Consider the following 51,684-nt stretch of genomic DNA (forward strand, 5'->3'; position numbering starts at 1 on the left):
GGTAGAGCCTGAGCCGAAGGTGCAGCGCAGGGTGCGGGCCGAGGAACGAGGCACGCGCCCGGAGCGGAACCGCAGGCTCAGTCGACACCGACATCGACTGACGGACCTCAGCCCTCGCCCGGCCGCGCTCGCGGCTTGAGGCGCAGGTCCGGCAGGGCCGGGGCGCGCAGCGGCCCTGCCGGGTAGCCGTGCACCTGGCCGAAGCGACGACCGGCGGCGCCTTCGGCGTACCCGGTCGCCCCGGCGCCCCCTGAGGCGCCCGAGGGGTCCAGCTCCGCGACCAGCGCCATCCAGTCGTCGCGGGCCCGCGCGATGTCCTCGTGCGTGCGGCCCATGAAGTTCCACCACATGATGACGTCCTCGGCGAAGGGCAGACCGCCGATCAGCACCGCTCGCGCCGGCGCACCCGCGGCCGCGCGCACCACGAGGGTGGACCGCCCAGGCACCGCGTAGCCGAGGCCTGCCGGTGGCACCGCGCAGCCCTCGAAGGTCACGTCGCCGCCGTCCACCAGCAGGGCGTGCTCGTGGTCCGCGTCGACGTCGAGCCGCACCTCCGCGCCCGGCTCCAGGTCGATCTGCGCTCCCACGAGCGGCGTGTACGTCGTCGCGGGTGAGGCGAGCTGCTCGCCGGCCACCGCCAGCCTCCCCATGAACACCTGCACGACGGCGCCGTCGTGCCGCACGACCGGAAGGTCACCGTGGTGCTCGAAGTGCGGGTCGATGCCGAGGGCCGACCCGGGCAGCGCCGTCCACAGCTGCACACCGTGCAGGACGGGCGGGCGCCCGGCGGGCGACTCCTCCGAGTGCGAGATGCCCACCCCCGCCGTCATGAGGTTGAGCTCGCCCGGCCGGACCGTCTGCAGCGAGCCGACGGAGTCGCGGTGCAGGATCTCGCCCTCGAAGAGCCAGCTCACCGTCTGGAGCCCGGTGTGCGGGTGCGGCGGGACCTGCATGCCCTCGCCGACCGAGACGTCGTCGGGGCCGTAGTGGTCGCTGAAGCACCACGCCCCCACGAGGGACCGGGCGCGCTGCGGGATGGTGCGCCGCACTCTCATCGCCCGCGGGCCGCCGAGCGGGACGTCGCGTGGGCTGAGGAGCTCGATGCCGTCACCCTGCTCGCCTGCCGCGCAGACCTGTTCGGCCGGCCGGGTCTCGAGGTTGCTCATGCGCCGAGCCTAGATCCAGGTGCGAGCCTCCAGTGCCTCGTCCGGCGTCTCCGGACCGGGACACGGCCAGGGCCCCCGGGGCAGGCCGGGGGCCCTGGCGCAACCGCGCACCCGTGGTCCACCCTCAGCGAGGACCAGAGCGCCGTGTCGACGTCACGGCCCCGAAGCATCCGTCAGGCCTGGAGCACCAGGCCTGTTCTCCACGGACGTCCGGACGCGGGCGGTCTTCCGGCCCCGTTCAGGACCTGTGGCGTCATCCACAGCCCGCGCCGCGGCACGGGACGTCCTGTCGTTCTCCGGTCAACCATGTGTCCGATGCCCGGGCCGGTCGGTACTGCTGCAGCGCACCGCATCTGCACCCGAATCGTCGAACCATTGCCACGTTTCTATCCGCGTGTCGCACGAGCGGCAACCGCTCCAGCGTTGTAATTTTCACCCCACTTTTGCCCACAGTTCTGTCCACAGGAACAGGCGCGGATTTCCCGTACCACCCACAGGGCTGTGGACAAGATCTGTGGATAACTAATGCGGCGATCAAACCCAGGCGCGGGACCCAGGGGCGCCGCCCGCCGTCGGGTCGCTCCGTGCCTCCAGATCCTCCGACGCGGTGATGAAGCCGCCGTCGTCCACGAGGATCCCCCCGATCCGGCTCTGGAGCGCCACCGCGAGGCGGGCGAGGGAGGCACGCATGCGGGCCCGGGCGATGACGTGCAGCCCGGACGCCTGCTCGAGCTCCAGCTCGTAGGGATCGGCAGGGACCCAGCTCAGCCGATAGGCGAACGGCCCGTAGCTGCGCCAGTCCAGCGCACCGAGGGCGCGCGGCACCCGGTCGACGCGCTCCACGTCCACGACGAGCGCGCCGTCGTACGCGGTGCTGCCGGCGAGCGTGTAGCGCGGGGACCCGTCCGGCGTGACCTGCTCGGCGGAGACGTCCGCGGTGGCGATGAGCGAGCGCAGCATCGGCAGCACGTCGCCCGGCAGGAGGACATGGGCCGCGTAGAGAGCCAGGTTGACCGACGCCGCCGGGTCCGGGACCAGCGGCTGCCTGCCGTCCGCGAGCACTCCGCCACCGGACTTGCGGGCCGCGGCGACCATCCACTGCACGATGCGCAGCTCCTCGCCCTGCGGCAGGGCGTGCGGGAAGGTGCGGGCGATGCCGTCCCGGTCGCCGTACGACGTCGGAGCCGCGCCGCGGACGTCCCGCAGGCCGTCCGCTCGGGCCACCGAGTACGCCTCGGCCTTCGTGGCGGAGATGCCGAGCTCGGCGAGGTGCGCCTCGCCGACCTCGAACGGGCCGGTCGCCACATGCCCTTCGCCCAGCCGCATGACACCAGGCACCAGCGCGTCAGGCTGCGCCATGCCTCGGAACCTGGCACCGGCCATCCGCCGAGAGCCCGCGGTTCGGGTCGGTTCTCGGAGCCACTCGATGTCGGAGAACCACGCGGCAGCGAGCTCGCTGACGGTGACAGGGCCGTTCGTACTGGGCAGGATCAGAATGTGACCCGAGGCGTGTTCCGCTGGAATCACACCCGCCAGAAATGTCATGCGCGCACTTTACTGCGGGTCACTTTCCGCGATGATGCAGGCATGTTACAAAGAGGAAACACGCTCGTGACAGCAGGCGCGGTTTATTGGGGCAGCGTCCGAAATGCATGTCTTCGGATATTCATTGGCGACTGAGTCTCAGCACAAGAAGATGGAAGTTTCTCCATCGGCCTCCGCAAGGACGGCATACGGGTGCTTAGTGCCGCCGTCTCCACGCAGATCCGCTCTGCGGCCGGTCCCAGCAGGCCCGCACGGCGATCCTGCGTTCCAGTTACCTGACGAAGCGTGCATATGATGTCAGCATGCCCAAGATCATCGGGAAGAGCCTGCACGAGCACCGGCAGATGACCAGGCACAAGCTCTTCACCGCTCTGTCCACCCTCATGGCGGAGCGCGGGTTCGACACCATCACCCTGGCCGACATCGCCGCGGCGGCGCACGTCGGCCGGACCGCTGTCTACAACCACTTCCACGACAAGGAAGCGCTGCTCCTCGGGTTCATCACGCACGAGACCGAGCAGTACGCCCACACGCTGGAGCGTGCGCTCGACGGCGTGGACGACCCCGTGGAGCAGCTGCGCACCTACATCCGCCAGCAGGCCCAGCTCACCCGGGTCTTCCACCTCGCCCCCGGTCCCGACCTGCGGACGGTCCTGTCCCGCGCCACGCAGCAGCGCCTGCGCGAGCACGCCGACATCGTCGAGGCGATCCTCCGCCGGATCCTCACGGCCGGGATCGACGCCGGCACGTTCCCGCCCCAGGACATCGAGCCGACGGTGCATCTCGTCAACGCCTGCCTGTCCGGCCGCCTCATCCCCGACGAGCCCCTCGCCCGCGAACGCACCATCCGCGCGGCGGAGTCGTTCGTGCTGCGTGCGGTCGGGGCCCGTGTCCCCCAGCCTGTCCCGGCCTGAGGTCCCCCAGCCTGTCCCGGCCTGAGCCGGAGCGGAACCGCAGGCTCACGCCGAACGCCTAGATCCAGCGCTTCCAGCGGAAGACGCCGAACAGCCCGACGCTCACGGCCAGCATCGCCACGAGAGCGATCGGGTAGCCGTACGCCCAGTCGAGCTCCGGCATGACCTCGAAGTTCATGCCGTAGACCGTGCCGACGAGCGTCGGGGCGAACAGGATGGCCGCCCAGCCCGAGATCTTCTTGACCTCCTCGCCCTGCCGGATGCTGACCTCGGAGAGGTGCTTCATCTCCTCGTTCTGCCGCTGCGCGACCAGCGTGGCGGCGACCGTCAGGATGTCGCGCAGCGCGGCCCGGAAGACCTCGATGCGGTCGGCGGCCTCGGTGAGGTGGTCCGCGACGTCACGCAGGTAGGCCTGCAGCTCCGGGTCCACGCCGTACTTCTCGGCACCCTTGGCGAGCGAGGCGCACAGCGCCTGCTCCGGCCGTACCGCCCGCTGGAAGTCGATGACCTCGCGCGACAGCTCGTAGATGCGCCGCGACACGTCCGGGGCGCCGCCCCAGACGTCGGACTCGATCTCGTCGATGTCGTGGTCCAGCCCGGCGACGACGGGCGCGTACCCGTCCACGACGCTGTCGAGGATCGCGTACAGGACGGCCTCGGGCCCCCGCGCGAGCATCTCGCGGTCGGACTCCAGGCGGCTCCGCACGGCCGCAAGGTCCGGCGAGGCGCCGTGGCGCACGGTCACGACGAAGTCGGGGCCGACGAAGACGTGCAGCTCGCCGAACTCGACCTCCTCCGCGGCGTCCAGGTAGCGGGCGGCGCGCAGCACCACGAACAGGGTGTCGCCGTAACGCTCGATCTTGGGGCGCTGGTGCGCCTGGATCGCGTCCTCGATGGCGAGGGGGTGCAGGTCGAACTCGCGCGCGAGCGACGTCAGCTCGGCCTCGTCCGGCCGCTCCAGCCCGATCCAGGCCATGCCGCCCGGGCGTGAGCGCAGCGCGCTGAACGTCTCGGCGAGGTTGTCGTAGCGGGCGGTGCGGACGCCGTCGTCGTAGATCGCGGCGGCGACCACCGACGAGCGGGGGGCCGGCGCGACGGGACGCGGGGCGACGTCGGGCACCACGTCGACGGTGCGGCGCGGGCGCCGGACGCCGAGCAGCGGACGAGAAGGGCGGGAGGGCAGGAACGTAGCCATGGGGAACTCCTGGGGGTCGAGCGCAGGAAAAGGACTGCGAACGGACACCGCAGCGGAGACGGCCGAACAACCGGTGGACCTCACGCCCGAGAAGGGCGGAGCGCACCGGCGCGCGAAAACCCGCAGCAAGGCGGGAGGGGAACCGTCAGCTCAGCTGCGGTTCGGACTACTCGGAGGCTCGCTGCGTGTCATGCGCGCCACCTCCTTGGTCCCAGCGGCGGATCGCCGCGCCGTACGTTCTCGACGGGGGCCAGTCTAGCCACGTCGAGGCGCAGAATCGAACCCTTTCGAGAGCAGGATCACAGAAATCGTCACCAGGCGTCGTGCGGACGGTGGTGCACGCCGGGCGGAGTCTGGAACTCGTGCGGCGTCGGGGACAGGTAGGCGCGCGCGAACTTCAGCGACGCGGCCAGGTCGTCGTGCCGTTCGGCAGCCGTGCGCGCCGCGCGCGTGGAGATCTCCACGCAGACGTCGCCGCTCCAGCGCCGCGCGACCAGCTCCTGGAGCACCTTCTCGGCCTGCATGCTGCCGCGGCCGGGCACCAGGTGCTCGTCCCGGGCACCGAAGTTGCCGTCCGCCAGGTGCACGTGCCGCAGACGGTCGCCGAACGTGTGGAGCAGCGTCAGCGCATCCTGCTGCGCCACGCTCGCGTGCGACAGGTCGAGGGTCACGGCGTCGTAGTCGTGCTCGGCGGGGTCCCAGCCGGGCAGGTACGCCTGGAACTCGCGCTTACCGCCGCGCCACGGGTACATGTTCTCGACGGCGATGGTGACCCCCGACGTCTCGCTCAGCGTGCGCACCTGCTCCTGGAACTGCCGGGCGTACTTGTACTGCCAGCGGAACGGCGGGTGCACCACGACGGTCCCCGCGCCGAGCTCGAGAGCCATCTCCGCGGTCCGTTCGAGCTTCGCCACCGGGGAACGGCCCCAGACCCGCTGGCTCACCAGCAGCGTCGGCGCGTGCACCGAGCGCACGGGCATGCCCGTGTCTGCGGCCAGCTTCGCGAGGGTCCGGGGGTTCTGGGTCACCTCCTCGGACCAGACCATGACCTCGACTCCGTCATAGCCGAGCTCGGCCGCCGACTCGAAGGCCAGCGGCACACGGCGAGGGAAGACCGAGGCCGTCGAGAGTGTGACCTGCACGTCAGGTGCAGCGGGCTCGTGCGGTTCGGTCCGAATCGGTTCGGGCATGCGGGCCACCTTAAAGCGCCTACGTGACTGTGATGTGACTGGTGGGTGAGATGGGGTTCGAGCAAGGGTTCAAGTGAGCAGACGTTCCTGCACGACGTCGCGTGCCGCCTGCGCCGTCGAGCACTCGAGCACCGTCCGTGCCAGCTCGACGCACTCGTCCCGGGACACGCCTGCCAGGGTGCCTGCGACGTCGGCCAGCGCGCGGGGGGTCATGGACAGTGACGTTACGCCCAACCCCACCAGGACAGGAGCGAGCAGCGGATCTGCCGCCGCCTCGCCGCACACGCCCACGGGAGCACCATGCATCGCGCCGCCCTCACACGCCACTCGGACGAGCTGCAGGACGGCGGGCTGCCAGGGCGTGGACAGCGCGGCGACGCCGGCCAGGTCGCGGTCCGCCGCCATCGTGTACTGCGTGAGGTCGTTGGTGCCGAGGCTCGCGAACGACACCTCGGCCAGGACGTGGCGCGCCTGGAGCGCAGCGGCCGGCGTCTCGATCATCACGCCCGACTGCTCCAGCCCGTGTGCCGCGCAGGCGGCCGCGAAGTCGCGCGCCTCGTCGACCGTCGCGACCATCGGCGCCATGACCCAGACCTCTGCGGTCTCGGCGGCAGCCGCCTGCGCGATCGCGTCCAGCTGACGGTCCAGCACGTCCGGGTGCGCGACGGCGGTGCGCAGCCCGCGGACACCGAGCGCCGGGTTGTCCTCGTGGTCCGGCGTGAGGAACCGGAGCGGCTTGTCGGCACCCGCGTCGAGCGTACGGACGACGACGCGGCGGCCCGGGAAGTGGGACAGGACCGCCCGGTAGGCGGTCACCTGCTCCTCGACGCTGGGCTCCTCGCCCCGCCCGAGGAAGCAGAACTCGGTGCGGAACAGGCCGACGCCGCGCGCACCGGCGGCAGCGGCCGCCTGGGCTGCCGCGGGGTCCGCGACGTTCGCGACGAGCTCCACCTCTGACCCGTCACGTGTGACGCCCCTGCCGTCGAAGGTGGCCGCGGTGATGCGGCGTCGGGCACCTTCCACCTCGTCGGGCGACGGGGCACGCAGGACGACGCCGACCGTGCCGTCGACGACTATCTCCTCGCCGTCGGTCAGGTCGCCCGCCCCGGGCAGCGCCACGACCGCAGGGATGCCGAGGGCACGGGCCAGGATCGCCATGTGCGAGGTGGGGCCACCGCGCGCCGTGACGACCGCCGTGACCACTGCCGGATCCAGCATCGCGGTGTCCGCCGGGGCGAGGTCGCTCGCGACCAGCACGAACGGATGCCCCGGGTCAGGCACGCCGGGCGGGGCCGCTCCCGTGAGCGCTGCGACGATGCGGTCCCGGACGTCCCGCACGTCGCGGGCGCGCTCCGACATCGGCGGGCCGAGGGCCTCGAGCTGGTTGGCCACCGAACCGGCGGCGTCCCACACCGCGCGCTCCGGGGTGAGCCGGTCCTCCCGGACCCGCCGGGCGGCGCCCGCCGCGAGGGTCGGGTCGGCGGCCATGGCGGCGGTCACGGCGAGCACATCGGCGGCGGTGCCCGACGCGCGGCTCGCCCGCTCCGCGAGGTCGGCCTCCACCCGGGCGGCGGCCTCTTCGACGGCACGAACGGCTTCGTCGGCGGAACCCGACAGGCGGGTCGTTCTCGGCTCGGGTACGCGGGCCGGCATCCGGACCACCGGACCTGTTGCGCGCCCCGGGCTCGCCGGGACCCCCGTGAGCCTCTCGCTCGTCATCCGTACGCTCCCCAAAGGCTCGTCGTCGCGTGCGCTCGGAACGTTACACGCGAGGGCCCCGCCGGGCGAGACTCGGTTTTGCCGGACGGGAACGCGACCGGCGAGGCTGGGGACGGACGCGTCGGGCGGACGTACCGGGCCCGGACGGCGGGAGCCGGGCCAGGCAAAGGGCTGCTCTCATGGAGGTCCGCGGTCTGGCAAGATGAAACCATGGCCGAGGCCCTGATCGTCGGATCCCCTGTCGCCGGACGGGTGGTCGCGATGCGCGACGTGCCCGATCCCGTCTTCGCGGAGAGCATCGTCGGCCCAGGGCTCGCCATCGATCCGGACCCCGAGCTCGGGGGCCGTGTGGTCGCTCCGTGCGCCGGGGTGGTGGTCAAGCTGCACCCGCACGCGTTCGTGCTGCTCGTGCCGCCTGCTGGGTCATCGGAGCAGGCCGAGCCCGCAGGGCCTGCCGGTGGCCGGGGTGTGCTGGTACACCTCGGCATAGACACGATCCAGCTGGGGGGTGCGGGCTTCGACCTGCTCGTCGCGGAGGGTGACACGGTCGCGGCAGGGCAGCAGCTCATCGCCTGGTCCCCCCGCGAGGTGTCCGACGGCGGCCGCTCGCCCCTTGTGCCGGTCGTCGCCCTGGACCTCGGGCCGAAGGACCTGGAGGAGCTGGTCCGGCCGGGCGCCCGGGTGCAGGCCGGTGACCCCCTGTTCCGCCTCCCGTGACAGTCCCCACCGGAGGTGTCAGACGCTCAGGTCACCTGAGTGACCTGTGGGTCTGAAAGGTTCGTGAGGTTCTGACAGGTCAGGCAGTTCGCGTGGCCAGCAGCCCGGGCAGCTCGGTCAGCGAGTCGATGACCGTCGCGCGCCCCGCCTCCGGCCGGAGCGCGTGGAGGTAGCCCCACGGGCCGCGGCGCAGCAGGATCGGCCGCATCCCGGCGTCGGCGGCGGGCAGGACGTCGTTGTCGAGCCGGTCACCGACATAGGCGATCTCCTCGGGCGCGACCCCTGACAGCTCCGCGACCCGGGCGAAGAACCCGGGCTCCGGCTTCTGGACACCCCATTCGTCGGAGGTCCGGATCGCGCTCGCCGGCAGGTCCATCGCCTCCAGCGCGGCGCGTGCCTCGGGCGGCTGGTTCCCCGCGATGACGACGTCGAAGCCCGCCTCACGCAGTGCGCGCAGGGCCGGCCGGACGTCGGGGTAGAGGTCGTCGGCGTCGAACCCGTTGCGCAGGCCGTCCGGGTCCTCCCGGGCCCAGCGGGCGATCTCGGTCTCCAGGTCAAGACCCGGCCGCAGCATCTCGAACGCTTCTCCGTGCGGCAGGTCGAGCGCGGCACAGCCGCCGAGCACGCCGAGGAACGTGAGCGGCGGTACCCCGAGCCGCGCGGCCCAGCCGAGCCAGATCCGGGACTCGTCGATCAGCGTCTCTCCGACGTCGAACACCACGGTGCGCACCATGGGCCCGACCCTAGGACGTGTCGGACCCTCGGGTCACTCGGGTGACGTTCGGGTCTGACCCGTGACGGGTCAGCCGCGGAGCGGGAGCGTGAGGCCGGCGTCGCCGTCCGGCACCACACGGACCGGGACGCCCCAGTCCTGCTGCACCAGGTGGCAGGCAGGGAACACGTCCGGGTCGGGCTCGCCGTTCGGCAGGAGGGGCACCTCGTCGCACGACGCCGCCTTGGCCGTCACGTGCAGCACGCCCTCGGCCACCTCTGGGTTGATCACCAGGTCGCGGAACAGGTCGGTGCCGTTGCCGGCGCCGGACAGCAGCAGCTCGGGCGGGGTGGCGCTGACCTGGAGCGACGTCGACGGGCCCCACCGGTCGTCGAGCTTCTGTCCCGGCGCGGGTGCGAAGGGCACGTCGAGCCGGAGCGGTCCGGCACCGACGTCGGTCGCGGGCCGGGCCATCCGGTGCGCACCGCCGTCCAGCACCTCGCCCGCCAGACCCGCCGGGAGCGCGATCCGCGTGAGCCGGTGGGCCGCCGACTCGACGACGACCAGGTGCACCGCGCCGTCCACCACCTCCACGAGCACGTCCGACGGTTCCGCCAGGTCCTTGGCCAGGGTGGTCACCTCGGCGGTGGCGGGGTCGTAGCGGCGCAGCGCGCCGTTGTACGTGTCGGCGACGACGATGGAGCCGTCGGGCAGCGTGGCCACGCCGAGCGGGTGCTGCAGCAGCGCCTGGTCGGCGGCGCCGTCGCGGTGCCCGAAGTCGAAGAGGCCCTGACCGACGGCGGTGCGGATCTCCGCGCCACCGTCGTCCGCCGGGAGGATCCGGCGCAGCGCCGACGTCTCCGAGTCCGCGAGCCAGACGGACCCGTCAGCGGCCCGCGCCAGGCCGGACGGCTGCGCGAACCAGGCGCCGGCACCCGGCCCGTCCTCGAGCCCCTCGTTCATGGTCCCGGCGAGCAGGCGCACGCTCCCGTGCCCCTCGCGCGCGACGGGGTCGAACGCCCAGAGCGTGTGGTTGCCGGCCATGGCCACGACAAAGGCCCCGAGCTCGGCCGACCACTCGACGTCCCATGGCGACGAGAGGTTCACGGTGCGCGCGGGGTGGTCCTCCCCGGCGTGGAACGGCATGGCCGCACCGTCCAGGTCCGGGACGAGCCGGGTCCCTGGCACTGCCGGGTTCTCGTCGATCCGGCCGGAACGCAGCACGTTCTCCTGGCCGCCCACCATGAACTGCCGGCCCGTGCCCGCGACGGTGAAGACGGCGCCGTCCGCGAGGCGCACGCCGCGCAGCGTGTGGTTGACGGTGTCGGCGACCACGACGTCGTAGCCGAGGCTCGCCGTGAGGTCGTCCGGCACCAGGCACAGGCCGTTCGGCTCCGAGAACCGCGCCTCGTCCGGTCCGCCGTCCACCAGACCGCGCTCGCCGGAGCCGATGCGCCGCAGAAGCGTCTCGGCGTCCGGCGCGAGCTCGGCCAGCGAGTGGTGCCCGGCGTCCGCGACCAGGAGATTGCCGTTCGGCAGGGCGAGAGCCTTCGCGGGGAACCGCAGCGTGCCCGACGCCGGAGCGGGCGGCACGTAGGGCCCCGCCCCACGGCGCAGCGTGCCCTTGGCGGAGTGCTCGGCGATCAGCTCGGCCACCAGGGCGGCTATCGCTGAGCCGTGCCCCTCGCCCGCCATCTGCGCGACGATGTAGCCCTCAGGGTCGATGACCACGAGCGTCGGCCAGGCCCGCGCGGTGTACGCGCCCCAGGTGACCAGCTCCGGGTCGTCCAGGACCGGGTGTCGCACCTCGTACCGCTCGACGGCGGCCGCGAGCGCCTCGGGGTCCGCCTCGTGCTCGAACTTGGGCGAGTGCACGCCCACGATGACGAGCTCGTCGCGGTGCTGCTCCTCGACCTCACGCAGCTCGTCGAGGACGTGCAGGCAGTTGATGCAGCAGAAGGTCCAGAAGTCCAGGATCAGGACACGGCCTCGAAAGTCGGCCAACGACAGCTCTTTGCCGCCGGTGTTCAGCCAGCCGCGCCCGACGAGCTCGGACGCGCGGACCCGGGGAAGGTTCTGGGCTCCTGTACGCACGGGCCCATTGTCACTCCCGGGGCGCGCTGTCCTGTCCGGTGTCCGGCCTGCGGGCGCGCCACTGCTCGACGAGGGCCTTGTCGGCGCGCCGGCGGGTGAGATCGCTCTTGCTGGAGTGCACTGCGGCCCGGTGCTCGAGCAGGGCTGCGCGGTCCCGCTCGAGGGCCCACATGAGGGCCTGGCGCACGTCGGCGCGGGTTACCCGCGCGCTCCGCGTCTCGTCCATCGTCCCGATCATTTCTCGCCGTTCCGTGTTCACCGGCGTCCAGTGCGGGCACCGCCAACGATTCAGGAGGTTTTCCGAGGATGTTTTGTGACATCCCAAGTCTTCCTGGCTTTCACCCGGCCATGGTTGGGTGGTAGCAGAGGAACGTACCGCGCAAACCTGGCGGGGCGATATCCGCCTATCGGATGACTTTCTGGGGCAGACCGGCGTGTCGCCCCCGTCGGAACCGTGTGTGTTGGTGGGTGAGGAGAGGATCAGGGCATGGACCGCGACCAGGCCAGGAAGATGAAGGAGCAGCTCGCAGCCTTCGCCCGAGAGCTCGCCGAGAAGCACGGAGTTGTGGCGACACCGCGGTCCCTGGGCGCGCAGTCGGAGTCGGAGGCTGCCGACGTCGTACGCGCTCCCACGCTCGCGCTGGGACTCGTGCCCCAGGCGGGTGGCGGTTTCGGCATCGCCGTCCGCTACCGCCTGGGGATTCCCCGGGCCCGCTCGATAGTGCGCAAGGTCTCGGCGGAGATCGGCCCCGAGGCCGACGTCCGGCGGACCGGGCGCATCCGGCCGGTGAGCGAGCTGGGCCCGCGCCCGCCCGCGCCGACGTCGCAGGCCGACGGTGACACGGACCGGCGCCGTCCGCTGCGGCCAGGCATCTCCATCGGCCACGTGGGGGTGACGGCGGGAACGCTCGGCGCGTTCGTGACGCGCGCGGCCCCCGGCGGCGGCGACCGTGCAGGGGACGGTCAGCTGTACGCGCTGTCGAACTACCACGTGCTGGCCGGATCCCCCGAGGCCAGGCCCGGCGACGTCGTCCTGCAGCCCGGGCCGGCGGACGGCGGCCTGGCGCCGGGCGACCGGATCGGCGAGCTGACCCAGGTGGTGGACCTGGATGCGCTGGAGCCCGCCTACACGGACGCCGCCATCGCGCGCCTGGACCGCGTCCCGGTCGACTTCGACTACCCGGTCGGACGCGTGGTCAAGACCGCGCGTGCCCTCGGCGGCGAGATCGTCGGCAAGGTGGGCCGCACGACGTCGGTCACCCGCGGGCGGGTCACCGCCATCGAGCTGGACGACGTCATAGTGGGCTACGAGGATCTCGGCGCGCTCAGCTTCGACGACCAGATCGAGATCGAGAGCCTCGACGACCAGCCGTTCTCGCGTGGCGGCGACTCGGGTGCTCTCGTGTACCGCGAGGACGGCGTGGCGCTCGGTCTCCTGTTCGCCGGGTCGGAGTCCGGCGGGCCCAGCGGCAAGGGACTCACCTATGCCAACCCGATCGACCAGGTGCTCGAGATCCTGGGGGTCGAGCTGGCCGGGGAGCTGTCTGGTCCGTTCGCCTGAGGCCCCGTTCGAGGGCGTTCGGTATGCGCACCAGCGTTTCCCGTGCCGGGCGTGTCGGCCCCTGCGGTCGGGAGCCCTGGCGTGTCCGCGCGGCGCGTCGAGCAACGCAAACCCGCTGACCTGCGAAGGCGCTGCGGACCTCCTGGAGGGCGGCTCGACCGGCGGGGAACGGCGAGCGAGGGGGTAGACACGGGGGACACAATGGATGACCAGGAGGTGATCGGGATGGCAACACTCGACGAGGCTCGGTCCGCAAAAGCCGCATTACGGCAAAAAGTGACCGGGCTCGACGGTGTGATCGGAGTTGGCGTCGCCCCTGAGTTCACGACGTCTCTCGGGCAGCCCCCGCGCGAGTACCCAGCACAGAAGCACGCGAAGTCCGGCACGTCCGGTAGATCATCGGTCGAGGTCCTGGCCGAGGAGGTCTCGGTGGAGCAGGTGACCGGCTCCGGCGGAAGCTGGGTCCTTCAGATCAACGTGACGGACCCCCGCCTCGTGGACAAGGTCCCGGAGGAGATCAACGACGTCGCCGTGCGCGTGCGCGTCGTCGGCGCGGTCCGAGCAGGCTGAACCACAGGCATGCCTAAGTAGAGCGCCTGTCCGGACGCATCCTCGGGTTGCCGAAGTAGAGCGCCTGTCCGGACAGACGCTCTACTTCGGCATACCTGTGGTTGGGTCAGCCGAGGGTCGTCGGGAGCTCCGGCGTCTCGCCCAGCACCTGCTCCGCCAGGAACGCCGAGACCACCTGGTACCAGACCTTCGCGTTCTGCGGCGTGAGCACCCAGTGGTTCTCGTCCGGGAAGTACAGGAAGCGGTGCTCGGTCTCGCCGTCGTCGGAGGCGGGCAGACCCGACTTCGTCAGCAGCTCGAACCACAGGCGCAGGCCCTCGCCGACCGGGACGCGGTAGTCCTTGTCGCCGTGGATGACCAGCATCGGGGTGCGGATCTCCCCCACCGCGAGGTGCGGGCTGTTCTCCAGCGCCATCTCCGGCGTCATCTCGCGCGCCCAGTAGTAGCCGGCGTCGGTGGTGGGGCCGAACTGGTCCAGCGCCCACAGGCTCGCGTGCGTCACGACCGCCTTGAATCGGTCGGTGTGCCCGGCCACCCAGTTCGCCATGTAGCCGCCGAACGAGCCGCCCATGGCCGCCGTACGCGTCTCGTCGATCTCCGGCAGAGCCTCGGCGGCGTCGGTGATGGCCATGAGGTCCGTGAAGGGCGCCTGGCCCCAGGCACCCCACCCGCGCTGGATGAACTCCTGGCCGTAGCCGGTGGACAGCGCAGGGTCGGGCAGCAGCACCGCGTACCCCTTGGCGACCATCAGCCACGGGTTCCAGCGCCAGCTCCAGGCGTTCCAGGAGCTCAGCGGGCCGCCGTGGATCCAGAGCAGGAGCGGGGCCTTGGCCTCGGGGCCGGCGTCGGCGGGCAGCGCCAGCCAGGCGCGCACCCGGGAACCGTCCTCCGCGCTGGTCTCGATCTCGGTGAGGCGGCCCGGCAGCGCGGGAACCGCCACCGGCGAGCGCAGCGGCGTGGCGGCGACCGGCGTCCGCTCCCCCGGTGCGCCCGAGGCGAGGAAGCCCCCCAGGTCGATCCGCACGGGCTCGGCCGGCGCCGCGTAGGAGGCGCGCAGTCCGAACAGCGTGGTGCCGTCGGACGTGACGGAGAGGTCGGAGAAGACCGCGTCGTCGGCGGTCAGCTTCTCGACGGTGACGTCGCTGCCCGGCAGAGCCCCCGAGAACGTGAGGACGAAGACCGGCCCGCGACCGTCGTCGTCGGCCTGGACCAGGAGGCCGCTGCCGTCCGGGAGCCAGGTGGGCCGGCCGGGCCAGCGGTCCCAGTCGTCGGCGAGCACGACCGGCTCGGCGGAGCCGTCGGTGGGCACGAGGGCCAGCCGGATCACGGGAGCCTCGGTCGGGGACGAGATCGACTCGGTCACGTAGGCGACCCAGGCGCCGTCGGGCGAGATGCGCGGGTCCCCGGCGTCGGCGTCCGGGTCGTCGACGAGCACCCGGCGGTCGCCGGTCACCGTGTCGACGACGACGAGCGTGCTGCGGGTCGCCGCACCGGCGTCGGGCACGCTCCAGGTGGTGACCAGCGTGGTGCCGTCGGCCGACAGGTCCGCGGAGTGCTCCTCGAGGTGGCGGCCCGGGCCCGTGAGATCACGCAGGTCGAGGTGCTTGCCCGAGGGGTTCTCCTCCTCGGCGGTCTCGTCCTTGGCGTCCGTGGTCCCGGGGGCGTCGGGCAGCGGAGACGCCGGCTCGTCGGTGAGCGTCGTGAGGTCGCCGGCGAAGCGCCGCACCTGGTCGGGTCCGAGGTCGTGGTCCCAGAACCGCACGGGGTAGCCCGTGTGCAGGATCGCGGAGACCTTTTGGTCCTTGCGGGCCTTGCGGAGCTCGGCGTCCTGGGTCAGGCCCTTCGCGGAGGGCAGGAGGCTCGTCGCGATGCTCACCGTGTCGGCGCCGCGGGCGGCGAGCGCCCCCGACACGCCGCCGACCGGGGCCGCGATGACACGGGCCTCGCCGCCGTGGGCGGGCAGGAGCCAGAGGGCCGACGTCGGCTCGGTGGCCGAGCCGGCCGGGCCGCCGTCCGGGTCGGGCCTGGCCGAGGTGAAGAGCAGGTCGCCCGAACGGGTGAAGACGGCGGACGACTCGCCCTTCGTGGAACGGGTGAGCCGCCGGGCCGGCGCCTCACCCGCCGGATCGAGCTCCCAGAGGGTCGTGCGGTAGCCGGTGCGCTCGGCGTCGAGCGTCTGGACCGTTGCGACGACACGGGTGCCGTCCGGGCTGGCCGTGAGGCCGGCGAGGCGTGGGATCGCCACGTAGTGGTCGAGGTCGTGGAACGGGGTCTGCGGAGATTCGCTCACTGAACACGTCTACCACGCGCGCACCTGGTTGTGGGCGCGATTTTTGCGCCTGTGCGCCCGTTCCAGGCGCAGCGGTCCCGCCCACGACCAGGGCTTCAGGAGTCCGCCCGTCTGGCCTTCTCGGCCAGCATCTTGTTGTACGCCTCCAGCTCGGCGTCGCCGTCCCGTTCCGCCTTGCGGTCGTTCCGTTTGGCCTCGCGCGCGTCGGACCGGGTCCAGGAGATCGCGACGCCCACCGCGAGCAGCAGGGTCGGCAGCTCGCCGATACCCCAGGCGACGGCGCCGCCCTTCTGCTGGTCCTCGATCGCGCTGGGCCCCCAGGGGCGGCCCATGAGCCCGAACCAGTCGGGCACGAGCAGGGCGGTGCCCGAGGTGAGCGTGACGCCGAAGAAGGCGTGGAACGCCATGGTGGCGAACAGGAGCACGAGCCGCAGGGGGTACCCGGGGCGCGACGGCCCCGGGTCGACGCCGACCAGCGCGTTGGCGAAGAGGTATCCGACGAGCGTGAAGTGGACGATCATCCACAGGTGGCCCGCGTAGGTCGTGAGCGCGAGCTCGAACAGGGGCGTGAAGTAGAAGACGATCATGCCGCCCGCGAACAGGACGGCGGCCACGACCGGGTTTGCCATGAACCGGCCGAACGCGGAGTGCACGAGCACGAGCACCCATTCGCGCGGGCCCCGCGAGTCGTCCATGCGCGCCGGGACGGCCCGCAGCAGCAGGGTGACGGGCGCGGCCAGCACGAGGAACAGCGGCACCACCATCGCGAGAACCATGTGCTGCACCATGTGCGCGCTGAACAGGACGTGCCCGTAGGCGGCAGCGCCGCCGTTGGTGGCCCAGAACAGGACCAGGATGCCGAGGCACCAGGAGATGGTGCGGCCGACCGGCCAGGCATCCCCACGGCGCCGTAGCCGCAGCGTCCAGCGCACGTACACGAGAACGGCGGCCGCACACGCGAACGCGACGATGACGTCCCACTGGAACTCGGTGAACCAGCGCAGCACGGTTGGCTCGGGTGGCAGCGGGTGGCCGGTGACGAGCTCGGCGGGGGTCGGGTCGGCGATCGCCTCGTCGGGCACGGGCGGTGCCGTGGAGCCGAGGGCGACCGCCACACCGGACACGGCGCCCATCACACCGACCTCCACGGCGGCGAGTCGCCAGAACAGGCCGATCGCCGCGTTCCTGGTGGTGGTAGCGGCGGAGAGCCGGGAGACCACGGTGCTGCGGTGCAGATAGCCGAGGCCGCCGAGGACGAGCAGCAGTGCGGCCTTGACCACGAGCAGGACCCCGTAGTCGGTGCTCAGCCCGTCGAGCGAACCGATCCGGACCCAGGCGCTGACGACGCCCGAGACCGCGACGGCGGCGAAGCACCAGAACGCGATCTCCGAGTAGCGCCGGATCACGTCGGCCGTCGCGGCATATCGGAGGCCGACGAAGGCGATGGCGGCGAGCCCGCCGATCCAGAGGGCAGCACCCCCGAGGTGCAGGAACAGGGCCGAGATGGCGACGTCGTGGCTGGCGGCGCCGGCGGCGTGGCCCGTCGAGGACTGCATGCCGAGAGCGAGCAGCGGCAGCGCGATGGTGCCCAGCGCGCCCGCCGGGCCGCGGACCAGCAGTGCGACGGCCGCCGTCAGCGCGGCGACGATGACTATCCCCAGGTACGTACGACCCACGGGGATGGTCGTCACGTACTCGATCAGCGCGGGGCCGAACCCCTCCGCGTCCAGCGGCAGGTACCAGGACCACGAGAACCGCAGCACCAGCTGCACCAGCGCCGCGAGCGTCCAGACCCCGGCGGCGACGCCTGCGACGCCGAGGGCCCGGTCGGCCAGCGGTCCGCGCGGCAGCACGAAGGCCGCCAGCGCGAGGGCCCCGACGGTCAGCGCGACGGCCAGCTCGGTGACCACCGTCGCGACGGGGGCGCCCCAGCGCACGAGGACGCCCGGGTCGGTGAAGTTCGCGAACGCGGTGAAGGCGCCGGAGAACGTACCCGCGGCGAAGAGCGCCGCGAGCGCCACGAGGCCGGCGGCGGGCAGGGCGGTGACGAGCCACGAGGGGCTCGTCGGGCCGCTGGCTGTGCTCGTCCGAGCAGGTCTGCTGGTCCTGTTCCGGGCGTCGGTCGGCGTCACGCAGACCAGCCTAGGCGCGCTCCGGGGCCGTTCCGACCGTCTTCCGGTGTCCGGTTGACCACGCCATGACCCCGAAAACCGGGCATTTCGACGGAGTTCCGACGCAGTGGAAGAAGAATTTGGCGGATTTGTGCACCAAACCCAACCCTTTAGCCCTCCTCTGCGTTGTGACCAGTGTGGACCTCGCGAACATCATCACCGAGACCGACGCCTCCGTCCCGTGCTCGGAACAGCCCGAGCTCTGGTTCGCGGAACATCCCGCGGACCTGGAAGAGGCGAAGCGCGCGTGCGCTGTCTGCCCGCTGAAGGCGCAGTGCCTCGCGGGCGCGCTCGCGCGCCGCGAGCCGTGGGGTGTCTGGGGCGGCGAGATCGTCGTCGACGGCACCGTGCGCAGCCGCAAGCGTCGTCGGGGCCGGCCGCGGTCGATCGGAGGGATGCGCGTGGCGTGACCGCCACGTGACCAGAGACTTTCCATGAGGCACGGCGATCGAGCTCATTCGCCGTGAGATACCGGAGCAGTGCGCTCTCCGCACCGAGGATCTCCCAGACGGATCCGGACGAGCGCACTGCCCCGGTCGTACTACGAGTCAGACCCCCAGGTCACCCGACCTGGGGGTCTGACTCGTTCTCGGCTCGGCTCAGCCCGGTTCAGCTCGGTTCAGCCCCAGACGAGGCCGTGGGCCGGCTCCTCGAGCACCCGTGCGACGTCCTTGATGAACCGCGCACCCAGCTCGCCGTCGGCCAGCCGGTGGTCGAAGCTGAAGCTGAGCTGCGTGACCCAGCGCGGCTTCACCTTGCCCTTGTGCACCCAGGGCTGCTTGCGGATCGCGCCGAAGGCGAGGATCCCCGCCTCCCCCGGGTTGAGGATGGGCGTGCCCGTGTCGATGCCGAAGACACCCAGGTTCGTGATCGTGATGGTGCCGTCGGACATGTCCGTGACGGAGGTACGGCCGGCCCGTGCGGTCGCCGTCAGCCCGGCGAGCGCCTTCGCGATGCCGAGCAGGTCGAGCGTGTGCGCGTCCTTGATGTTCGGCACCACGAGCCCGCGAGGCGTCGCCGCGGCGATGCCGAGGTTCACGTAGTGCTTGTAGACGATCTCCTGCGCCGCGTCGTCCCAGGAGGCGTTGATCTGCGGGTGCCGCTTCACGGCGAGCAGCACCGCCTTTGCCGCAACCAGCAGCGGCGTGACCTTGACGTCCGCGAAGTCGCGGTCCTCCCTGAGGTTCGCCACGAGCTTCATGGTCTTCGTGACGTCGATGGTGTGCAGCACCGTCACGTGCGGTGCCGTGAAGGCGCTGGCGACCATCGCCTCGGCGGTGCGCTTGCGCACCGACCGCACCGGGACGCGCGTCTGCCGCCCGTCCGGCGAGACCACGCCGGAGGCGAGCCACGGCTCGTCGTCCGGGTAGTGGGTGAGGGTCGCCGCCGTCGAGCGCTCGGCGTGGGCGACCACGTCCTCGCGCGTCACGATGCCGCCCGGACCCGACGCGTGCACGCCCGCCAGGTCCACCCCCAGGTCCTTGGCTAGCTTGCGGACCGGCGGCTTCGCCAGCACCCGCGCCCTCGCGGCCGTGGTGGTCCCGGTGTCCGACGCCGGTGCCGCCACCCGCACCGGAGCGGCCGCCACGGGGGCTGCCACCGGCGCGGGTGCGCGGGTCTCGGCCACCGCTACGGGTGCCGGGGCGACCGGCGCAGGGGCGGGCGCGCCCACCTGGTGCCGACGCCGGCGGCCGCTGGCCTTCGCCTCGACGGTGCCGTAGCCGACGAGCACCGATCCGGAGCTCTCGTCCTGGGCGGCCGCGGGTGCGCCGCCGGCGGCCGAGGCGGCGCCGTTCGGGGTCGACCCGGCGGGGCCGTCGGCGTCGTCGGACACCGTGATCTCGATGATCGGGGTGCCGACGTCCACGGTGGTGCCCGCCTCGACGAGCAGGGCGGACACCGTTCCCGTCCACGGCGACGGCAGGTCGACGAGCGACTTCGCCGTCTCGATCTCCACGATCGTCTGGTTGACCTCGACGGTGTCGCCGACTGCGACCTGCCACTCGACGATCTCGGCCTCGGTAAGGCCCTCACCGACGTCGGGGAGCGGGAACCTCTGGGTCTTCGAACTCACTCTGGGCTCACTCTCCGCTCACTCGGCTCATCCAAACAGCAAATCCGTGGCTGGTTCATCTGTCGCTCACAGGTCAGTGCGCGAAGGCGCGGTCGACGGCGTCGAGCACACGGTCCACGCTCGGCAGGTACTCGTGCTCGTGCTTGGCCACCGGGTACGGGGTGTGGAAGCCGCCCACGCGGAGCACGGGCGCCTCGAGAGCGTAGAAGCACTCCTCGGTGACCCGGGCCGCGATCTCGGCGCCCGCCCCGAAGAACACGGGTGCCTCGTGGATCACCACGCAGCGTCCGGTCTTGCGCACGCTCGCGACGATCGCCGCCGTGTCGAGCGGCGAGATGGCACGCAGGTCGAGCACCTCGGCGGAGCGGCCCTCCTCGGCGAGCGCGTCGGCGGCCTTGAGCGCCGTCGCGACGGACGGGCCGTAGGCGACGAACGTGACGTCGGTGCCCTGGCGGACGACGTGTGCCGAGTTCAGCGTCTCCGTGCCGATGGGAGCGCCCAGGTCGACCGCGCCCTTGCCCCAGTAACGGCTCTTGGGCTCGAAGTACAGCACCGGGTCCGGGGAGGCGATGGCCTCCTGGATCATCGTGAACGCGTCCTGCGGGGTGCTCGGGGAGACCACGCGCAGACCCGCGGTGTGCGCGAACAGCGACTCCGGGCTCTCGCCGTGGTGCTCGACGCCGCCGATGCCGCCGCCGTACGGGATGCGGATGACGACAGGCATCTGCACCGCACCGCGCGAGCGGTTGTGGATCTTGGCGAGCTGCGTGGTGATCTGGTTGAACGCCGGGAAGACGAACCCGTCGAACTGGATCTCGCAGACCGGCCGGTAGCCGCGCATGGCCAGGCCGATGGCGGTGCCGACGATGCCGGACTCGGCCAGCGGCGTGTCCACGACGCGCTGCTCGCCGAACTCCGCCTGCAGACCGTCAGTCACGCGGAAGACGCCGCCCAGCGGGCCGATGTCCTCACCCATGAGCATGACCTTGTCGTCGCGCCGCATCGCGGCACGCAGGCCCTCGTTGATCGCCTTGCTGAACGAGAGCGTCTGGATGCCCGACGCCGGTTCCGGGGCGCCGGACGTGGTGTGCGTGCGTTCCGCCATGGTTGTCATCGTGCGCCTCCCTGCGCTGAGTCCGCTGTCGCGTACTGCGGGGCCGGCGGGTCGCCGGCGTCGTAGGCCTCGTACCAGGCACGTTCGGCGGCGACGGTGCCGTGGGGTGTCGCGTACACGTCGTCGAACATGCTCGAGACGGCCGGGCCGCCGTCGAGGGCGCGGACGCCGGTGCGCAGCTTCGCGCCCAGCTCGTCGCCCAGCGCCTTGATCTCGGCCTCGAAGTCGTCGTCGAGCGCGCCCTCGGCACGCAGCAGCGCGCCCAGCCGGTCGATCGGGTCGCGGCCCCGCCACAGCTCCTCCTGCTCGGAGGTGCGGTAGCGGGTGGGGTCGTCCGACGTCGTGTGGGCACCCATGCGGTACGTGAAGGCCTCGATGAAGCTGGGGCCCTGGCCGAGCCGGGCCCGCTCGAGGGCTTCCTGGGTGGCGGCGTACACGGCGAGCACGTCGTTGCCGTCGACCCGCAGGCTGGGCAGGCCGAACGCCTCGCCCCGCCTGTACAGCGGGGTCTTGGTCTGCCGGATGGTCGGCTCGGAGATGGCCCACTGGTTGTTCTGCAGGAAGAACACCACCGGTGCGTCGTTCACCGCCGCGTAGACCATCGCCTCGTTGACGTCGCCCTGCGAGGTGGCGCCGTCACCGAAGTAGGTGATCACGGCGGTGCCGTCGTGCTTGTCGAGCGGGGTGTTGTCCCGCTGGACGCCCATGGCGTAGCCGGTGGCGTGCAGGGTGTGCGCGCCGATCACGATCGTGTAGACGCTGGTGTTGTGCTCGGTCGGGTTCCAGCCACCGTGGTCCGAACCGCGGAAGAACCGCAGCCGGTCGACAGGGTCCAGGCCGCGGACGTGCAGCACGCCGTGCTCCCGGTAGGACGGGAACACGTAGTCCTGCGGCCGCAGCGCGTAGGCACTGCCGACCTGCGCGGCCTCCTGGCCACGAGCGGGCGCGAACAGGGCCAGCTCACCCTGTCGCTGGAGCGAGGTCGCCTCTTCGTCGAACCGACGAGTCAGGACCATGTCGCGGTACATGCCACGAAGGTCTTCCGTGGTCAGGGCCGCAGCGCGGTCGCGATACCCCTTGGAACCGCGCGTGGTGACGCGGTTCCCTTGGGGATCGAGTAGCTGCAACGTCGGGATCGCCTCGTTGGAGCCGTTGGTCGTAGTCACGCTTCCTCCTTCAACTGCGGACGCGAGCGCCCGCTGTTGCGGAGACGCCCGGCCCGTTCCGGGGACCTTTCCATCCTGGCACGGGTCCGGCCGGAAATTTAGCCGATCCGCAACCTACGCTCTCGTAGCCTACGCAAGCGTAGGCTACGGGACCGTAAGTTGGTCTGCCGCGATGACGGCCAATCCTTCGACGGACCGTTTGTCGGATTCCACCAAGCGGCGCGACGGAGTCTCGACGGACGGGCCCCCGGACCTGCCACGCGGCGTCTGCGTCTCGTCCGGTCCGCCCCCGCAGACCGGCCAGGACGAGCGCCTCAACCCGCGGCGTCGCGCCGGGTGATGTGGTGGGCCAGGAGCGCGAACACCACGGCGCACCCGGCCTGGACGGTCAGCGCGGTCGCGAAGCCGACAGCGAGGCCCGAACCGGAACCCGTGGCGTTCGCGGCTGCGGTTCCGCCCGCGGGTCCGCCCGCCGCGGCGGCCACCGCGTGAAAGAGACTGCCCAGCAGTGCGACGCCCAGTCCGATCCCGAGCTGCTGCAGCGTGGTGAGCAGCCCACCCGCCACGCCGGCCGCCCAGTCCGGCGTGCGCGAGAGCACCGTCTGGAGCGCAGGCCCGTACATGAGCGCCTGGACGGCGCCGAGCACGATCAGCAGCGGCTGCAGCGCCGGCGGGGCGCTCCGACCGTCGTCGAGCGCCACCACCAGGGCGATCCCGAGCAACGCGACGGCCTGCCCGGACGCGGCGTAGACCATGATCCGCGGCCCCACCCTGCCGAGGACGCCCGGGAGCAGCAGCGCCGCAACAAGGAACCCGCCGCCGAAACCGAGCGTCACCATCGCGACGCCCCAGCCGTCGGCGCCCCAGGCGGTGCGCGCGTACTGCGAGATCTCGTACAGGATCGCTCCGTAGGAGACGAAGAACAGCAGCGTCATGAGCAGGCCGTTCCGCACCACCGCGACCCGTAGCACGCTCGGCGGCACGACGGGTAGACCGCCCCGTCGCTCGGTGGCTCGCTGCGCGAGCGCGAACGCCGTGAGCGTCACCGCGGCCGCACCCAGCAGGCCGAGCGACCAGGCCGGCCAGCCAGCCGTCGGACCGAGGGTCAGCGGTACGACCAGGGCCACCAACCCGCCCCCGAGCAGCACCGCGCCCCTCAGGTCGAGCCCGAGGGGTGCGGTCGACCGCGACTCCTGGACCGCCCGCAGGCCCGGCAGGGCCAGCAGGGCGATGAGCCCGGTGACCACCTGGACCGCGCGCCAGGCCAGGTGCTCGGGGAAGGTGACGGCTATCGCGCCCGCCACGACCTGGCCGGCGATCGACGCGACCGCCCCGGCCGCCGTGAACAGGATGATGCCGCGGGTGCGGAGCCGGTCGGGTGCCGTGGCCTGGATGCTCGTGAGCACCTGGGGCGTGAACAGCCCGGCGGCCAGGCCGAGCGCCGCGCGCAGGGCCACCAGGGAGACCACGCTCTGGGCGAGCCCGGTCAGGACGGCCAGCGCCCCGAAGGCGATCAGCCCGATCAGGAGCAGCCGGCGACGCCCGTAGCGGTCGCCCAGGCGGCCGGAGACCACCAGGCCCGCCGCGAACGTGGTCGTGTAGGCGGACAGCACGAGCTGCCCGCCCGACGGGCCGGCGTCCAGGTCGGCGGCGATGGCCGGGATCAGGAGGTTCACCGCGCCGAACGTGAAGTTCACGGGCAGGAAGGCGAGCAGCAGGACGGCGAGGCCGCCTGCGGTCAGCGCTCGCGCCGGGTTCAAGGCCGGTGAGGTGGTGGCCGGCGGCATGACCGCTGGTGTGCTTGCCGGGGCGGCCACGGGCGTGCCCTGGTCGACGGCCGTAGGGAGAGATGGCGTCATGCTCCGACGATGCGCATGTCGACATCCTGGTACCAGGAGCCTGCTCATACGGGTACTGGCACCACCTGGTTGTGCGGGCACGACGGGGTGACACTGGTCCGGTGACCAGAACGACACCGGAGCACAAGGCCCTCGGCGCCTTCCTGCGCGAGCGTCGCGGGCGCGTGACCCCCGCCGAGGTCGGGCTGCCGCAGGCCGGCCGCCGCCGGACCCCCGGCCTGCGCCGCGAGGAGGTGGCGCAGCTCGCCGGGGTCGGCGTCACCTGGTACACGTGGCTCGAGCAGGGACGCGCCCCCAACCCGTCGGACCAGGTGCTCGACGCCGTCGCACGGACACTGCGGCTGCGGCCCGAGGAGCGGCGGCACCTCATGCTGCTGGCCGGGCGGACCGCGGAGGCCGGGCCGCACGCCCCGGACCCGCTCATGGAGGTGCGGCCGGAGCACGTGGCGATCCTGGAGCGGCTCCTGCCCTTCCCCGCCGCGATCCAGACCGCCGCCTACGACCTCGTCGCGGCCAACCGCAGCTACCGGTTCTTCTTCGGCGACCTCGACGCGGTCGACCCCGTCGACCGGAACTGCGCATGGCTGCTGTTCACGCACGAGGAGTGGCGCGCCTGCCTCGTGGAACCCGAGGTGGTGCTCCGGGACCTCGCGGGACGGATGCGCGCCCGCGCTGCCGAGTTCCCGCACGACCCGCGCTGGCCCGGGTTGCTGGGCGGCCTGCGCGAACGCTCGCCCGAGTTCGTACGGTACTGGGACGAGCACGAGGTGCGTGGCGACCGGACCCAGCTACGCCACTACCGGTCGGCGCGCGTGGGCCGGCTCGACACGATCTTCCAGAGCCTGTGGCTCGACCGTGAGCGCGGCGAACGCATCGTCGTGCTGACCCCCGCCGACGCCGCCTCAGCCCGCCGGCTGGAGCGGCTCGACGCGCTGGTCGGCGCGGCACCGAGGTGGACCGCCCGGGACGGCGTCCTCACGGACGCGCTGGTCGGCTGAGGCGGCGGGGCCGCCAGCTCCGAACGGTCGGCAGAACGTCAGGTGATCGGCAGCTCGGGCTGCCGATCACCTGACCTCTTGCCGATCATCCGGCTGGTCGCCCGGGTCAGCGCCAGGCTGACGCGACCTTCAGGAACGCGTCGTTCGCATCCGGGGAGCCGATGCTCACGCGGATGCCGTGGCCGGCGAAGGGACGCACCAGGACGCCCGCCGTCTTCGCCTCGGCGGCGCGGTCCATCGTCTGCTCGCCCAGGTCGAACCACACGAAGTTCGCGTGCGTCTCCGGCAGCACCCAGCCCTGATCACGGAGGCTCTCGACGACGCGAGCGCGCTCGCCGACCAGCGCCTCGACGTGCTCCATCAGCTGACCCTGCGCCTCCGGCTCCAGTGAAGCCAGTGCGGCGGCCTGCGCGACGTGCGAGACGCCGAACGGCGTGGACACAGAACGGATCCCGGCGGCGAGGCGTGGCTCGGCGATCGCGTAGCCGACGCGGAGCCCCGCCAGGCCGTGCGCCTTGGAGAGGGTGCGCAGCAGCAGCACGTTCGCGTGGCGCGTGTACACGTCGATCCCGTTCGGCGCCTCGGGGTCACGCACGAACTCGAGGTACGCCTCGTCCAGCACGACCAGCACGTTCTTCGGTACGGCCGCCAGGAACGTCTCGAGCTCGCCCGCATGCACCGCGGGGCCGGTCGGGTTGTTGGGCGAGCAGACGAACACCACGCGGGTGCGGGGCGTGACGGCGGCCGCCATCGCGGGCAGGTCCAGCCGGCCCGTGCCCTCCTCGAGCGGCACGGTCACGGCCTTGCCGCCGGACACGGCAGCCGCGATCGGATAGGCCTCGAACGAGCGCCACGGGAACACGATCTCGTCCCCGTGATCGACGACGGCACTCAGGATGTGCGACAGCAGCGCGACGGACCCATTGCCGACCACGACATTCTCGACGGCCACGCCGCTGTGTGCCGCGAGCGCCCCGACGAGCTCCTCGGCATACATGTCGGGATACCGGTTCACCTCGGCCGCTGCGCGCGTGATGGCGGCCTGGACCGACGGCAGCGGCGCGTACGGGTTCTCGTTGGACGAGAGCTTCCAGGCCGGTGCGCCCGCGCCGACGCGCGCGCCGGGAACGTAGGCGGGGAGTGCCGACACGGCCGGGCGGAGCGGTACGAATGCTTCTTCCACGGAGGTCAGCATGCCACGATGACCAGATGAAGCTCGTGGCGCGCATCCTCATCACCGCACTCGCGATCGGGCTGTCGGCCCTGATCCTCGGCTCCCACATGGACATCGTCAGCAACGGCACCACCCTGGGCACGATCCTCGCCACGGTGGTGGTCGCGGTGATCTACGGCCTCGTGCACATGATCGTGAAGCCGATAGTCCAGCTCATCTCGCTGCCGCTCTACATCCTCACGCTCGGCCTGGTGTCGTTCCTGATCAATGCGCTCATGCTGTGGATAACGACGCTCATCACCAACCAGTCCTGGTTCTCGGACCAGCCCAACTGGGGTCTCGAGGTGACCGGCGGCTTCTGGTGGTTCGTGCTCGCGGCGCTCGTGATCTCGGTGGTGCAGACGATCCTCCTGGCGGTCCTGCCGAACAAGATCACCGACTGACCCGTTCCGCGCGGTAGAACGTGGTGCTCACCGTCGTCCCGTCCAGTCGCGTGCCGATCCGGTCCGCCACCTCGGTCACCCTGGGATCGCCGAGGCCGATGGCCAGGTCGAGCGTGCGGACGTGCGTGCTGACCGAGTGGGCCCGCCCCACGTCGCCCGACACCGCTCGGTCGTCCGCGTCGGCGGAGTCCCGGAGCGACCGGACCACCGTCACGCGGTCCCTGGTGCGGGGGTTCTCCGCGGCGGACCGGCCGTCGGCGTGCGAGACGAGCTCTTCCGGCGTCTCGAGGTGCAGCACCGGGATGCCCGGCGGTGTGGTCAGCAGGCCGGTCGGCGACCCGGCGGTGACGAGCCCGCCGATCCGGTAGCGCTCCGCGAAACCCGCCCGCGACACCAGCGCCGTCGCGGCGATCCCGCCGAGGCTGTGTCCGACGAGGGTCACCGGCTCGTCGGGTCCGACGCCGGAGTCGGCGAGCGCACGCTCGACCGCGGCGGTGGCGCCGTCCGCCTGGCCGGCGACGAGCTCGACGTCGGTCCGGCCGTCCCACGGGTGTTCGGCGGGCAGCGCCGACTGGGTGCCGGGGATCAGCACGGTCCACGAGACCGCGCCGTCGGGCCCGGTGACCTTCTGGACCGCGACGGTGCCCGGCGGCGCCCCGCCGGTCGCCGGGTAGAGGCCGTCGATCCTGGCCACCGCCTCCTGCACCGACCGGGCGCCGGTGTCCGACCAGGCCGGGGGCGAGCCGTCCGCGAAGTCTTCCGCGGTGATCCGCGTGACCCGGACCCCCTGGTCGTCGTTTCCCAGCAGCGGAAGCTCCCGGGACACGTGCGCGAGCACACCTGCTCCTCCGGCGATGCCGGGGTAGCCGTTGGCGAGCCCCGGCTGCGCCCAGCCGACGCCGCTGCCCAGCCCGGCGAACACCTCGTCGGAGTACGGGGCCAGGTCGCGCACGGCGGCCGAACCGAGCCATCCGCTGACTGCCCAGGACACACCCCCGGTGCTCGGTCCCCCGCCGACGCGACCCGCCAGATCGCCCGCGGCCAGGATCCCTGCTCCCGCCAGCCCGAACCCGCCCTGGCTGCCGAACGCGGCTCCCGTGCCGAAGGTTCCTGCGGTGACGAGCGCGCCGACCACCCGCTCCGCCGTCGAATCCGCCTCCTCGTAGAGCCCTGCCGCACGCAGCACCCGCCAGCCCAGCAGGTCACACAGGTTGGCATGCTGGACGAGGCTTCGTGCCACATCGTGCACGGCCTCCTCCAGCGCGCGGGCCACGGGGGCGAGCGCGGCGACGGGTTGGTCGAGACGGTCGCCGGGTTGCCGGGACATCGCTGCTCCCGCGGCTCCGATCAGCACGATGTCGTCGCTCGCGGCAAGGCACAGTCTCGCGGCCGACCGTAGGTCCTCGGCGGCGGCCGCCAACCGGGCCGCCGCTCGGCGCACCGAGTCGGACTCGACGGCTGTGACTCCCGCGCCCCCGAACACCGAGACGGTGTCCTGCGCCAGGTACGGGCCCTCCGGCGGCATCAACAGGGGTGCCGTCATCCCGGCCCGCCCCAGGCACGCAGGACGGTGACCCGGCTCATCGCCTCCCTCAGCTGCGAGATGTCGCGCGCGACGGCGCGCGCCGCCTCGGCCACGTCTGCCCGGTACAGCTCCGCCGCGGGCGCCTCCCAGTCCACCTCGACGGCGGCGGCGAGCAGCTGGTCGGCCCCCCGGGTCAGGAGCTCCACCGCGGCTGCGAACGCCGTCGCCGGATCCCCCGATCCGGGTGCGGGCGGTCCGCACGCGCCGGTCATCGGCTCTTCCTCGTCGCTCGTCCTGCTGTACCCATATCTCGCGCTCCCCGTCCGGTGTGCCTCATCGGTCACGACGCTATGCGCGGGCCGGGCACCGTCGTCGGCCGGGGACGACCGCCTGTGCACAGGGCGCCGAACTGGTCGGGTGTGGTCGGGCTCGCAGCGGTGCGGCGCCGTCCGGCGGGTCTGTGCGGGTCCCCTGCGGATCTCCCGTGGGAGAATGGAGAACGTGCCTGAGACGACCGCGCCCGCCGCCAGCCCGACCAGCCCCGCCACCCGCGTGACCCTCGCGGAGGTGAGCCCGGCCATCGCGCTCGGACCGCTCGACGGCCGGTATCGCAAGGCTGTCGCCCCACTCGTCGACCACCTGAGCGAGGCCGCGCTGAACCGCGAGCGCATCCACGTCGAGGTGGAGTGGCTGATCACGCTGTGCAACGGCGCGCCCGGCAGCTCCGTGCCGGTGGTCCCCGGCGCCCCCACGCTCTCACCGCAGGAGATCGACTACCTCCGGGCCATCCCGGCGACGTTCGGCGCGGACGAGATCGCCGAGCTGGCCGAGATCGAGCGCGAGACCGTGCACGACGTCAAGGCCGTCGAGTACTTCATCAAGCGCCGCATCGCCGCGGCGCCTCAGGCGCTCGGCACCACGAGCCTGCCCGCCGCGAGCGAGCTGGTGCACTTCGCCTGCACCAGCGAGGACATCAACAACCTGTCGTACGCGCTGATGGTGCGCGGCGCGGTGCGGGAGGTCTGGCTGCCGGCCGCGACCGCCGTCGTCGACCAGCTCGCGGGTATGGCGCGCGAGCACGCCGCGGCGCCGCTGCTGTCGCGGACGCACGGCCAGCCCGCGACGCCGTCCACCCTGGGCAAGGAGCTCGCGGTGCTCGCCCACCGCCTGCGCAGGCAGCTCCGCCGTATCGAGGGCGCCGAGTTCCTGGGCAAGCTGAACGGCGCCACCGGCACCTACGGCGCGCACACGGTCGCCGTCCCGACTGCCGACTGGCCCGCCGTGTCGAAGGCGTTCGTCGAGGGCCTGGGCCTGGACTGGAACCCGCTGACCACGCAGATCGAGTCGCACGACTGGCAGGCAGAGGTCTACGCGGACATCGCCCGCTTCAACCGGATCCTGCACAACCTCGCGACCGACGTGTGGACGTACATCTCGCTCGGGTTCTTCACGCAGATCCCTGTCGAGGGGGCCACCGGCTCGTCCACGATGCCGCACAAGGTGAACCCGATCAGGTTCGAGAACGCCGAGGCCAACCTCGAGATCTCGTGCTCGCTCCTGGACACGCTCTCGGCGACGCTCGTCACGAGCCGCCTGCAGCGCGACCTCACCGACTCGACGACCCAGCGGAACATCGGCCCCGCGTTCGGGCACAGCCTGCTCGCGATCGACAACGTGTCACGCGGCCTGGACCGGCTCGCCGTGAACGAGGCCCTGCTGCGCGAGGACCTCGACGCCAACTGGGAGGTGCTGGGCGAGCCCGTCCAGTCCGCGATGCGCGCGGCCTCCGTCGCGGGTGTGCCCGGCATGGAGAACCCGTACGAGCGCCTCAAGGACCTGACCCGCGGCCAGCGGGTGGACGGCGCGCGCATGCGCGAGTTCGTGGCCGGCCTCGGCCTGCCGGACGACGTCGCCGCCCGCCTCGCAGCCCTGACCCCCGCCACGTATACGGGGCTGGCCGAGCAGCTCGTGAAGGACTACCTGGAGGCCTGACACACCTCGCGACGCTGCTCCAGGGTCAGCGCGCACGAGTGTGCGGCGTCAGGCACCGTACGCCCCGGCGACGAGCGCTGTCCGTTCGATTTCCTCCTGGGCATCGGCACCTTCCATACGATGGCCGCATGAGCCGCCCCACCCCGCCCAGCACCGCCTACCTGGACCACCTGGTCGCAGAGACCGTCGGGCGGCGGGAGGCGCTGACCGGCGCGGCACCCGCGGGCGGCCTCGACTCCGTCGGCGGACAGGAAGCTGCGCTGCCCGACGGCGGTGCGCCCGCCGCACTCCACTCCACGATCGAGCAGGCGGCCGAGCGGCTGGAGCCGGAGCTCGCCGAGATCGTGCGGCGGCTGCACGAGCACCCCGAGACCGCTTTCGAGGAGCACCGCAGCGCGGCGACGCTGATCGAGGTGCTGGCTCGGCACGGCGTCGAGGCGGAGCAGGGCGCCCACGGGGTGCCGACGGCGTTCCGGGCAGAGACCGGCGGTCCCGCCGGGCCGACCATCGCGATCTGCGCGGAGTACGACGCGCTGCCCGGCATCGGTCACGCCTGCGGCCACAACGTCATCGCGGCGTCAGGTGTCGGCGCGTTCCTCGCCCTGCGTGAAGTCATGACCTCGGCCGACGCGCCCGCAGGGCGGGTGGTGCTCCTCGGCACACCTGCCGAGGAGGGGCACACCGGCAAGGAGGTCCTGGCGCGCAACGGAGCCCTCGACGGAATCGATGCCGCGATCATGGTGCACCCGTACGGGCTCGACGTCGCCGATCAGGTCTGGCTCGGTCGACGTCTGCTGACCTGGACCTTCACCGGGCGGCCCGCGCACGCCTCCGCCCAGCCGTACATGGGTCGCAACGCGCTGGACGCCGCCAGCCTGGCCTACCAGGGCATCGGCCTGCTACGGCAGCAGATGCCGCCCGTGGACCGGGTGCACGCGACGATCGCGGAGGGCGGCACCAGGCCGAGCATCATCACGGAGCGGGCGGTCGTGCACCTGTACGCACGGTCCAAGTACGCGGACACCTTGCGTGACCTGTCGCGCCGCCTGGACGACATCGCGTACGGCGCCGCGCGCATGACGGGCACAGACGTCGAGATCACCTGGGACGACGGCGCACACCCGAGCCTCCCGGTGCGCACCAACCGGCGGCTCACCGACCGCTGGGTCGTGGCGCAGCGCCGCCGCGGGCGTGACCCGCTGCCAGCCGGCGTGCTCTCGGAGACGCTCGCGGCGTCGACCGACTTCGGCAACGTCTCCTTCCGCATACCCGGGATCCACCCCCTGGTGCAGGTCTCGGCCCCGGACGTCGCGCTGCACACCGCCGAGTTCGCCGCCGCGGCGGCGACCCCTGCGGCGGTGTCCGCCGCGGTCGACAGCGCGGCCGGGCTCGCGTCGACGGCCCTGGACTACCTGTACGACGCCGGGCTGCGAGCCGCGGTGCACGCGGAGTTCGCCGAGGAGGGCGGCGCCGTGGACGTGCCCGCGTACTTCGACTGACTGTCGGCTCACCGTGCCGAGGACGACCATGCACCTGCTGCCAGGTTCTGGCGCGGCCTGGCAGCAGGTGCATGGTCATTCCGCGCTGAGCTTGGGCGAACCGAGGCGCCTGGCGGGAAAACAGCGCGCTCTGAGGCAGTGGGCGACCGTATGGTCGGGCCATGACGACGCCGGAGATCGCCCCCACCGACACCTGGCTCGCCGTCACGCGCGAGGACGGCGAGACCGTTGGCTACCTCGAACCGCTGACCGACGACTACGCCGACGTGCTGCCGCGCAACCGCCTCGGTCATGCTGTCGGCGAGGCGCAGGACTATCACGCGGCCGAGGAGCTCGTGCTCGAACGCGGCCTGGCCGAGCTGGCGGAGTACTGGTTGCTCGACGGCGAGGGTCCTGAGCTCACGGTCATCGAGCTCTCGCCCGAAGGGATAGTGCTGCGCGACGCGCTCCTGTCCAAGGCGCTGTCGCCGACGAAGCGGGTGCAGGTCCCGTGGCCGGACACGGCGGAACGTCTCCGCCGAGCCCCGGCGAGGTAAGGCGGCCGCAGGCGGAGAGAGGACCGGGGAGAGATGGGACCCGCAGCTGCTGCGGGTCCCACCTCTCCCCGGTCCTCTCTTGGCGTTGTGGCTGGGTCAGGCGGTCCGGAAAAGCTCCGCGACCCGGACCGTGCGCTGGCGTGCCACCATGATCGTCGTGACGGCCACGCCGGCGATGCCCCACAGGACCACCGAGGCGATCACCAGGCCGACGCTTCCGGTACCCGGTTCGACGAGGCGTCCCAGCCCGACAGTCGCGGGGCCGACCGGCAGGAACGCCGCCAGACCTTCGAGCACCGCCGGCACGGTCGACACGACACCTGTCGCGATGACGAGCACCGCGATCAGCAGGCTGATCCCCCGGCCGACGTGTCCGAGCGCCGCTGCGAGCGCCTGGTTGACCGCGACGAACGCGACCGAGACCAGCGCGCCGACACCCATCGTCGCCGCCCAACCTCCGGCGTCGAGATCCTCGATCCCGGCGAGGACGGCGCCTGCCGCGAGGCCGGTGGCCAGGCCGACCGCCGCCGGGAGGGCGAACGTCTCGAGCGTGAGCCGCAGCGCACCACGGGTCGACCCACGGGCGTGCAGCGGGACCGGCGAGAACACGATCATCAGCGCGAGCGCGCCGAGCCAGAGCGCCAGGACCGCGAACATCGGGCCCGTCGCGCCGGTGTCGAGGTCGGTGACATCACCGTCGGTGGCGACCGGGTCGGCCACCACGGACGCGAGCGACTTGCGCTCGTGCTCCGTGTAGGACGGGATCTCCTCGGTGGCCTGTCCCAGGCCGTTCGACAGGTCCTTCGCTCCGCCGGCCAGCTCGCCGACGCCGTCGGCCAGGCCGTCGACGCCCGTCGCGAGCTGGGAGGTTCCGGTCTCCAGCTCACCGACGCCGTTGGCGAGCTCTGTCGCACCGGCCGCGATGCCACCGGCTCCACCGGAGAGCTCGCGTGCGCCGCTGGCCAGGCCGGAGGCGCCGGAGGCTGCCTCGTCCGCGCCGGACTGCAGTTGTGTGAGGCCGCCCGCAAGCTGATGGGCACCGCCGGCAAGCTCCGCGGTACCGCCCGATACCTGCTCTGCAGCGCCAGCGAGCTGGTCAGCGCCCTGCGCGAGACCACCGATACCTGCAGTCAGCTCGTAGAGACCCGTGGGCTTCTTTCCGGGCGTCCCGGCGAGACCTGTCATGCCGGCCGCAACCTGCCCTGCCCCGGCCTCAAGCTTCTTAAGCTCGGGGAGCTGGCCGCACAGAGCAGTGAGCCGAGGATCGAGCGAGGGGTCGGCGCACGACTGCTCAAGGCCCGCCACCAGCTGGCTCACCCCACCCGAGACCTCCGTCGCGCCTGATGCGAGCGCCGACGCGGCCTCCGCCGGGCCTGGGTTGCCCTGACTGCCCTGCAGTTTGGCCGAGGTCTGCGCGAGGCCACCGGCTAGGCCCTTGGCGCCGTCAGCGACCCCTTTCGTACCCGTTGCGAGCCGGTCGGCACCGGTGGCCAGATCAGCCGCTCCGGATGCCGACTGTCCAGCGCCGTCTGCCAGCTGCCCCACGCCCGCAGCGACCTGGTCTGCGCCGGCGGCCCACTGGTTCGCGCCCGTTGCCCACTGCCCCACGCCGCCGGCCAGGCTGTTCACGCCGTCGCCGACTCCGGCCACGCCGGCCGAGGTCTGGTGTGCCCCGTCGGCCAGCTTCTCGGCGCCCTTGCCCGCCTCGTTCGCACCGTCGGCAAGCTGGTCGGCGCCGTCGGCGGCCTTGCCCAGCTCCTCCGAGAGCGTGGAGAAGCCGACGAGGACGTTGTCCACGTAGGTCTCCGTGAGGGTGCTGCCGAGCACGCTGGTAGCGGTCTGCGCCACCACCTGCGCGAGGGCGTCGTCGAGCACGCGGCCGTTGGCCGGGGTCGCGACGTCGATGGTCGCCTGGCGTGCCTTCGCCGGGTCGTCGCCGCCGAACGACGTCGCCGCCGCGGAGAAGCCCTTGGGGATGGTCACGACTGCGGCGTACGTACCGTCGGCGAGGCCGTCGGCCGCGCCCGCCTCGTCCGTGATCTGCCAGTCGTAGCTCGCGTCCGACGCCGGCACCGCCGCTGCGTCCCCGGCCTTGGCGTCCGCGGTCTCACCGCCGCTCACCAGACCTGCGGCGAGCTGACGGCCGAGCGGAACGGTCTGACCGTCCACCTTCACCGGCTCGTCGAGGTTCACGATCGCTGCCTTGACGGTGTCCAGCCGGTCCTGCGGGTTCCACAGAGCGGAGATCAGCAGTCCCAGGATCATCAGCGGTAGCAGCGCCACGGCGACCGCGCGCCACGGGTTGCGGAACGGCTCGGGCCGCAGCCATCTCGTTGCGGTGCTCATGCCCGCACCTCCTGCTCTGTCACGTTGGTCGGATGGTCACGTTCTGTATCGAGGGAATCGGCGCGCGCGCCCGCACTGACGTCCAGCACCGGGGTGCCGGACGGCGCAAGATCGGTCGCCGCTGATCCCGTCGAGCCGAGCAGCACCGCGACGCCCGCACGCTGCGCGCCGGCCACCGCCTGTGCCAGCTCGGCCCGCGCGGTCAGGTCACCCACCGTCTCGGTGGCGTCCACGACGAGCACGCGGGGCTTGTCCCGCAGGGCCTGGCGGACCGCCTCGGCGGGGTGTCCGCCCTCGGCGGCCGAGTCGATGACCGCCACGTTGTGCCGCACCGACGACGCCCGTTCGGGGAGCACCAGCCCGGCCGTCTTCGCCACGCCCCCCGTCACGCGGAGCCGGCCGGACACCGCGAGCAGGAAGGCGCTGACCGGTGCGGTGGCGTCACCGCGGACGAGCAGCGTGCCGCCGTCGGGCACCCGGACACTCACCGGGCCGACGATGCGACCCGACCGGCCGCTGACCTCGAGGTCTCCGGTGGCCACCGCGTCGGTAGCACCCGGCTCGGGCCAGTCGGTGAGCGACAGCTCGCGGGTCAGGCCCTCACCCTCGACGTCGAACGACGGGAGCACCCGGTCGAGCCACTTCGGCATGTACCAGGCCTTGTCCCCCAGCAGTGCGAGCACCGCCGGGACGAACATCATGCGCACGACGAACGCGTCGACGGCCACACCGACCGCGAGGCCGAGGGCGATCGGTTTGATGTTCATGTCGCCGTGCGGGACGAACGCGACGAAGACCGCGATCATGATGATCGCCGCGGCGGTGACGACCTTCGCCGAGCCCTGGAACCCTGTGGTGATCGCGTGCCGGGCGCTGCCGCCGTGCACATAGTCCTCGCGCATGCGGGACACGAGGAAGACCTCGTAGTCCATGGCGAGCCCGAACAAGATGCCCATGAGCACGATCGGCATGAAGCTGATGACCGGCCCGGAGCGGGTGACATTGAGCGCCTCCGCGAAGACGCCGTGCTCGAAGACGAGCGTGACGACACCGAACGCGGCGCCCACGGAGAACAGGTACCCGATCGTCGCCTTGAGGGGCACCGCGATCGAGCGGAACACCATGGTCAGCAGGATCAGCGACAGACCGACGACGACCAGGGCGAACGGCAGGAGGGCCGCACCGAGCTTGTCCGACACGTCGATGCCGACCGCCGTGAAACCGGTGACGGAGAGGTCCACGCCGTACTCGTCGAGGAAGTGGTCGTGCTGCGCGCGGATCTCGCGCACCAGGTCCTCGGTCTCGGCCGACGTCGGGCCGCCCTCGGGGATCACCTGGATGATGCCGGTATCCGCTGTCTGGTTCGGCGTCGACAAGGGTACGTCGGCCACACCCGGCAGGTCCTCGATCTCTGCCCCGAGCTCGTCCATCAGCGCGACGGGGTCGGTGCTGGTCACGATGGAACCGGTGACGATCAGCGGTCCGTTGAAGCCGTCACCGAAGTGCTCGGAGACCAGGTCGTACGTCACGCGCGCCGGGTCCTCCTTCGCCATCACGCCCGCGTCCGGGAGCGCGAGGCGCAGGTCGGTCGCGGGGAAGCTGAGCGCACCCATGGCGACAATGACCAGCACGACGGTCAGCGCCGGGACCTTGGTCACGAGCCGGACCCAGCCGGCGAAGAAGCGGTTCGGCTTCTGCTCCGGTGCGGTCATGACGTCCGCGCGGCGGCGGGTCACCTCGGGCTCGTCGCCCGCCGCGACGGCGGCAGCGGCCGCCTTGGCGGCGGCCCGCCGAGCGCGCCGTGACGGCTTGGGCCGCAGCCGCTCCCCCGCGAACCCGAGCAGCGCGGGCAGCAGCGTGAGCGACACCAGGACGGTGATGCCCACGGTCACGGCCGCCGCCACACCCATCGTGGTGAGGAACGGGATACCCGCCACACCGAGGCCGACCAGCGCGATCATCACGGTAAGGCCGGCGAACACGACCGCGGACCCAGCGGTCCCCGTCGCCCGGGCTATCGACTCGTCGACCTCGAGCCCCTTGCCGAGCTGCTCCCGGTGCCTGGACACGATGAACAGCGCGTAGTCGATACCGACCGCCAGGCCGAGCATCACGGCCAGGAGCGGCGTGGTCGAGTTGATCGGGCCGAGCGCGGTGGCCGCGAACAGCAGCCCCATCGAGATGACGACGCCGAGGAGCGCGTTGAGCAGCGGCAGGCCCGCGGCAACGAGGGAGCCGAGCGTCACCACCAGGACCACGAGCGCGACCAGCAGGCCGATGCCCTCGGTGAGCGTCATCCTGGGGAGCTCCGACGAGAACAGCTGCCCACCCAGGTGCGCCTCCGCACCGTCGGGCAGGGCCCGCGCGAGCGCGTCCGTCTCTTCGTGCAACGCGTCCTTGGTCGCGTCGGTGATGGACCCCTGATCACCGTCGAGCTGGATCGTGAGGAGCGTGGCCTGCTCGTCGTCGGAGATCGACGCCGGCATCTGCTTGTCGTACGGCGAGGTGACCACCTCGACCTGCGAGACGTCCTCGAGCGCCTCGACACCGTCGGTGATGGCCGCGCGCATCGGCTCGTCCTTGATGGACCCACCGTCGGGTGCGACCACTATCACCTGTGCGGAGGCACCGCTGACCTGCGGGAACGTCGTCGCGAGGCGGTCGAGGGCATTCTGCGACTCGGTGCCAGGGATGGTCACGGCGTTGTCGAGGCCCTGCTGGAGGAAGCCGGCCGCACCGCCCACGAGAAGGAGCGCGACGACCCATCCCGCGACGACCAGTCGACGAGCGTGGACGGCCCAGCGGCCGAGGGAATAGAGAACGGAGGACACGCAGGCTCCAGGGGAGAGGCGGGAACGACAAAGGTGGTTCGATGCACCACTGTATCCGATACACCGGTGCATCCAATACACCGTTGTATTGATAGACTGGTCACTTGACACCCCAAGGAGCTTCTGTGACATCTGAGCGTGTAGGCGACGTCGACCCCGGGTCGTCCGTCGAGCATGCGTTCGCGGCGGCCCTGACGCCCCGCCGCGAACGGACCCGCGAGCGCCTGCTCGACGCCGCCTTCACCGTCTTCGCGCGGCACGGCATCCGTGGTGCGTCCATCGAGGCCGTCTGCGAGGCCGCCGGGTTCACCCGCGGTGCCTTCTACTCGAACTTCGGCAGCAAGGAGGAGCTGTTCCTCGCGCTCGCCGAGCGGGCGATGCGCAGGCAGCTCGCCTCCCTGGAGTCGGTCGGCAAGGAGCTGCAGCCGGACATCGTCCGTGGCGGCTCCGTGGACCACGACGCGATCAGAGCCGTGCTCTCGGTGGTGGTCACGGATCCTGGTGACGCCAGGCAGTGGGCGCTGATGCGCGCCGAGCTGGAGCTCCTGGCGATGCGCGACCCCGCGGTCGGCCGTCCGTTCCTCGCGCAGGAGGAGACGCTCCGCACGGAGCTCGGCGCCGCGATCGAGCGGATCCTCGATGATCTGGGCCTGCGGTTCACCGTCGACCGGCGGACGGCGGTCGACATGCTCCTCAGCGTCTACGAGTCGTCCGCGCGGGCCGCCGTCGTCGCGAACCCCACGCCGGAGGACGGCGATGCCGCACCGGGCACCGCCGTCCTGAGTCAGCTCGTCAATCTTCTGGTGACCACAAACAGCTGACGCGGCGACCGCTCAACGGCCGCCGCCCGCGAGTCACCAGCGCGCGTTGGCCGCGAGCTCCAGCGCGATCTCCTGCCACCACTGCCCGGCCGCGGGGCCGCCGTTGCACGCGCCGTCCGACTCACCCGGCAGCTTGACCCACAGCAGCGCGTCGAGCGAGGTCGCGTCGTCGACGAACCGGGGCCGCTCGCCCAGGGCGCGACCGCGCGGGTTGCACCACTCGCCGTTGGAGCCGTTGCCGTTGCGCGAGGTGTCTATCACGTAGGGGCGGCCGCCCACCTGCGACGACACCTGCTCGGCGTAGGCCCGGGTGTCCGCCGTCGTCTGGTAGTTGGACGTGTTGAGCGCGAAGCCGACGGCGTCCGTGAAGCCGATGAGCTGCAGCCGCCGCGCGGCCTCGCTCGCGCTCAGCCACCCGGAGTGCCCCGCGTCGATGTAGACGCGCGCACCGGCGTCGGCCAGCGAGGCCGCCGCGTACCGCAGGTAGCCGACGCGGTCACCCTGACCGTCGCAGGCGCCGAGCTGAGCCAGCGCGTCCGGTTCGAGGACCACCACCGGGTTGCCCACGATCCCGGACGCCACCGTGTCCACCCACCGCGCGTACTCGCTCTCGGGCACGCCGCCGCCTGAGTGGTTGCCGCAGTCGCGGCCGGGGATCGCGTACACGGTGAGGACGCCGGTCTGCCCGGCGGCCGCCGCGCGGCCCGTGTAGTCCGCGACCTGCTGGCGGGTCTGGTCGGCGCTCGCCCAGTCGCCTATCCAGTACGACTGCGGCGTCAGGGCGATCTTGGCCAGCAGGTCCTTGTTCGTTCCGCTCGCCGCCTGCCATGCGGCGTACGCCTGGGTGGTGGGGTCCACGTAGAGGCTCGCCGCCGTGGGGGATGCCCCAAGGCTGGTCACACCGAGGCTGGTCACGCCGGCCGCGGCGCTCTGCGATATCGCGATGGTGCCGGTGGTCATGAGGGCGAGGGCAGCGGCAAGGGCCGCCGTTCGGGTACGACGTCGTACGCGAGACATGGCGCTCTCCGTTCGATCGGGTTCAGCCCGGCCGTCCGGCCGAGGTGTACCCCCGTGACGCTAGGAAGCACCGGGCTGCCCCGGTAGCACGCGAATCGTTTAGGCATCGGTCGAGCCTGGCGGGACCGATGATCCCACCAGGCTCGGCCGACGACGGGGCGAGGTCAGGCGAGGGCTTCGTCCACCAGCGCCTTCGCGGCGTCCTGCACCTCGGTGAGGTGCTCGGCGGACACGAACGACTCCGCGTAGATCTTGTACACGTCCTCGGTGCCGCTCGGCCGCGCGGCGAACCACGCGTCCGCCGTCGTGACCTTGAGCCCGCCGATCTTCGCGCCGTTGCCGGGCGCCTCGGTGAGCTTCGCCGTGATGTCCTGCCCGGCGAGCGTGGTGGAGGTGACGTCCGACGGCGACAGCGCGCCGAGCCTGGCCTTCTGCTCCCGCGTCGCGGCGGCGTCGACGCGGGCGTACCAGCTCTCCCCGTAGCGCTCGACCTGCGACGCGTGGTGCTCGGACGGCGACCTGCCGGTGGCCGCCAGGATCTCCGAGGCGAGCAGCGCGAGCAGGAGCCCGTCCTTGTCGGTGGACCAGACCCGGCCGTCCTTGCGCAGGAACGAGGCGCCGGCGGACTCCTCGCCGCCGAAGCCGACCTCGCCGGAGAGCAGACCCGGCACGAACCACTTGAAGCCGACCGGCACCTCCACGAGACGGCGGTTCAGCCCGCCCGCCACCCGGTCGATGAGGGCCGACGACACGAGGGTCTTGCCGATCGCCGCGCCGGTGGGCCAGCTCGGCCGGTTCCCGCCGTAGAGGTACTCGATGGCCACGGCGAGGAAGTGGTTGGGGTTCATGAGGCCGTCGGCCGTGACGATGCCGTGCCGGTCGGAGTCGGCGTCGTTGCCGGTCGCGATGTCGAAGGGCACCTGGCCGCCGACGCCGGTCCCGCTCATCTTCTCCACCAGCGACGCCATCGCGTAGGGCGAGCTGCAGTCCATGCGGATCTTGCCGTCCCAGTCGAGCGTCATGAACGCCCAGCGGGGGTCGACCTGCGGGTTCACGACCGTCAGGTCGAGGTCGTACCGCTCGGCGATCGTGCCCCAGTACTCGACCGAGGCCCCACCCAGGGGGTCGGCGCCGATCCGCACGCCGGACGCGCGGATGATGTCCAGGTCCAGCACGCTCGCCAGGTCGTCCACGTAGGTCGACAGGTAGTCGTGGCGGTGCGTCCGGTCGGCGGCGAGCGCCTCGTCGAGCGAGACCCGCTTCACCTGCCCGACGCCGGTGCGCAGGATCTCGTTGGCCCGGTCCGCTATCCACCCGGTCGCGTCGGAGCCCGCGGGCCCGCCGTGCGGCGGGTTGTACTTGAACCCGCCGTCCCGGGGCGGGTTGTGCGACGGCGTCACCACTATCCCGTCCGCGAGACCGGCACCCGGAGCCGCCAGGCCCGGCGTCCCCTCGGCGAACCGCGGCTGGTTGTGCAGCAGGATCGACTGGCTGACGGCGGGCGTCGGCGTCCACGAGTCGCGGGCATCGACCATGACGTCGACGTCGGCGGCTGCGAGCACCTCCAGCGCCGTCTGCCAGGCCGGCTGGGACAGCGCGTGCGTGTCGCGGCCGATGAACAGGGGCCCGTCGGTGCCCTGGCCACGCCGGTACTCCACGATCGCCGCCGTGATCGCCACGATGTGCGCCTCGTTGAAGGCGTGGTCCAGGCTCGACCCGCGGTGGCCCGAGGTGCCGAACACCACCTGCTGCCCGGGGTCGTCCGGGTCGGGCGAGAGGTCGTAGTAGGCGCCCACCACCTGGTCGACGTCGATGAGGTCGCTGGGCTGGGCGGGAGTTCCGGCACGCGCATCCATGCAGCCGATACTGCCAGGTACCAGGCAGGTCCGTCGCCGCCGGGGCGCCGGCGGCGCCGTCGTAGGCTGGAGGCATGTTCCAGCCGATGCTGCCCGAGGTCCCCTCGGTCCACCCCACCGAGCTCGACCCGGCCTCTCCCGTGCCCGACGGGTCCGTGCTCCTGGACGTCCGCGAGCAGGACGAGTGGGACGCCGGCCACGCCCCTGGCGCCGTGCACATCCCGCTCGGGGACCTGCCCGCGCGGTACGGCGAGCTGGACGCCGACTCGCAGGTCCTGGTCATGTGCCACTCCGGCGGGCGTTCCGCCCGTGCCACGCAGTGGCTCAACGAAGCCGTGGGCTTCGAGGCGACCAACCTCGACGGCGGCATCGTCGCGTGGCAGGGCGTCGGGCTACCCGTCGAGCGCTGAGAAGCACCGGGCGCTCCGGACGGCGGCTGCCGGTCGGGGCGGCGCCTATCGGGTGCCGCGCGGCCGGCTCGGCTCGGTCTCGTTCCAGACCCGGTCCAGCGCGGTGACGACATAGGTGTAGTCGGTGCCGGACGCGGCCGACGTGTCCAGCCACGTCTGGACGCGCCCGCCGGCTGAGCGGAACGTCCCGACGAGGTGTGCCGGGTCGTCGATGTCCACGGAGCCCACGGATCCGGTCACGCGGTACACCGCGAACGACGTGGCCCTGGCGGATCTGGTGCCGATGTCCGCCAGGTGGATGCGGACGCCGTCACGCACCCTGCGCACGTTCGTGAGCACCGGGGTGACGACGGCCTCCGCCGGCAGGTGCGGCATCGGCGGGATGAGAGCCGGGCGCTGGTAGTGGTCGGCGACGACCTTCGACATCCCGCCCTGCGCGTCGAGCGGCACGTGCTTGGCCGAGTAGTAGACGTTGCCGTGAATCGGCCCGACGTCCCTGCTGACCTCGCGGCACAGGTCGATGTGGTTGGTCATCTCGGCCGGGTCGACGAAGGCCCCGCTCGTCATCTTGTACAGGCCCTCGCCGATGTAGAGCTGCGTGCCGGACTGGGCGGCCACCTCCGCCCACCACGGGACGAGAGCCGAGTAGTCGGCGACCGGGAGCCCGATCTGCCAGTAGATCTGCGGGTTGACGTAGTCGAGCCAGCCCTCGAGCACCCACCTGCGGGTGTCCGCGAACTGGTCGTCGTACGACTGAGAGCCCCTGGTGTCCGAACCCAGCGGGTCGGTGGCGGAGTTCCGCCAGATGCCGAACGGGCTGATCCCGAACTTCACCCAGGGCTTGGCCTCCTTGATCCGGCCGCTCATCGTCTCGACGAAACGGTCCACGTTGCCGCGGCGCCAGTCCTCGATGGAGTCGAAACCCTCGCCGTACCGCTCGTACGTCGCTGCGTCGGGCAGCGTCTGGCCGGCCACCGGGTACGGGTAGAAGTAGTCGTCGAAGTGGACGCCGTCGATGTCGTAGCTCTCGACGGCGTGCAAGATCGCCCGCTGAATATGCTCCGCCGCCTCGGGGACGCCGGGGTCGAAGTAGAGCTTGCCGCCGTACGCCCACACCCAGTCCGGGTGCTGCCGCGCCGGGTGGTCCGCGACGAGCTGCGCCGGGTCGGTCTGCATCGACACGCGGTACGGGTTGAACCAGGCGTGCAGCTCGATGTTGCGCTTGTGCGCCTCCTCGACCATGAACGCGAGCGGGTCGTAACCCGGGTCCTGACCCTGCGTGCCGGTGAGGTACTGGGACCACGGCTCGTACGGGCTGTCGTACAACGCGTCGGCCGTTGGCCGCACCTGCACGAACACGGCGTTCAGCCGGTTCTCCTCCGCGACGTCGAGCCAGTGCAGGAACTCGGCCTGCTGGCTCGACGCGTCGAGCCCGCTCGCCGAGGGCCAGTCGATGTTGGCCACCGAGGCGATCCACATGGCGCGCAGCTCGCGCTTCAGGCTCAGGGCCGACGACGGCTCCGGCGTGGCGTTGCCCGTCAGGGCGGGAGCACCGAGCGCCGTGGCCGGGTCGAGCGCCGCGATGGTGACGCTGATCGCGGCTGCTGCCGTGCCCGCCGCCGCCATCGTGAGGAACTCACGGCGACCGATCCCCGACATCACCCCCGACAGCTTTGCCGGCGGAAGCGACGTGGTGCGCGCATAGGCGGGCATCGGTGTCGCCTCGCGGCGGTCGGGGTGCCTCACGTACTTGACCTCCGGTAATGGCTGCTGGGGGTTGGTGCCGTGGTGCGTCGTGTTGTGTTGTCGTGTCGCCCTGCTAAGTTGGCCGGCGCCGATCCGGGAAACACTGAGGTGACGAACAATGCCACCGGGCGGCGCCGTGAGGAAACTCTCGCACATGTCGCGCCGGATGTGAAGTTTGCAGCGCGGTCGAGATCCTGAAACTTACTTTCAGCACTCCGGAGCCCGACCCAGGCGCCTCAGTCCGCCGCCGGCTGCAGCAGCAGGTCGTCGTACTCGGGTGCGTGCTTCTTCACGTAGGAGCGGATGTAGGGGCACAGCGCGACGACCTTCCCGCCTGCCTCGCGCACCATGCCGAGCGAGGCCTTCGCGAGCTGCCCGGCGAGGCCGCGACCCTCGTACTCCTCGAACACCTCGGTGTGCACGAAGACGACGGCACCGCTGTCGATCTCGTAGACGGCGAAGCCGGCCAGAGCTCCGTCGACGCTCACCTCGAAGCGGGACTTCTCGGGGTTGTCAGCAACTGTCACCAGTGGTTCACCGGTCATCTCATCGGTCATGGGGGCAATCGTGGGCCATCGGGACCGCCTCCTGCCACCCGTTCGCCGCTCGGCGGAAACCGGCGCTCACCAGAAACAGCCGGACCGGTGTCAGTGGTCGATGGGACACTCGATCCGTGCCACAGACCGCTGATCCATCCCGCTCCAATCCCTACGCAGCGGTGCTCCGCACCCCCGGAACGCTCAGGTTCTCCGCGGCCGGTGCGCTCGCTCGCCTGCCGATGTCGATGGTCGGGATCGGCGCCGTCCTGATGGTGCAGGGCCTGTACGACAGCTACGCCATGGCGGGCCGGATCGCGGCGGTCCTGGGTCTGGCGCAGGCGTTCCTCGCCCCGCAGATCGCGCGCTGGGTCGACCGGCGCGGTCAGCGGACGGTCCTGCTGCCCGCGCTCGTCGTGTCGGTGGTCGGGCTGGGCGGGCTCATCACGGCCGCCGTGCTCGGCGCACCCGAGTGGGTGCTGTGGCCGTTCGCCGCACTCGCCGGCGGCAGCCAGGGTTCGTACGGTTCGATGGTCCGGGCGCGCTGGAACCACGCGCTCGACGACCCGCGCCGTCTGCACACCGCGTACTCGCTGGAGTCCTCGATCGACGAGCTGGTCTACATAGTGGGGCCGGTGCTCGCCACGACGCTCGCGGCGGCGGTCGCGGCGCCGTCGGCCCTGGTGCTCGCCGGGGTGGCGGCACTGGTGGGCGGCCTGCTGTTCGTGGTGCAGCGCGCGACGGAGCCCCCGGTCGTGGTGCCCGATGCCGAGACACGGCACCGGCCGGTCGTGCTGATCCCCGGGATGCCCGTGATGGTGCTGATCTTCGTGGCCATGGGCATGATCTTCGGCTCCGTGGAGGTCACCACGGTGGCGTTCGCCGAGGAGCTGGGCAGCAAGGGCCTGTCCGGGGTGGTGCTGGCGGTCTTCGCGCTGGGTTCGCTGGTCGCCGGGCTCGCCTACGGCGCTCGGCACTTCACCAGCCCACCGGCGCGCCGGTTCGTGATCGGCATGGCCGCCCTCGGTCTGGGCGTGTCCCTGGTCCTCCTCGCGCACTCGCTGTGGACGCTGGCCGCGGCGATGTTCGTGGCCGGCCTCGCCATCGCGCCGACCGTCATCACGGGCAACGGCCTGGTGCAGGACATGGTCGGCAAGCACCAGCTCACCGAGGCGCTGACCTGGGTGGGCACCTCGATAGGCATCGGCACCTCGCTGGGCGCTTCGATCGCCGGAGCACGTGTGGACGACGCGGGTGCGGCCGCGGGCTTCCTGATCACCGTCGGCGCGGGCTGGTTCGCGACGCTCCTGGCCCTCGCCGCGAGCCGGACCCTCCGACGGCAGTCGGCAGCACGATAGCGGGGCCAAGCTGAGTGCTGGGTATTTGTGGGATCGAACGCTTCAGGCCCGCAAATACCCAGCACTCAGCACGTGGGGGTCAGGGTTGCGGGTTGCGGGCGTCGTAGCGCCAGAAACGCGGCGTCAGGCGGACGATCAGCCAGAGGAGCGCCAGGCACGTGAGGCCCCCGACGACGGCCGCCCAGCCCTCGCCGAACCACGTCGCCTCGGCGCCGAGGACCATCTCGCCTAGGCGCGGTCCGCCGGCCACCACCACGATGAACACTCCCTGCAGCCGCCCGCGCATGTGGTCGGGCGTAGCGGTCTGCAGGATGCTCTGCCGGAACACCGACGAGACGCTGTCGGACCCGCCGGCGAGCGCCAGCGCGACCCCGGCCGCGACGACCGCCCAGACGATCGGCCCGTCCGGCGAGCCCCGTCCCACGAGCACCAGGACCAGCCCGAAGGCGACGATCGACACGGCCCATGCGGTGATGGCCCAGATGATCACCTGCCCCTGCTTGCGGAGGCGCGTCAGCCCGCCGGAGAACACGCCCGCGAGGATGCCGCCGGCTGCGAAGGCCGCGGCGAGCAGGCCGGTGGTCGTCTCACCGCCACCGAGGTAGATGACGCCGGCAGCGGGCCACAGGACCCGCGGGAACGACAGGACCATGGCGCAGATGTCGACGAGGAACGTCGTGCGCACGTTGGGCTGGGTAGCGAGATAGCGCAGTCCGTCCAGCACCGAGCGCAGTCCGACGACGCCCACCCGTCCCCTGCCGCTCAGCGTGCCGGCGGGCTCCGTGCCCTCGGGTGGCACCGGCGGCAACCGGAACACGGCCCAGAGCGCCGCGAGGAACAGCACCATGTCGAGCGTGTACGCCCAGGCGTAGCCGAGCTGGGAGACCAGCACTGCGCCGATCAGCGGCCCGCCGGTCAGCGCGACGTTCCAGGAGAGCGTCATCAGCGCATTGGCCGCCGGCATGAGCTCCTTGGGGAGCAGTCGCGGGACGATGGCCGACCGAGCAGGGTTGTTGATGGCGAAGGCCGCGCTCTGCACCGCGACCAGCCCGTACAGCAGGTGCACCGACTCCACCTCGAACCACGCCTGCGCGGCGATACCGGCGACGACCACCCACAGCACCAGCGACGACAGGAGCGACACCTTCCGCCGGTCGTAGTGGTCCACGAGTGCGCCGCCGTACAGACCGAGCACCACGAGCGGGACGAGTGAGAAGAGGCCCAGCAGGCCGACGGCGAGCGTCGATCCGGTCAGGGCGTAGATCTGCAGGCCCACCGCGACGACTGTCACCTGCGTGCCGATGTTCGAGATCGAGAGCCCGAACCAGAGCCGCCGGTAGTCGGCCGAGACCTTCAACGGTGTGGTGTCGGCGAGCAGATGGCGCATGGTGATCCCGATAGTAGGCCTTGCGCGGACGGCCTCGCCGAGACGCCCAGGGAGACGGCCCTACGAAGACGCCGCCCCGCAGGCAGCGCCACGCAGACAGCGCCACGCAGACAGCAGAGCGGGCGCTCGCGACACCCCCCGATGTCCCGAGCTCCCGCTCTGTGCTGTCCTGGTCCGCGGGCCGGGGCGCCCCCCAGCGGCGCCCCGACCCTACGAACCTGCCGACCCGGGTGTTGATCGACCCTCGGTCATGAGTCACCGTGATGGCTCATGACCGCTGACCGCGCCCGGATCGTTGTCAACCGGCGAAGCGTGGTTCAGCCACGCCTCACCGGCGACGCGTTCGGAGCGCCGCGATCCCCAGCCCCAGAAGGAGCGAGATCAGCGAGAGCTGCCCCGTGATCATGTGGCCCGGCTCAGGGAGGGTGTCGTCAGGCACCAGGACCGGTGTCGCCTCCACCTCTGCCTCGGGCTCCGTTGTGACGTTCAGGTCCTCGCCCAGGCCTCCGGAGAGGTAGCTTCCCTCGTAGGTCGTAGGGGCGGGGCCGGACTTGTCGCCCCAGCCGATGTCGACACCCGCACCGGGGTGGTCCCGGCCCGTGTCGCCGTCCTCGTCACCGCTGGACGTCGGGACGACGCCGGTGCCGTACTCGCCCCCGAGCGTGACGCTGCCGGTCATCTGGCCGCTTCCGGCCCCTGGCGTGTGGACGTCGGGTCCGTCGGTCCCGGACCATCCGGTGCTCGGACGCTCGGTGCGCGGACCACCCTCGTCGTCGCTGCTACCCGGCCGACCCGTACCGGAGCCACCCGTACCGGGGTGGTCGGTTCCAGGTCCGTCGGTACCGGGCTCCTCCGTACCGGGCTCCTCCGTACCGGGCTCCTCCGTACCGGGCTCCTCCGTACCGGGCTCCTCCGTACCGGGCTCCTCCGTTCCAGGCTCCTCAGTTCCAGGCTCCTCCGTACCGGGCTCCTCCGTTCCAGGCTCCTCCGTACCGGGCTCCTCCGTACCGGGCTCCTCCGTTCCAGGCTCCTCGGTACCAGGCTCCTCAACGCCACCCGTCAGCAGGTCGTCGACCAGGCCGTCCTCGCCCAGTGCCGCGTCGACGACCCCGGCGACGTCGGCGTCAAGGAGCGATCCGACGATGCCCTCGCGGCCGACGAGGTCGCCCACCAGGCCCTTGCCATCGCTGGCGGCACCGGCGTCCGCTGCATCAGCTCCCGTACCTGCCGGGGCACTCCCGACCGCGTCGAGGTCACCGCGTGCGACGGGCGCCTCCTCTACCGAGTCGGCAGTTCCCTGGGTGACTGGATCCAACAGACCTTCCTCGGCGGCGTGCGCGGAGGAAGCGCCGGCGACCATGAGGCCGCCCGCGACAAGTGCCGTGTAGAGCACGCGTCGGAAGTTCTTGTCCATGAGTCTCTCCTAGCCAGGCGTGGAGCCGACGGCAGATGCACCGTCGGGCGATGCCGCACGTGAGGGCGCGGCCCAGCCAGGTCAGGCAGGAGAGACAGGGATATCCGTGTAGCTGCTCGAGAGCTTCGCGCGCGCCTCGTCGGTCGCTGCGCGCCAGGACCGGGCCCGGAAGATCAGCAGGGCGGAGAGCACCGCGATGAGCTCGCCGCCCGGCACCTTGAGCTGGGGCGCACCGCCGCCGAGGAGGCCCGCGGCACCCGCGGCCACCGCGTTGCCGGCGCCGCCGGCACCGAACGGGAGCTCCCCGCCGAGGAGACCGGGGCCGCCCGAGTGGACGACGTCCTCCGTCGCGGCGGTCAGCGCCACGGCCGATGCGGCGGCGCCCACGGGGGCGCTCACCTGCATCAGGTCGAGCATCGCGTGCTGGACCCCGGCAGAGGTCCAGACCACGACTGCGACGTCACCGGGAGCCTGCAGCGACCCCGGGTACGTCGACTCGGTGCCCTCGGCCTGCTCCGCCGGGACCACCGTGCTTGGGTCGTCGGGCCGCGAGGGCTGGACGACGGGAGACTCCGGCACCGGGACACCGGGCACCGGAACGGTCGGCTCGACGATCGGAGCCACGGGCTCGACGATCGGAGCCAGGGGTTCGACGATCGGAGCCACCGGCTCGACGATCGGAGCGACGACGTCGACGACCGGGGTCAGGACCGGGTCGAGAAGGTCCGTGACGGGGGTGGTGACGGGCTCGAGCGCTCCCACGACCGGAGTGGTCACGCCGCCCACGACGTCGGTCACCGGGGAGACCAGGTCGACGACGGGCGTCAGCACGCCACCGGTGACGGGGGCCAGGGACTCGGTCACCGGCTTGACGACTTCGCCGACCTGCTCGGCGACCGGCTTGAGGACCGGGTCGAGGATCGGGTCGGAGACCTGCTCGACGATCTCGGTCACCTGCGCGACCGGCTGCTTGGTGACCTGCGCGACGGCGTCACCCACCGGCTTCGTCACCGTCTCGCGGACGGGCTCCGTCAGCGGCTCCAGCACGCCGCCGGTGACCTTCTCCACCGTGCCCTGCACGGTGCTGGTGACCGGATCGGCCACCGTCCCGGCAGCTTCGGGCGCCGGCTCCGGGGCCGGGGCGACGGGCTCCGCCACGGCGGCGGGCGCCTCGTGCGGCGCAGGCTCGGCAACCGGGTCGGACGCGGGAGCCGTCGGCTCCGGGGCGGGCGGCTCCGTCGCCGCCGAAGGGCTGTCCGCCGTGTCCTGGCCGGCCGCGGTCCTGGTCAGCCCGAGCAGGTCGGTGGTGCGTGTGACGGTCTGCGTCGTCGCGTCGACCGTGTCGCTGAGAGCCGCGTCGAGCGGACCACGTTCCGTTGCACTCGAAGGGGCCGCGAGGGTGACGCCGAGCGCCAGGCCCGCCGCGCCGAGGGCCACGGTTCCGACGGCGCGCGCGACAGCACGACGGAGGTGATCCCCCGTGCTGGTCAGCGCGTCCTTCGACATCGGTCTCCCGGCTCTCCGGCCCCTGGCGGGGCCGCTCTCAGAGATGCATGCACATTCAATCTGGTGGGGCTTCCAGAGATCGGCAACTGCAGACCTGCGGTTTGCGGATCGCGAGTTTTGTGCTTAGGAACTGCGACATGTCAGGAGAGGCGCGCCATCTCGCCCTTCCCGCGCTTATCCACACTATTGGAACACGGTGGAGGGACCCTGCGGGTGAACTCTCAAATCACCCCACAGTGGCCCCGAAGACGAGGCCGAGCACGTAGGTGACGCCCGCCGCCCCGAGGCCGATGGCGATCTGGCGCAGCGCCCGCGTGAGCGGCGAGGTACCCGACAGCAGCCCGACGACGGCACCCGTCACCAGCAGCGCGAGCCCGACGAGAGCCGTGGCGACGACCACTGCCGCGAGGCCGTCGAGGCCCAGCAGATAGGGCAGCACCGGAACCACCGCGCCCGACGCGAAGAAGCAGAAGGACGAGAGCGCCGCACCCCAAGCGGTCCCGTGCGTCTCGAGATCGTCGGCGTCGGCCGTCGAGCCCGCCGCAGGCTCCTCGTGCACCCGCAGGAGCGGCCCCCGCTGCTCCACGGGCGTGACGGCGAGCCTGGCGAGCACCGCGTCGGCGTGCGCCGTCGCGTCCTCGATGCTCATCCCCCTGGCGCGGTACACGAGCGCCAGCTCGTTCGCGTCGACGTCGAGGTGCGGCAGTGCGGCATCGGCCTCCGCCGACGGCGACGACGCCTCGAGCAGCTCGCGCTGCGAGCGCACCGACACGAACTCCCCCGCCCCCATCGAGAGTGCGCCCGCGAGGAGACCGGCGAGCCCGGACAGCAGCACGGTGCTCGTCGCCACACCGGACGCGCCGATGCCGAGCACCAGCGCGAGGTTCGACACGAGCCCGTCGTTCGCACCGAACACGGCGGCGCGGAACGTGCCGGAGAGCCGGTTCCGGCCTCTGGTGGCCAGCGCGCGCACCACTTCCTCGTGGATCTGCTCGTCGGCGGCCATGGTCACCGTCGCATCGGCGTCGTGCGCGTACGACGACCGGGCCTCGGCGCGCTGCGCTAGCGCCAGCACGAAGACGCCGCCGAAGCGGCGCGCGAGGAACCCGAGCGCGCGCGTGCGCAGGTCGCCGCGTACGGGCGCGCCGACGTCGGGACCCAGGAGGTCGAGCCAGTGCGACTCGTGCCTCTTCTCCGCGCGCGCGAGCGCGAGCAGGATCTCGCGCTCCTCGCCGGTGCGCCGCCCGGCGAGGTCGCGATAGACCGCTGCCTCGGCTCGTTCGTCCGCGAGCAGGCGCCGCCACCGCCGGATGTCGGCGGGGGTCCGACGGCGGGACGGGTGCAGCTCCTGCGCGCGCTCGGCGGGTGTCGGAGTGCCGGCGGACGGTCGCGAGGTCGGGTCGGAGGGTAGGTGAGGCACTACGTCATCATGCCCACGGATCGCGGGGCGCGGGTTTCGTGGCTCCAGTACGCGATCTTCGCTCCGCCGAACTCTGTGCCCGGTCAGGCCCGAACGTGCCGTTCCCCGGCCTGCCGTACGGATTCTCGGGCAGAAGGAGGCACAATGGACGCCGTGATCATCGTCAGCACGCACGGGTCGGCCGCACCCGGCGGCGCGATCGGATGGGCGTGGATCAACCACGCGGGCGGTCAGTTCGACTCGGGCGGCGCTGCCCGGGGGAACGACCAGGTCGCAGCGCTCTCGGCCCTGCTGCGAGCCATCGAGGCGCACCCGGGTGACGAGCCCTTGCTCGTGGAGTCCGGCTCGCAGTACGCCATCCGATCAGTGTCCGAGTGGTCCGAAGGATGGAAGCGCAACGACTGGCGTTCCCCGTCCGGCGACCCGGTCCCGAACCTCGACCTGGTGCAGGGCATCGACCGCGCCGTCATGGAACGCACGGGCCCGGTCCGGTTCCACTGGGTACGGGGGCACGTGGGCAACCCGTACAACGACCGCGTCGACCAGCTCGCCGGTTTCGCCGCGGAGGAATGGGACGCGGGGCGGGGCGGCGTCGGTGAGATGCTCGTACCCGACGCCGGGATGATCCCCGACGCAGAGCTGCGCCGCGCCGGCTTCACCGCCGAGCCGCCGGAGGTTCCGGTCCGGGTGACGCCGCCGGCCCCGGCCGGGACGAGCGCCGGGCGGACCTGGGTGGCGGAGACCCTGTTCGACTGAGAGATGGTCGACCGAGAGACGTGTCAGACCCCCAGGTCACTTGGGTGACCTGGGGG

General features: G+C 71.9%; 41 protein-coding genes. 14 read left to right on the plus strand and 27 right to left on the minus strand.

Annotated elements, in window-relative coordinates; translation table 11 throughout:
- Positions 1–107: 107 nt before the first annotated feature.
- Both ACFWE2_RS04090 and ACFWE2_RS04095 read right to left on the minus strand, forming a co-directional pair.
- Positions 108–1,166 carry a pirin family protein gene (locus tag ACFWE2_RS04090; RefSeq protein ID WP_377222936.1) on the minus strand — a complete coding sequence of 353 codons (1,059 nt, stop codon included), beginning with the start codon at positions 1,164–1,166 and terminating at the stop codon, positions 108–110.
- Between the two features lie 534 nt (positions 1,167–1,700).
- A complete protein-coding gene (locus tag ACFWE2_RS04095) occupies positions 1,701–2,525 on the minus strand; it encodes a hypothetical protein (protein WP_377222937.1) in 825 nt (274 codons plus the stop codon).
- A 488-nt stretch (positions 2,526–3,013) separates the two neighbouring features.
- Here ACFWE2_RS04095 and ACFWE2_RS04100 point away from each other — a divergent pair, with 488 nt between their 5' ends.
- Entirely contained in the window at positions 3,014–3,625 is a 612-nt protein-coding gene (locus ACFWE2_RS04100) for a TetR/AcrR family transcriptional regulator (protein ID WP_377222938.1), read from the plus strand.
- Positions 3,626–3,683: 58 nt separating this feature from the next.
- Here ACFWE2_RS04100 and ACFWE2_RS04105 read toward each other — a convergent pair whose 3' ends face one another.
- The 3 genes from ACFWE2_RS04105 to ptsP all read right to left on the minus strand — a co-directional run bounded on the left by ACFWE2_RS04105 (position 3,684) and on the right by ptsP (position 7,729).
- A complete protein-coding gene (locus ACFWE2_RS04105; protein ID WP_377222939.1) occupies positions 3,684–4,820 on the minus strand; it encodes a magnesium and cobalt transport protein CorA in 1,137 nt (378 codons plus the stop codon).
- Positions 4,821–5,131: 311 nt separating this feature from the next.
- The gene (locus ACFWE2_RS04110; protein ID WP_377222940.1) at positions 5,132–6,010 is read right to left on the minus strand and encodes a sugar phosphate isomerase/epimerase family protein; all 879 of its coding nucleotides are present in this window, start codon (positions 6,008–6,010) and stop codon (positions 5,132–5,134) included.
- 69 nt (positions 6,011–6,079) lie between these two features.
- Positions 6,080–7,729 (minus strand): phosphoenolpyruvate--protein phosphotransferase, encoded by a 1,650-nt coding sequence (gene ptsP, locus ACFWE2_RS04115; protein ID WP_377222941.1) that lies wholly within the window; start codon positions 7,727–7,729, stop codon positions 6,080–6,082.
- A 210-nt stretch (positions 7,730–7,939) separates the two neighbouring features.
- Here ptsP and ACFWE2_RS04120 point away from each other — a divergent pair, with 210 nt between their 5' ends.
- A complete protein-coding gene (locus ACFWE2_RS04120; protein ID WP_377222942.1) occupies positions 7,940–8,446 on the plus strand; it encodes a PTS glucose transporter subunit IIA in 507 nt (168 codons plus the stop codon).
- A gap of 79 nt (positions 8,447–8,525) precedes the next feature.
- On the opposite strand, the gene ACFWE2_RS04125 is transcribed toward ACFWE2_RS04120, so the two are convergent.
- From ACFWE2_RS04125 to ACFWE2_RS04135, 3 genes are all read right to left on the minus strand, one after another.
- Positions 8,526–9,179, minus strand: a complete 654-nt coding sequence (locus ACFWE2_RS04125; RefSeq protein ID WP_377222943.1) for an HAD family hydrolase — start codon at positions 9,177–9,179, stop codon at positions 8,526–8,528.
- A gap of 69 nt (positions 9,180–9,248) precedes the next feature.
- The gene (locus tag ACFWE2_RS04130) at positions 9,249–11,252 is read right to left on the minus strand and encodes an NHL domain-containing thioredoxin family protein (protein ID WP_377222944.1); all 2,004 of its coding nucleotides are present in this window, start codon (positions 11,250–11,252) and stop codon (positions 9,249–9,251) included.
- 10 nt (positions 11,253–11,262) lie between these two features.
- Positions 11,263–11,478, minus strand: coding sequence for a hypothetical protein (locus ACFWE2_RS04135; RefSeq protein ID WP_377222945.1), 216 nt, complete (start codon positions 11,476–11,478; stop codon positions 11,263–11,265).
- Between the two features lie 261 nt (positions 11,479–11,739).
- Between ACFWE2_RS04135 and ACFWE2_RS04140 the strand changes: the two genes are divergently transcribed.
- Positions 11,740–12,813 (plus strand): hypothetical protein, encoded by a 1,074-nt coding sequence (locus tag ACFWE2_RS04140; RefSeq protein WP_377222946.1) that lies wholly within the window; start codon positions 11,740–11,742, stop codon positions 12,811–12,813.
- Between the two features lie 225 nt (positions 12,814–13,038).
- Positions 13,039–13,383: a hypothetical protein gene (locus ACFWE2_RS04145; protein WP_377222947.1), complete on the plus strand. Its 345-nt coding sequence runs from the start codon at positions 13,039–13,041 to the stop codon at positions 13,381–13,383.
- A 106-nt stretch (positions 13,384–13,489) separates the two neighbouring features.
- On the opposite strand, the gene ACFWE2_RS04150 is transcribed toward ACFWE2_RS04145, so the two are convergent.
- The gene (locus ACFWE2_RS04150; protein WP_377222948.1) at positions 13,490–15,673 is read right to left on the minus strand and encodes a prolyl oligopeptidase family serine peptidase; all 2,184 of its coding nucleotides are present in this window, start codon (positions 15,671–15,673) and stop codon (positions 13,490–13,492) included.
- 95 nt (positions 15,674–15,768) lie between these two features.
- Complete coding sequence (locus ACFWE2_RS04155; protein WP_377222949.1) at positions 15,769–17,805, minus strand: cytochrome c oxidase assembly protein; 2,037 nt, start codon at positions 17,803–17,805, stop codon at positions 15,769–15,771.
- 167 nt (positions 17,806–17,972) lie between these two features.
- Between ACFWE2_RS04155 and ACFWE2_RS04160 the strand changes: the two genes are divergently transcribed.
- Entirely contained in the window at positions 17,973–18,254 is a 282-nt protein-coding gene (locus tag ACFWE2_RS04160; protein WP_377222950.1) for a WhiB family transcriptional regulator, read from the plus strand.
- 209 nt (positions 18,255–18,463) lie between these two features.
- Here ACFWE2_RS04160 and ACFWE2_RS04165 read toward each other — a convergent pair whose 3' ends face one another.
- From ACFWE2_RS04165 to ACFWE2_RS04180, 4 genes are all read right to left on the minus strand, one after another.
- Positions 18,464–19,918: a dihydrolipoamide acetyltransferase family protein gene (locus ACFWE2_RS04165; RefSeq protein WP_377222951.1), complete on the minus strand. Its 1,455-nt coding sequence runs from the start codon at positions 19,916–19,918 to the stop codon at positions 18,464–18,466.
- A 73-nt stretch (positions 19,919–19,991) separates the two neighbouring features.
- The gene (locus tag ACFWE2_RS04170; protein ID WP_377222952.1) at positions 19,992–21,023 is read right to left on the minus strand and encodes an alpha-ketoacid dehydrogenase subunit beta; all 1,032 of its coding nucleotides are present in this window, start codon (positions 21,021–21,023) and stop codon (positions 19,992–19,994) included.
- Positions 21,024–21,028: 5 nt separating this feature from the next.
- Positions 21,029–22,198 carry a pyruvate dehydrogenase (acetyl-transferring) E1 component subunit alpha gene (gene pdhA / locus ACFWE2_RS04175; protein ID WP_377222953.1) on the minus strand — a complete coding sequence of 390 codons (1,170 nt, stop codon included), beginning with the start codon at positions 22,196–22,198 and terminating at the stop codon, positions 21,029–21,031.
- A gap of 314 nt (positions 22,199–22,512) precedes the next feature.
- Positions 22,513–24,057, minus strand: coding sequence for an MFS transporter (locus tag ACFWE2_RS04180; protein ID WP_377222954.1), 1,545 nt, complete (start codon positions 24,055–24,057; stop codon positions 22,513–22,515).
- Positions 24,058–24,158: 101 nt separating this feature from the next.
- Here ACFWE2_RS04180 and ACFWE2_RS04185 point away from each other — a divergent pair, with 101 nt between their 5' ends.
- On the plus strand, positions 24,159–25,055 hold the full coding sequence (locus tag ACFWE2_RS04185) for a helix-turn-helix transcriptional regulator (protein ID WP_377222955.1): 897 nt from the start codon (positions 24,159–24,161) through the stop codon (positions 25,053–25,055).
- Positions 25,056–25,161: 106 nt separating this feature from the next.
- Here the strand turns inward: ACFWE2_RS04185 and hisC are convergent, their stop codons facing one another.
- Complete coding sequence (gene hisC, locus ACFWE2_RS04190) at positions 25,162–26,250, minus strand: histidinol-phosphate transaminase (protein ID WP_377222956.1); 1,089 nt, start codon at positions 26,248–26,250, stop codon at positions 25,162–25,164.
- 14 nt (positions 26,251–26,264) lie between these two features.
- On the opposite strand from hisC, the gene ACFWE2_RS04195 reads away from it, so the two are divergent.
- Complete coding sequence (locus tag ACFWE2_RS04195; protein WP_377222957.1) at positions 26,265–26,672, plus strand: phage holin family protein; 408 nt, start codon at positions 26,265–26,267, stop codon at positions 26,670–26,672.
- Here ACFWE2_RS04195 and ACFWE2_RS04200 read toward each other — a convergent pair.
- Both ACFWE2_RS04200 and ACFWE2_RS04205 read right to left on the minus strand, forming a co-directional pair.
- Entirely contained in the window at positions 26,662–28,215 is a 1,554-nt protein-coding gene (locus ACFWE2_RS04200) for a hypothetical protein (RefSeq protein ID WP_377222958.1), read from the minus strand. The two genes, ACFWE2_RS04195 and ACFWE2_RS04200, sit on opposite strands and share 11 nt — an antisense overlap.
- Positions 28,212–28,541 carry a hypothetical protein gene (locus tag ACFWE2_RS04205; protein WP_377222959.1) on the minus strand — a complete coding sequence of 110 codons (330 nt, stop codon included), beginning with the start codon at positions 28,539–28,541 and terminating at the stop codon, positions 28,212–28,214. Before ACFWE2_RS04205 ends, ACFWE2_RS04200 begins: the two co-directional genes overlap by 4 nt.
- A gap of 148 nt (positions 28,542–28,689) precedes the next feature.
- Between ACFWE2_RS04205 and purB the strand changes: the two genes are divergently transcribed.
- The 3 genes from purB to ACFWE2_RS04220 all read left to right on the plus strand — a co-directional run bounded on the left by purB (position 28,690) and on the right by ACFWE2_RS04220 (position 32,224).
- Positions 28,690–30,189 (plus strand): adenylosuccinate lyase, encoded by a 1,500-nt coding sequence (gene purB, locus ACFWE2_RS04210; protein ID WP_377222960.1) that lies wholly within the window; start codon positions 28,690–28,692, stop codon positions 30,187–30,189.
- Positions 30,190–30,317: 128 nt separating this feature from the next.
- Positions 30,318–31,688: a M20 family metallopeptidase gene (locus ACFWE2_RS04215; RefSeq protein ID WP_377222961.1), complete on the plus strand. Its 1,371-nt coding sequence runs from the start codon at positions 30,318–30,320 to the stop codon at positions 31,686–31,688.
- Positions 31,689–31,849: 161 nt separating this feature from the next.
- A complete protein-coding gene (locus tag ACFWE2_RS04220; RefSeq protein ID WP_377222962.1) occupies positions 31,850–32,224 on the plus strand; it encodes a hypothetical protein in 375 nt (124 codons plus the stop codon).
- Positions 32,225–32,320: 96 nt separating this feature from the next.
- On the opposite strand, the gene ACFWE2_RS04225 is transcribed toward ACFWE2_RS04220, so the two are convergent.
- Positions 32,321–34,570: a YhgE/Pip family protein gene (locus tag ACFWE2_RS04225; RefSeq protein WP_377222963.1), complete on the minus strand. Its 2,250-nt coding sequence runs from the start codon at positions 34,568–34,570 to the stop codon at positions 32,321–32,323.
- Positions 34,567–37,401 (minus strand): MMPL family transporter, encoded by a 2,835-nt coding sequence (locus tag ACFWE2_RS04230; RefSeq protein WP_377222964.1) that lies wholly within the window; start codon positions 37,399–37,401, stop codon positions 34,567–34,569. The genes ACFWE2_RS04225 and ACFWE2_RS04230 overlap by 4 nt, the downstream gene beginning before the upstream one ends.
- Positions 37,402–37,526: 125 nt before the next feature.
- On the opposite strand from ACFWE2_RS04230, the gene ACFWE2_RS04235 reads away from it, so the two are divergent.
- On the plus strand, positions 37,527–38,222 hold the full coding sequence (locus tag ACFWE2_RS04235) for a TetR/AcrR family transcriptional regulator (RefSeq protein ID WP_377222965.1): 696 nt from the start codon (positions 37,527–37,529) through the stop codon (positions 38,220–38,222).
- 33 nt (positions 38,223–38,255) lie between these two features.
- Here ACFWE2_RS04235 and ACFWE2_RS04240 read toward each other — a convergent pair whose 3' ends face one another.
- Both ACFWE2_RS04240 and pgm read right to left on the minus strand, forming a co-directional pair.
- The gene (locus tag ACFWE2_RS04240) at positions 38,256–39,239 is read right to left on the minus strand and encodes a glycoside hydrolase family 6 protein (RefSeq protein ID WP_377222966.1); all 984 of its coding nucleotides are present in this window, start codon (positions 39,237–39,239) and stop codon (positions 38,256–38,258) included.
- Positions 39,240–39,403: 164 nt separating this feature from the next.
- Positions 39,404–41,095: a phosphoglucomutase (alpha-D-glucose-1,6-bisphosphate-dependent) gene (gene pgm, locus ACFWE2_RS04245; RefSeq protein WP_377222967.1), complete on the minus strand. Its 1,692-nt coding sequence runs from the start codon at positions 41,093–41,095 to the stop codon at positions 39,404–39,406.
- A 74-nt stretch (positions 41,096–41,169) separates the two neighbouring features.
- On the opposite strand from pgm, the gene ACFWE2_RS04250 reads away from it, so the two are divergent.
- A complete protein-coding gene (locus ACFWE2_RS04250; protein WP_377222968.1) occupies positions 41,170–41,505 on the plus strand; it encodes a rhodanese-like domain-containing protein in 336 nt (111 codons plus the stop codon).
- A 45-nt stretch (positions 41,506–41,550) separates the two neighbouring features.
- Here ACFWE2_RS04250 and ACFWE2_RS04255 read toward each other — a convergent pair whose 3' ends face one another.
- Together ACFWE2_RS04255 and ACFWE2_RS04260 are read right to left on the minus strand one after the other, a co-directional pair.
- Entirely contained in the window at positions 41,551–43,251 is a 1,701-nt protein-coding gene (locus ACFWE2_RS04255; protein WP_377222969.1) for a family 10 glycosylhydrolase, read from the minus strand.
- Between the two features lie 236 nt (positions 43,252–43,487).
- Entirely contained in the window at positions 43,488–43,808 is a 321-nt protein-coding gene (locus ACFWE2_RS04260) for a GNAT family N-acetyltransferase (RefSeq protein WP_377222970.1), read from the minus strand.
- 116 nt (positions 43,809–43,924) lie between these two features.
- Here ACFWE2_RS04260 and ACFWE2_RS04265 point away from each other — a divergent pair, with 116 nt between their 5' ends.
- Complete coding sequence (locus ACFWE2_RS04265) at positions 43,925–45,145, plus strand: MFS transporter (protein WP_377222971.1); 1,221 nt, start codon at positions 43,925–43,927, stop codon at positions 45,143–45,145.
- A 79-nt stretch (positions 45,146–45,224) separates the two neighbouring features.
- Here ACFWE2_RS04265 and ACFWE2_RS04270 read toward each other — a convergent pair whose 3' ends face one another.
- The 4 genes from ACFWE2_RS04270 to ACFWE2_RS04285 all read right to left on the minus strand — a co-directional run bounded on the left by ACFWE2_RS04270 (position 45,225) and on the right by ACFWE2_RS04285 (position 50,872).
- Positions 45,225–46,532 carry an MFS transporter gene (locus ACFWE2_RS04270; protein WP_377222972.1) on the minus strand — a complete coding sequence of 436 codons (1,308 nt, stop codon included), beginning with the start codon at positions 46,530–46,532 and terminating at the stop codon, positions 45,225–45,227.
- Between the two features lie 328 nt (positions 46,533–46,860).
- The gene (locus ACFWE2_RS04275; protein WP_377222973.1) at positions 46,861–47,946 is read right to left on the minus strand and encodes a hypothetical protein; all 1,086 of its coding nucleotides are present in this window, start codon (positions 47,944–47,946) and stop codon (positions 46,861–46,863) included.
- 81 nt (positions 47,947–48,027) lie between these two features.
- Complete coding sequence (locus tag ACFWE2_RS04280) at positions 48,028–49,452, minus strand: hypothetical protein (protein WP_377222974.1); 1,425 nt, start codon at positions 49,450–49,452, stop codon at positions 48,028–48,030.
- A 226-nt stretch (positions 49,453–49,678) separates the two neighbouring features.
- Positions 49,679–50,872 (minus strand): VIT1/CCC1 family protein, encoded by a 1,194-nt coding sequence (locus ACFWE2_RS04285; RefSeq protein ID WP_377222975.1) that lies wholly within the window; start codon positions 50,870–50,872, stop codon positions 49,679–49,681.
- Between the two features lie 144 nt (positions 50,873–51,016).
- On the opposite strand from ACFWE2_RS04285, the gene ACFWE2_RS04290 reads away from it, so the two are divergent.
- The gene (locus ACFWE2_RS04290; protein WP_377222976.1) at positions 51,017–51,628 is read left to right on the plus strand and encodes a ribonuclease H; all 612 of its coding nucleotides are present in this window, start codon (positions 51,017–51,019) and stop codon (positions 51,626–51,628) included.
- The last annotated feature ends 56 nt before the right edge of the window (positions 51,629–51,684 follow it).

The sequence above is a fragment of the Promicromonospora sp. NPDC060271 genome (assembly GCF_042726755.1).
In the GTDB taxonomy this organism is placed as follows: domain Bacteria; phylum Actinomycetota; class Actinomycetes; order Actinomycetales; family Cellulomonadaceae; genus Promicromonospora.

Coding starts and splice junctions, on each gene's coding strand:
- ACFWE2_RS04090 (WP_377222936.1), bottom strand. CDS start 1,166: ATGAGCAACCTCGAGACCCGGCCGGCCGAACAGGTCTGCGCGGCAGGC.
- ACFWE2_RS04095 (WP_377222937.1), bottom strand. CDS start 2,525: ATGGCGCAGCCTGACGCGCTGGTGCCTGGTGTCATGCGGCTGGGCGAA.
- ACFWE2_RS04100 (WP_377222938.1), top strand. CDS start 3,014: ATGCCCAAGATCATCGGGAAGAGCCTGCACGAGCACCGGCAGATGACC.
- ACFWE2_RS04105 (WP_377222939.1), bottom strand. CDS start 4,820: ATGGCTACGTTCCTGCCCTCCCGCCCTTCTCGTCCGCTGCTCGGCGTC.
- ACFWE2_RS04110 (WP_377222940.1), bottom strand. CDS start 6,010: ATGCCCGAACCGATTCGGACCGAACCGCACGAGCCCGCTGCACCTGAC.
- ptsP (WP_377222941.1), bottom strand. CDS start 7,729: ATGACGAGCGAGAGGCTCACGGGGGTCCCGGCGAGCCCGGGGCGCGCA.
- ACFWE2_RS04120 (WP_377222942.1), top strand. CDS start 7,940: ATGGCCGAGGCCCTGATCGTCGGATCCCCTGTCGCCGGACGGGTGGTC.
- ACFWE2_RS04125 (WP_377222943.1), bottom strand. CDS start 9,179: ATGGTGCGCACCGTGGTGTTCGACGTCGGAGAGACGCTGATCGACGAG.
- ACFWE2_RS04135 (WP_377222945.1), bottom strand. CDS start 11,478: ATGGACGAGACGCGGAGCGCGCGGGTAACCCGCGCCGACGTGCGCCAG.
- ACFWE2_RS04140 (WP_377222946.1), top strand. CDS start 11,740: ATGGACCGCGACCAGGCCAGGAAGATGAAGGAGCAGCTCGCAGCCTTC.
- ACFWE2_RS04145 (WP_377222947.1), top strand. CDS start 13,039: ATGGCAACACTCGACGAGGCTCGGTCCGCAAAAGCCGCATTACGGCAA.
- ACFWE2_RS04170 (WP_377222952.1), bottom strand. CDS start 21,023: ATGGCGGAACGCACGCACACCACGTCCGGCGCCCCGGAACCGGCGTCG.
- ACFWE2_RS04180 (WP_377222954.1), bottom strand. CDS start 24,057: ATGACGCCATCTCTCCCTACGGCCGTCGACCAGGGCACGCCCGTGGCC.
- hisC (WP_377222956.1), bottom strand. CDS start 26,250: ATGCTGACCTCCGTGGAAGAAGCATTCGTACCGCTCCGCCCGGCCGTG.
- ACFWE2_RS04195 (WP_377222957.1), top strand. CDS start 26,265: ATGAAGCTCGTGGCGCGCATCCTCATCACCGCACTCGCGATCGGGCTG.
- ACFWE2_RS04200 (WP_377222958.1), bottom strand. CDS start 28,215: ATGACGGCACCCCTGTTGATGCCGCCGGAGGGCCCGTACCTGGCGCAG.
- purB (WP_377222960.1), top strand. CDS start 28,690: ATGGAGAACGTGCCTGAGACGACCGCGCCCGCCGCCAGCCCGACCAGC.
- ACFWE2_RS04215 (WP_377222961.1), top strand. CDS start 30,318: ATGAGCCGCCCCACCCCGCCCAGCACCGCCTACCTGGACCACCTGGTC.
- ACFWE2_RS04220 (WP_377222962.1), top strand. CDS start 31,850: ATGACGACGCCGGAGATCGCCCCCACCGACACCTGGCTCGCCGTCACG.
- ACFWE2_RS04225 (WP_377222963.1), bottom strand. CDS start 34,570: ATGAGCACCGCAACGAGATGGCTGCGGCCCGAGCCGTTCCGCAACCCG.
- ACFWE2_RS04240 (WP_377222966.1), bottom strand. CDS start 39,239: ATGTCTCGCGTACGACGTCGTACCCGAACGGCGGCCCTTGCCGCTGCC.
- pgm (WP_377222967.1), bottom strand. CDS start 41,095: ATGGATGCGCGTGCCGGAACTCCCGCCCAGCCCAGCGACCTCATCGAC.
- ACFWE2_RS04250 (WP_377222968.1), top strand. CDS start 41,170: ATGTTCCAGCCGATGCTGCCCGAGGTCCCCTCGGTCCACCCCACCGAG.
- ACFWE2_RS04260 (WP_377222970.1), bottom strand. CDS start 43,808: ATGACCGATGAGATGACCGGTGAACCACTGGTGACAGTTGCTGACAAC.
- ACFWE2_RS04270 (WP_377222972.1), bottom strand. CDS start 46,532: ATGCGCCATCTGCTCGCCGACACCACACCGTTGAAGGTCTCGGCCGAC.
- ACFWE2_RS04275 (WP_377222973.1), bottom strand. CDS start 47,946: ATGGACAAGAACTTCCGACGCGTGCTCTACACGGCACTTGTCGCGGGC.
- ACFWE2_RS04280 (WP_377222974.1), bottom strand. CDS start 49,452: ATGTCGAAGGACGCGCTGACCAGCACGGGGGATCACCTCCGTCGTGCT.
- ACFWE2_RS04290 (WP_377222976.1), top strand. CDS start 51,017: ATGGACGCCGTGATCATCGTCAGCACGCACGGGTCGGCCGCACCCGGC.